Consider the following 57,671-nt stretch of genomic DNA (forward strand, 5'->3'; position numbering starts at 1 on the left):
GACTTCTCTGCGGGAGCGTTCTTCGTCTCAGGCCCGTCCTGCCCTGGCTCTTCGACCCTCGAAACAGATGCTCGTTGTGGCGTCACGATGAACATCGTGCCGTACGACGTTGAAAGCGCATGCAAGTGCATGGCCGCGGTCACAGTCGGGCGCGGCCGTAACCACCTGCCCCCGCCCGCAGCCACCGATGCGCGGCCTTTCTCGTGATTGTCGACCGGTTGGTTGCTGGCCCATTGCGACGGGTCTGTGGGGAGGCCGGCCCGGGTGCTCGCACGGTGAGACCACTCAATGGTTGTCGACCCGAGGGCGTCGTTGTCCCTGTGGGGAGGAGGACGAGCCCTCGCCGCATCGCAGGATGACGTGGCTGGGCCGTGCCTGGCGAGTCCGACAGGCTGGAAGCTTCGGGCTCAACAATGAATCGACAAGGGCGGCAGCGAGACCCTCTCGTCGGAACGAGTCCCCCTCCCGATCAATGCACCGCCGTCGGCGGCGATGAGCGAATCCGCCGCAGCCGCAACACAAAACTCTATGACTTCGTCCGCATGAAACTGCCCTCGTAATTGATCACGCTGATAACCGGCCTTCAAAGCGCCTTCCGCCACTGGGCGATCGCCACGCGACATGTAGCTCAGCAGGCGCGGGAAGCGCACAACACGATTGATGACTGACGAACGGGGTACGAGATACCGCTGTGTCCGTGGCACTCTCGCCCTCTCGATCCGAACTGCTCAGTGCAAAAATTGGGCGGATCAATCTCAACGTCACCCCCGCCGCAACCCACTCGCCCGCAACACCCGTCGCCGCACCCCGGCCCGCACCGATGCCTCGTCCCCGACGATCCGCACGTGCCCGCGCGCCCGGGTGATGGCCGTGTACAACAACTCCCGCGTCAGCAGCGACGAGTCCTCGCCCGGCAGCACCACGGACACCGTGTCGTACTGGCTGCCCTGGCTGCGGTGGATCGTCATCGCGTACACCGTCTGCACCGCGGACAGCCGGCTTGGGTGCAGCAGCAGCGGCTCCTCGCCGCGAGCGAAGGCGGCCACCAGCTCGCCGTCGCCGCGGTCCACCACCACGCCGGTGTCACCGTTGTAGATCCGCACCTCATGATCGTTCGCGGTCACCAGCAGCGGCTGCCCGACGTACCAGCGGTCCGGGTCCAGCCGGGTCCCGGTGGCCGCGCCGATCCATTCCATCGACGACCGCGCCCACCACGCCGCGCCGAACGGGCCGTCGCGGTGCGCGCACAGCAGCCGGTGCGACTCCGCCGCCCGCAGCGCCGCCACAGCGTCGCCGGCCGCGGCGGCCACGGTCACAGACGCCGCCGTGGTGACCACGTCCGAGCGCAGCGCCGCCAGGTCGTCCGGCGCCACGAAGGACACCTCCTCCGCCCCGGAGCGCAGGATCGCCATCACCGCGTCCTCGTCGCCGTCGCGCACTGCGACCGCCAGCCGGGCGATCTCGCCGCCGAATCGGCGCCCGCGGCTGAGCCGAACCACGCCGCCGCGCAACCGGTCCCGCTCCCCCGCGCTCAGCGCGGCCTCGTCGCGGTCGTCGGCCGCGTCCAGGTCCGCGCCCACCACCCGCGCCAGCACCGGGTTCTCCGTGCCGGTCACCGGCCGCGCCACCAGGTCCGCCAGCACCGCGCCCGCGTCCACCGACGTCAGCTGGTCCGGATCCCCCACCAGCACCAGCCGGGCGTCCGGGCGCAGCGCCTCGAGCAGCCGGCACATCATCGTCAGCGACACCATCGACGTCTCGTCGACCACCACCACGTCGTAAGGCAGGTGGTTGCCGGCGTTGTACCGGTACCGGCTCGCGCCCACCCGTTGCCAGCCGAGCATCCGGTGCAGCGTCATCGCCGCCAGCCCGGCGGGCAGCTTTACCTCCTCGGCCTGCTCGCGCACCGCCTCCTGCAGCCGGGCGGCCGCCTTGCCGGTCGGCGCGGCCAGCCCGATCCGTAGCCCGTCCCCGTGCCCGGCGACCAGCAGCGCCAGCACCCGCGCCACCGTGTGCGTCTTGCCGGTGCCGGGCCCGCCGGCGATCACCGCCGTCCGGTGCGTGGCGGCCACCGCCGCGGCGATCCGCTGCCGGTCCGGGGCGGCCGCGCCGGCGAACAGCTCCGCCAGCCCCGCCCGCAACCGGTCCTCGTCCACCGCGGGATGCCCGAGCGCGCGCTCGTCGAGCACCCGCCGGATGGTCTGCTCCTGCCGAAAGTACTTCTCCAGGTAGAGCAGTCCGCCGTCGTCGGTGTCGACCAGCCGCAGCGGGCGCAGCGGCCCGGCGTCGCCGCCGATCACCAGCGGGCTGCGGCGCAGCGCCGCCAGCACGTCCGCGTCCTCGGGCCAGGGCAGCGCCTCCAGGTCCACGCCCTCCGCAGCCGCGGACTCGTCGACGGTGATCTCCCGGATCCGGCTCAGGTCCAGGCACACCGAGCCGGAGCGCACCGCGCGCACCGCCAGCGCCGTCGCCAGCAGCGCCTCCTCCGCGGCCTCCCCGCCGAGCGCGCCGAGCCGCAGCGCGACGTGCACGTCCGCGGCGGCGAGCACCCCGGCCTCGTTGAACACCCGCAGCGCGCCCTTGCCGCGCTGCGCCACCTGCACCTCGGTCACGGTGCCCCCTCGATTCCGGCCAGCAGATCCGACAGCTCGGTCACCAGCGCGGCCGGCGGGGCCCAGTCGAAGACGCCCGCGCCGGCCGGGCTGTCCGGGCCCGCCATGCCGCGCACGAACAGGTACTGCACCCCGCCGAGGTGGGTGGCCGGGTCGTAGCCGGGCAGCCGCCACCGCAGGTAGCGGTGCAGCGCAACCGAATACAGCAGCGCCTGCAGCGGGTAGTGGGCCCGCATCATCTCCGCGGCCATCGTCTCGGTGGTGAAGTCGGCGGTGGTCAGGTCGCCCGGTGCCAGCCGGTTCGTCTTGTAGTCCACCACCACGAACTTGTGTTCTGAAGGACCCCGCCCGGGCAGCCGCAGCACCGCGTCGATGCTGCCGGTGAGGTAGCCGCGCAGCGGCGCCGCGCCGAGGGTCTCGAACAACGCCGCGTAGTCGGCCAGCGGGTCGTCGGCGGGCAGGTGCCGACGCAGCAGCGGCGCGACCCCGGCGAGGGTCACCTCCGCGTCGGCGTCCTCGCCGCCGGCGAGCGGCAGCTCGAAGTCCAGCTCCGGCAATCGGTCCGACGGCGGGATCGAGGCCAAGGTGTGGCCGCCGCCCAACGGCGTGTGCAGCACCGGCAGCAGCGCGGCGGCCAGCGCGTCCGGGTCGACGCCCGAGTACCCGGCGGCCACCGTCTCGCGGCAGCAGCGCACCAGCTCGGCCTCCAGGTCCGCGGCGGCGGTGTCGACCTCCTCGAGGACCGCGTGCACCAGGGTGCCGAACGCGGCCCCGGCGGGCAGCCCGTTCATCGGCGACGGCAGGCCGACGGCGTCGGTGGGCGAGACCAGCGGTGGCTCGTCCGGCTCGTCGTCGAGCTCGGGTTCCTCCGCCTCGCTGCCCACGCTGGGTGGGGCGTCGTGCGCGTGCGCGGTCAGCGCCGAGTAGGAGGTGCGCCGCCAGGCGGCGTCGAGGTCGCGGTCGAAGCGCGCCGCGGCCAGCTCCCCCACCTCGTCCTGCGGCGGCGTCCACTCCGGCACCACGATCGGGTCGGCGCCGACGGCCTCCACCCGCACCAGCTCGGAGTCGCCCGCCCAGGCCGAGAGCCGCTGCGCGACATCCGGATCGGCGGGCACCCGCTCCTGCGCCGGCACCTCCAGCTCGCCCGGCCGCCGGGCCAGCAGCATCCGGTGCAGCGGCGCGGCCCTGGTCGAGAAGGCGGGCGCCCACCACAGCACCAGCTGGCACATGGCCCGGGTCAGCGCGACGTACAGCAGCCGCAGCTCCTCCCCGGCCTCCTCGTCGTCGTGCCGCTTCTTGCGTTCGTTGTAGCCGGGGCCCTCGGGCCCGCCGACGTCGAGGATGCGGCGGCCGTCGGCGTCGTGCAGCAGCAGCTTGTCGGGCTTCGGGTTCTTCGCCGCATCCCACGCGTACGGCAGGTACACCAGCGGGTACTCGAGGCCCTTGGTGGCGTGCACGGTGGCGATCTGCACGGCCGCGGCGTCGCTGTCGAGGCGGCGGCTGCGGTCGACGCCGCCGACGGCGGGGTCGCGCATCCGGTCGGTGAGCCAGCGGGTGAGCGCGGTGAGCCCGAGGGATTCGGCGACGGCGGCCTCGTTGAGCAGCTGCGCGACGTGCCGCAGGTCGGTCAGGCGCCGCTCGCCCGCGGCCCGCGACAGCATCCGGGCCTCGAGCCCGCTCCAGGCGGCGAGCCGCTCGAACAGCGCCGCGAAGCCGGACTGCGCGAACACCGCCGCCAGGTCCCGCAGCCGCCCGCCGATCTCCGCGACCGCGTCGTCGCCGGCGCCGTCGAGTTCGGCTGCGGTGCGCCCGAGCAGTGGGGTGAGCGCGGCCAGCCGCACCCGGTCCGAGCGATGCGGCTGCTCGATGGCCTGCAGCACCCACAGCCAGTCCCGGGCGGCGGGGGTGAGGAACACACTGAGCCCGCCGACGGTGACCGCGGGCACCCCGGCGCGGTCCAGCGCGTCGTGCACCAGGGCGACCTGCGCGTTGGTGCGCACCAGCACCGCGATGTCGCCGGGCTCGGCGGGCCGCGGCCCGCCGCCCAGGTCCACCGTCTGACCGCCGCCGAGCAGCCCCGCGATGTCCGCGGCCAGGTCCGCCGCGACCCGCCCGCGCAGCGGCCCGACGGCGGGAAAGCCGGTCTTGCCCAACGGTCCCGCGCCCGCGCGCGGCAGGTGCCGCAGCCGCAGCGGCACCGCCCCGCCGATCCGCGACCCCGTCTTCGCGGCGTCGACGGGGTGCACCACGATCTGCGGGTGGCCGAGCGCGGCGCCGCCGTGCAGGTGCGCGAGCGCGTCCAGCAGCGGGCCGTCGCTGCGCCAGTTGGTGGTGAGCTCCTGGTGGCTGTCGGCGGCGCCGACAGCGTCCAGGTAGGCCAGCACCTCCGCGCCGCGGAACGCGTAGATGGCCTGCTTCGGATCGCCGACGAGGATCAGCGTCGACTGCCCGTGGAAGGCGCTGCGCAGGATCCCCCATTGCAGCGGGTCGGTGTCCTGGAACTCGTCGACGAGCACCACCGAGTAGCGGTCTCGGACCCGTCGGCACGCGGCCGGGCCGTGCACGGGGTCGGTGAGCACGCCGTGCAGCAGGGCCGGCAGGTCGTCGAAGTCGCGCAGGCCGACCGCGCGCTTGCGGCGGTGCGCCTCGGCGCGCACGGCGGCGGCGAACGCGGCCGCGTCGCCAGCGGGGGTCCCCTCCGCGTCGTCGGGCGCGAGCTGCGCCTGCGGGTCGAAGATGGCCGCCCGCGCGGCCTTTCGCGCCTCGCCCGGGGTCAGCGAGGGCGACCCGGCCCGCCCGAAGGTGCTCAGGTAGAGGTCGCCGATCACCTCCGCGTTGAGGTCGGCGGCCTCCTCGACCAGCACCGCGTCGGGGTCGCGTTCGCCGGCCATGCCGAGGCCGTCGAGCATGCGCTGGCAGAAGCTGTGGGTGGTGGCGATGGTGGCGGCGTCGAAGTCGGACAGGGCCTGCAGCAGGCGTCGCCTGCGCAGCGCCACGGTGTCGGGGTCGGCGTCGGCGAGGTGCGCGACGAGCGGGTCCCGGCTGGTCGCCGGGTCCGCGAGACCGGCCGCGGCGGAGGCGAACCGCTCTCTGGTGCGTTCGCGCAGCTCCTTCGTCGCGGCCCGGCTGAAGGTGACGAGCAGCAGGCTCGCCGGGTCCACCCCGGCCTCGGCTACGAAGCGCGCGGCCAGGCCGACGATGGCGTAGGTCTTGCCGGTGCCCGCGCTCGCCTCGAGCACGGTGGTGCCCTTCGGCAGCGGGCCGAGCAGGTCGAACGCGGTGCGCTCGGTCATGGCTCCCCCAACGTTTCGGCCGCCAGCAGCGGGTCCCACAGCTCGCGGGCCATCGCCCCGAAGAGGCTGCCCTCCACCGGATCCGGCGCCTCGGTGAGCACGGACAGCGCGGGCGCGGCCCCGTACACGTAGCCGAGGTGCCGGTCGGTGGCGTCGCCGAAGGTGCCGCCCCACTCCTTGCCCGCGGCCTCCATCGCCATCTCGACGGAGGCGCCGCCGGAGCGGCGTTCCGCGTAGGCCGCGGACGCTCCGGTCGCCATCGGCGGCGGGGCCTGCAGGCCCCGGTCGCGCAGCTCGACGAGGCGCACCAGCAGGGCCAGCGCGTCCTCGGGCGCGGTGAGGGTGGACTGCCAGGTGGGCCGGCGGTACTGGCCGCGGCCGGTGGTCACCGCCCGCCAGGCGGTCTCGCGCGGCCCGGCCGACGCGGCGACCGCCAGCTGCTGCGCCCAGGCCGTCAGCCGGTGCTTGGGCGCCAACCGCGAGAACGTGGTCCGCGCGATCACCGTCCCGTACACGCCGCCGACGGTGCCGGTGAGCCGCCGACCGGATCCGAGATCGACGTCCACGTCGATCGTGTCGGCGCGGCCGGGCTGGCGTCCGGCGGCGGCGAGGGAGCGCACCGTCGCCTCGATCTCGCCGAGGGCGCCCTCCCCCAGGCCAAACGGCGGCAGCGTGCCGCGGCGCCACTCGGCGGCCCGGAAGTCGGCGACGCCCTCCGCAAAGTCCCGGCCGTCGGCGAGCAGTGTCGCGAGCATCCGTTCCCCGATGTCCCACTTCCCCAACGGGTCCAGCTCCAGGTCCAGCGCGTCGGCGATGTCCTCGTCGAGCTCCGGCACCCGCAGCCCGAGCCGCTGCCGCAGGAACGCCTGGGTGGGGTGGACGAGGAACGCGACGAGTTCGGCGAGGTCGACGTCGCCCGGGGCCCTCGGCGGCAGCGGCTCCGCGAGGAAGGCCGCCTCCGGCTCGGGCGGGCGCTGCGCGGCCCGGGCCCCGGCCAGCGCGGCGGCGTCGAAGCTGAACGGTTTCTCGGGCCGGAAGTTGCGGGCGTCGAACGGCTGCAACGGATGCCGCGTCAGCGTCGCGTCCGCGTGTCCGGCCATGGTGTCGAGGACGTCGCACAGCTCGCTGAGCGGGATCGCGGGCGGCCGCCGGGAGCCGCTGACCGGGTCGGCGCCCGTGTAGAACAGCACCAGCTTCTCGCTCGCGGACATCACCGCGTCGAGCAGCAGCTGGCGGTCCTCGCTGCGCGGATCCCGTTCCCCCGGTAGCGGTGTCCGCGCGAGCACGTCGTCGCCGTCGACGCCGGCGCCGCGCGGGAAGACCTCGTCGTCGAGCCCGAGCAACACCACCACCCGGTGCGGCACCGAGCGCATCGGCACCATGGTGCACACCGTCAGCTCGCCGGTGCGGAAGTTGGCGCGGGTGGGGCGCCCCGCCAGCCGGGCGCGGAGCATCGCCCGCACGTCGGCCAGCCGCAGCTCGCGGTCGTCGCCGTGTTCGACGGCGGCGGCCAGCTCGCGCTGCGCCTGACCCAGCTGCCAGGCGTCGCGCTCGCGCACGTCGACGAGCAGGTCGAGGGCGCGGGCCAGTCCCGCCGACCACCCGCCCGTCGGCTGCGGGCCGCGCAGCCCGCGCAGGGACACGTCGAGCCGGTCGACGAACTCGGCCAGCCGGCCGGTGAGGTCGATGTCGTTGCTGTCGACGTCGTCGAGCGGCAGCGCCAGCGCGAGCCACTGGCCGTCGGCGCCGTCCGCGGCGGCGCCGAGCAGGATGCGGTCCAGCGCCGACCGCAGGGTGTTCTGCGGGAAGTCGCCGAGCCCGAAGTCGGTGCGCTGCAACGGCCCGATCCCCCACCGCGCCCCGGCGGCGGTGGTCCACTCGCGCAGCCGCTCGAGGTCGTCGTCGCTGAACCGGAAGCGGCGGCGGACGGGTTCGGCAGCGGCGAGGTCGAGCACCTGGCTGGCGGTGACGCGGCCGTCGGCCAGCCCGAGCAGCGTCGCGACGACGGCGAGCACCGGATTGGTCTGGTGCAGTGCCCGATCGGCGAGGCGCACCCGCAGCCGGTGCCCGGGGTGGCCGACCGATTCCTGACCGAACGCGGCCCGCACCAGCGGCGCGTAGGTCTCGACGTCCGGGCACATGATCAGCACGTCGCGCGGCTCGAGCGTCGGGTCGTCCTGAAATAGGTGCAGCAGGGTCTCGCGCAGCACCTCCACCTGCCGGGCCGGGCCGTGGCAGGAGTGCACCTGCACGCTGCCGTCGGCGGATGCCCCGGCGGTGGGCGCGCGGTCGGCGGCGATGTCGGCCTGCAGCCGGCCGAGCAGGGTGTCCGGGGTCGGGGCGCCGCTGTGGTGCGCGTGCTCGATGCCGGGGCGGCTGAGCCGGGCCTGCAGCTCACGGACGTCCCGGGCCAGCCCGGCCAGCAGCGGGTGCGTGACGGCGAGCGCGCCGTCGTCGTCGGCGCGGGTCGCCGCGGGCGCTCGATCGGCCAGCGCCGCCCACATGCCGGGGCTGGGGTGCGGAACCCACAGGTGCACATCGCGATTCGCGGCGATCGCGGACAGCACGTCGATCTGGGCGGTGGTGAGCCGAGTGGGCCCGAACACCGAGATCCGGTCCGGCAGGTCGAGCAACCCCGGCTCGTCGCGCAGCCGCGAGCAGGCGCCGACCAGCCGCTCGGCCGGGCTGGGGCAGCCGATCCGCTCCCGCAGCCGCCGCCACAGCTCGGCCTGCCACAGCAGGTCGTCGTCCAGCGGGCCGCCGGCGCCGTCGGTATCGCGCCCCTCGGACCAGTCCACCAGCATCGCGGGGCGCTGCGCGCCATAGCTGCGGAACAGCTCCGTCAGGTGCGCGGCGGTGCCGTAGCGGCGACCGCTTCGGTGGTCGTCGGCGCCGCGGCCGAGGTGTCGCGCCAGCACCGACGCCCACGGCTCGTCGAGGACATCGTCGATCACGCCGAGCAGCGTCCAGAGCGATCGCGCCGGGTTCCACGGGTCCTCGTCCGCGGTCATCCCGGTCGCCGCGGCCACGGCCTCGTCCACCAGCCGGGTCGGGGACGGGAACTCGATGTTCGCCGCCACCCCGTCGCCATCCACCGCGCCGAGCGTGGCCGACAGCCGTTGGGTGAGCCAGCGCTCGACGCCCTTGGCGGGGACCGCGATCACCTCGCGGGCGAACGGATCGGCCAGCGGGTCCTTCAGAACGTCGGCGAGCCCGGCCGCCAGGGTGTCGGAGCGTTCGGCGCGGTGCAGCGTCAGCACGTGCTCCCCCTCGGTTCGGACTCCGCGAATGGTCGGCTCAGGCTTATCACAGCGCACCGACCACCCGGGTCGGGCGCGCGCGAGCGCTGGTAGAGCGCCCGTGGCGAGTGGCACTATGGAGTCCCGGGGTCGGGCCGGATCTGTCCGTGAGGTGAATGCCGTGCCGCATCGTCGAGGACCCGCCAGGGCGGCCTGACCGATGACCGATAACGATCCGATGGCCACTCAGCGCGGTGCGCCCCCGTCGGTGGCATCGGAGCTCGATGCCGCCGGTTTCACCGACGCGACCGAGATCGGGCGCGGCGGCTTCGGCGTCGTCTACCGCTGCACCGAGGCGACCCTGGACCGCACCGTCGCGGTGAAGGTGCTCACGGCCGACCTCGACGAGGAGAATCGGACCCGCTTCGTCCGGGAACAGCGGGCGATGGGCCGGCTCACCGGGCACCCCAACATCGTCAACGTCCTGCAGGTCGGCACCACCGCGGGCGGCCTGCCCTACATCGTGATGCCCTATCACGCGCAGCGTTCGCTCGACGTGCGCATCCGCGACGACGGTCCGCTGTCGCTCGAGCAGGCCCTGCAGCTCGGTGTGAAACTGGCGGGCGCGGTGGAGTCCGCACACCGGCTCGGCATCCTGCATCGCGACATCAAGCCCGCGAACGTCATCCTCACCGACTACGACGAGCCGGCGCTGTCCGATTTCGGCATCGCACACCTGCCCGAGGGGTTCGAGACCGCCGTCGGCACGTTCACCGCCACCCCGGCGTTCACCGCGCCCGAGATCCTGAGCGGGGGCCCGCCCAGCGCCGCCGCGGACGTCTACGGCCTCGGTGCCACGGTGTTCTGCGCCCTCACCGGCCACGCGGCCTTCGAACGGCGCAGCGACGAGCAGGTGGTCGCGCAGTTCCTGCGCATCACCTCGCAGCCCATCCCGGACCTGCGCGAACTCGACCTCCCCGACGACGTGGCCGCCGCCGTCGAACGCGCCATGGCCGCGGACCCCGACACCCGCCCCGCGGCCGCGCAGCTCGGAGACGCGCTGCGGGAGATCCAGTTCCGCCACGGATTTCCGGTGGACGAGATGGCCCTGCAGTCCGCGGCCGGCTCGAAGCGCGATCGTCGGCCGTCGACGGGCGGCGGGCCCCCGCCGACCGGGCCCTCGACGCAGGGCAGGAAGGGAAACCTGCCTGCGGACCTGACTAGCTTCGTCAACCGGCGCACCGAACTGACCGAGGCAAAGGAACTGCTCTCCTCCGCCCGGCTGGTGACGCTCACCGGCATCGGCGGCGTCGGGAAGACCCGCCTCGCGCTGCGGACCGCGACCAGCGTCCAGCGCGCCTTCGGCGATGGGGCCTGGCTGGTCGAGCTGGCCGACCTGCACGACGAGTCGCTGGTGGTCGGGGTGGTGGCTTCCGTCCTCGGGCTGAAGTCCTTCTCGCGCGAGCCGCTGCAGACGGTCCTCGCGGAATTTCTCGAGCCGCGCCAGACCCTGCTGGTGCTCGACAACTGCGAGCACGTGGTCGGCGCGGTCGCGGACCTCACCGACGCGCTGCTCAAGTACTGCCCCGGACTGCGCATCCTCGCCACCAGCCGGGAAGCGCTCGGCATCCGCGGCGAGGCGACACTGCGGGTTCCGCCGCTCAGCGCGCCCGCCCCCGACGGTCCGCTCGACCTGGCGGCACTGCCCGGCTACGACGCGGTGACGTTGTTCGCCGAACGCGCCGCCGCGGTCCTCCCGGAATTCGCGATCACCGACGACAACATGGCCGCGGTGGCCGGGATCTGCCACCGGCTCGAGGGGTTGCCACTGCCGATCGAGCTGGCGGCGGGACGCCTGCAGGCCCTCTCACCCGAGCAGATCCTGCAACGGCTCACCGACCGCTTCACGATCCTGACCCGCGGCGGGCGCACCGCCCCGACGCGGCAGCAGACCCTCCGGCTGTCCGTCGACTGGAGTCACGAGTTGTGTACGCCCCAGGAGCAACAGCTGTGGGCTCGGCTGTCCGTGTTCGCGGGCAGCTTCGAGCTGGCCGCGGTGGAACATGTCTGCGGCGTCGACCTGACGCCGGACCTGCTGCTCGACCTGGTCGCGTCGCTGGTCGAGAAATCGATTCTGATTCACGAGGGGGCGGCGACCGCGGGGCGGTACGGGCTCCTGGACACCATCCGCGAGTACGGCCTCGAGAAGCTCGCGGAGTCCGGCGAGGACGCGGAGATGCGGCGACGTCACCGACAGTGGTTCCAGCGGCTGGCGCTGCGGGCGGAAGCCGACTGGATCGGCCCGCATCAGCTGAGCTGGATCGCCCGCCTGAACCTGGACCTGCAGAATTTCCGGGAGGTCCTGGAGACCAGCATGGCGGAGCCCGGCGATGTGGCGGTGGGTCTGCGCATCACGGCCGCCCTGTACCCGTTCTGGCTTGCCAGCGGCCAGATCAACGAGGGCGCCCGCTGGACCGAACGGATGCTCTCCGTCGAGGGGGTTCCCCGCGGCCCGGAGTGGGTGCGGGCCGTGAGCCTCGGCGCGGCGCTCAGCGGGTTTCGCAGCGACATCGAGACCGGCACCGAACGGATCGAATGGGCGCGTGCAGCGGCGGCGGAGACGGGCGACCCGGACGTCGTCGCGACCGCGCAGTACGCCGCGGGTGTTCTGGCCTTGGGCTCCAACGACGTCTCCACCGCGGCAAGTCATTTCGACGCCGTCCTGGAAATGTGTCCGCCCGAGGACCACCTCCTGCGGGTGATCACCTTGACCGGCGCCGAGGTGGCCTGCGGGCTGCTCGGACAAACGGAGCGGGCGGCCCACTACCTCCAACAGGTGCTGGACATCACCGAGCCGCGCGGCGAGCTCGTGTTCCGGGCGTGGGCCGTGCGGACACTCGGGCTGGCGGTGTGGTCGACCGAACCGAAGCGGGCGATCGCGATGCTGGAACAGGCGGTGCGGCTGTCCCGCTCGGTCGACAATTCGTTCGGCTCCGCTCCGAGCCTCGAGGGCCTGGCCTGGATCGCCGCGGCCGACGGGGACTACGCGAGGTCCGCGGTGCTGCTGGGCCACGCGCAGGCCATGCGGCAGACGGGGGGCCTGCCGGAGATCGCGATCCCGGGCCTGCGAGAACAGCACGACGAGTGCGAGCAACGGACCCGCCGGGCCCTCGGCCAGAAGGCGTACGACGCGATCTACCGGAAGGGCGCGTCCGCGAGTTTCGGCGAGGCCGCCGCGTACGCCCTGGCCGAGACCCCCGAGCCGCATCGGGCGACGACCGCCCCCGGCAAGACCACCCTGACCCGACGCGAGCTCCAGGTCGCCGAGCTCGTCGCCGAGGGGCTGACCAACAGCGCCATCGCCGCCAAGCTGGTGATCGCGCAACGGACCGCCGAGGGCCACGTCGAGCGCATTCTCGCCAAACTGGGGTTCACCTCGCGGACCCAGGTCGCCGCCTGGATGGCCGATCCCAACCGGCGCTGACCACGGTCGATCGCCAGCCGCGCCCGCGTGACCGTCCGTCCTGGTCCCGCAGCCCGGGACCCAGGTATGGACCGGCGCGACGACGTCCGGTAATGATGAGGACAAAGTTTTGAAACCAATTTCACTAGTGACGAGGTATCCCATGCTCGACGCGGCAGCCATCGGCGATGGCATCTTCCAGATTCCCGTGCCCATGTCACACAACCCCCTCGGCACCACCCTCGTGTACGCGATGGAGTCGCCCGGCGGCCTGATCCTGGTCGACGCCGGGTGGGGCGACGACGAGGCCTGGGCGGGGCTGACCTCGGGCCTCGAGGCGATCGGCCACTCGGTCTCCGAGGTGGAGGGCGTGGTGCTCACCCATTTCCACCCCGACCACACCGGGCTGTGCGGGCGCATCCGCGACGCGTCCGGCGCGTGGATCGCCATGCACGAGTCCGACCACGAGATGTTCGGGAAGATGTCGGAGGGCCGCGACGCGGCGTGGCTGGACTACCAGCTCACCAACCTGCGGCGGGCAGGCGCCGCCCAGGACGACCTGGACGCGTTCCAGGCGGCGACGGGCAGCAACGCGCCGGTCGGCCCCGAGTCCGCGCCGGACCGGGTGCTCGCCGACGACGAGATCATCGCGCTCACCGGCCGCGGCCTGCGCGTGGTGTACACGCCGGGCCACACCCCCGGCCACGTCTGCTTCTACCTCGACGAGGCCGACGTGATGTTCACCGGCGACCACGTGCTGCAGAAGACCACCCCGCACGTGGGCAACTTCGTCTACCCGCTCGAGGAGCGCGACGCCCTCGCGGAGTTCCTCGACTCGCTGCGCCGCGTGCAGACGATGGACATCACCCGCGGCCTCGGCGCGCACGGCATCCCGATCGACGACGTCGCGGGCCGCGCGGGCGAACTGATCGACCACCACGAGGAGCGGCTCGAGCACCTGCTCGACGCGTTCGGCGACGACCGGATCACGGTCTGGGAGGTCGCGCAGCGGATGAAGTGGTACCGGCCGTGGGAGAACTTCCACCCGATGGCCAAGGGGATGGCGCTGTCCGAGGCGGCCGCGCACCTGCGGCACCTGGTCGCCCGCGAGCAGGTCACGCAGATGCCGGGCACCGAGCCGGCGGTGTTCGCGCGGCGGTAGCCGCTGCGCGCCCGTGAGTCCTTCTGGCCCCCTTTCGGACCGGAAGGACTCACGGGCGGCGGAGCCGCCGAGGACGCGCTACAACACCGTGAACCCACTCCCCGTAGCCCGAGGAACGAATACCGAATTTTCCGACGCGTTCATCAGGATTGCGTTGTACCCTTCGCCGCGCTCCACAGCCCGGACCCCCGGCCGTTCACGCCACCACGAAGGAGACACCATGAGCTCGCGCGCCCTGTGCCTGACCACGCTCGTCGGATTGGCGGCCGGCGCCGCCGTCGTGACCGCCACCTCCGCAGGCGCCGCACCCATCACCACCACATCGACATTCCAGGTGACCTGCCACGCGGTTCCCAGCGCGTTCGCGGGCCCGCAGTCGGATGGCAAATCCGTGACCGTGAGGGTGACGGCACCCCCGACCGTGGCACCGGGCGAGACCTTCGACGTGGAGATCGATCCGGGCACCGTTCAGGTCCCGAACAGCACCAGCGGCGCAAACTTGAAGGAGATCTCTCGCGCGAAGATCGATTTCGCGATCCCAGCGAACGCACAGTTCGTCACGGCCACCGTCGCCGATCCAGGCAACCTCACCGCGGGCACGCCCGCATCGATGATCCGAGTCGACGAATCCGGTACACCCACTAGCACCGGCCAGATCCTGCGCCTGTCCGGCAACAACGTGACCATCGGCAACGGCCCCTCCTCGTCCACCAACTCGACGGGCGGCATGACCCTCAATCCGGACTCCGGTGACACCACCACGATCAGGTTCCCGAAGACGCGCATCACGCTCACGGCCGGCAACGCCGGCACCATCGAACCGAGGCTGCGCACCTCCGGTGCCGCCGGAACGTTCGGCAGCCCGGAGTCCTTCCTGACCCTGCTCCCTCGGTTCGGGCACTGGCTCGCAGGCAACATCTGGGCCCCGACCTCCTGCTCGCCGCGCGACGGGGAGGGAGCGGGACTCAACGACGGCGCGGGACCGCTGGCCTCCATCGCGATCAGCGGGGTCGACCCCGGCACGCAGGTGTCCGCGGCCATCGAGGGCCCCGCGACCGGCGCGACCGGCGCCAAGCTCCCCTTCACCGTGAAGGTCACCCCCGACACCGCCACCGGGACAGTGCAGTTCAAGGTCGACGGCAAGCCGGTGGGTGAGCCCCAGCCCGTGAACGCCGGCCTCGCACGCCTCGACCTGAGCTTCGACCAGGCGGGCACCAAGTCCGTCACCGCCGTCCTCACCACCGAGGACGGCAATCAGCACACCACGGCGGCGCACACCGTCACCATCACCGCTAAGGGCGGCCCGAATCCGCAGAACCCCGGTGGCATCGGCAGCCTCGACACCGGCTCACTCGGTAGCTGACCTCCCCCGCCCCGCGGATAGCGGCATCCGATGCCGAACACCCGCGGGGACCTAGTTCCAACGGTCGTCGAGATGTGAACCGACACTGCGCGCTCGAAGGCCGTTGAGTGTGTGCCGTCCGCCACCGGGTGTCCTCCTGAAGGCGGACGGCACACACTGCCCTCGCGTCACACGGACGTGCACGGCGGCTCACGCGATACCGCGTCAGTTCTCGACTCCGAACACCAGCCGCTCGCGCCTGCGCTGACGCCCGCCGCACGCGAACACGATGCCGCGCACCACCATCGGGACCCGGCCGCGCACCCAGGCGAGCTCATCCGGCGTCATCACCGCGAACGCGCGGGTGAGCTCGAAGCCCATCCGCCCGCCGCGCTGCGCATGCTGCTCGAACCGCGCCCACGCGTCGGCCGGGACGAAGCCGGTGACGAGCGGGAAGACGGTGCGCTCCTCGTCCTCGATGTGTTCGTCGAGGAGGTCGCGCAGCTGGTGCAGCGACACCGCGAGCCCGACCGCGGCGGTGCGGTCGGCGCCGGCGTGCGCGTGCCCGCGGATCTCGTCGAGGAGCGGGTCGAGCGCCCGGTGGTCGTCGGTCAGCTCGGTCAGGTCGGTGTGCGGCCCCGCCGAGGCGACGATCAGCGGCCACAGCGCCTCGTCCTCGACGGTGTGGTGATGGTGGATGCTCGCGAGGAACAGGTCGAGGTAGGCCGCGAGGGCGGCGCGACGGCGCGTGCCGAAGCCCGACGGGTCGGCGGCGAGTTCATCGGCGACGCGAACGAGCCGGGCGGCATCGCGCCGCATCACCCGGTGCGCGAGTCGCATCCCGAGCAGGTCCTCGTCGGAGGTGGGTCGGTGGGTGGTCGGCGAGGACATGGGTTGCTCCGTTCGGTGGCGGGGAGGCGTGTCCACTCACCCTGGCCGGGAGCACTTGTCGTCGACTTGGCGTGCGCTTCCCCCGACACGGATCCGATCGCCCGCGCGCGGCCGCGACCGGGCGATAACCTACCCCTGCCATGACCGATGCCACCGCCGCCGCCAGCGCCGTGTACCTGCGCGTGCTCGGCCCGTCGGCCGCCACGGTCGGCAACAAGGACGTCGCGTTGGGCGGTCCCAGTGCCAGGGCGGTGCTCGCCCGACTGGCCGCCGCCGCCGGCCGCGTGGTGTCCACCGACCTGCTGATCGACGACCTGTGGGCCGGGCAGCCGCCGCCGAAGGCGCTCTCGGCGCTGCAGGTGCACGTGTCGAACCTGCGGCGGGTCCTCGAGCCCGCCCGGGCCCCGAGGACGCCCGCGACCGTGATCGTCAGCGCGCCGCCGGGCTACGCGCTGCGGCTGCCGCCGGAATCGGTGGACGCCTGGCACTTCGAGCGGTTGGTCGTCGAGGGCCTGCACGCCTCCGACCCGCCGACGCGCATCGCACTGCTCTCGCAGGCCCTGGACCTGTGGCGTGGTGTGCCCTACCACGAGTGCGTCGACGCCGACTGGGCCAGGATCGAGAGCGAGCGGCTCACGGAGCTGCACGACACCGCGCTCGAGACGCGCGCGCACGCCTATCTCGACGACGGGAAACCGGCGCTGGTGGTCGACGAGCTCGGCCGCCACGCGACGCGCAATCCCGGTCGCGAGCACGGCGTGCGACTGCTCGCGCTGGCGCTGTATCGCACCGGGCGGCAGGCGGATTCGCTGGAGACGCTGCGCCGGACCCGCGCCTACCTGGCCGACGAACTGGGCGTCGACCCGTCCGCCGAGCTGCAGGGGCTCGAGCGCGACATCCTGCACCAGGAACCGTCCCTGACGATGGCGCCCGCCACCCCGACGAACCACGCACCCGCCGCTCAGGAGATCCGCTGGGACGAGGCGCCGGTCACCGGACGCGGCGAGGAGCTGGACGCGCTGCGGCTCGCCGCCCGGCAGTCCGCCCAGGAGGGCCTGCACCTGGTGTGGATCGGCGGCGACGCCGGCGAGGGCAAGAGCACGCTGGCACAGGCCTTTGCGGACGAGGCGGCCGGATCGGGCTGGCAGGTCGCGTGGGGCCGGTGCCCGGAGGTCGACGGGGCGCCCTCGGGGTGGCCGTGGCTCGAGGTGCTCCGTCAGTTCGGCGACGAGGACCCCGGGACCCCGTTCGAGGTGGGCCGCCGGGTGGAGGCGCGACTGACCGCCGCGGGCGCCCGCACCCTCATCGTGCTCGACGACGTGCACCGGGCCGACGAGCCGACGCTGCAGGTGCTGCGCCACCTCGCGGCGACGGGCAGGAAGTCGACGTCGGTGCTGCTGTGCACCTTCCGGCCGACCGAGGCGGCCGCGGACCTGCAGGCGACCTGGGCCGCGACGGCGGGGATCCCGGGCTCGCGGCTGACGCTGCGGGGGCTGGGCCGCGAGGGCGCCGCGGCGATCGCCCGACAGTCCGGGGTCGCCGACGTCGACGACGCGCTGCTGGCCGACCTGATCGACCGCACCGGCGGGAATCCGCTGTTCATCCGGGAATACTCGCGGCTGATCGCCTCGGAGGGCGCCGCCGCGATCCGCACGACCGTGCCCGACGGGGTGCGGGACGTGCTGAGCAGGCGCATCTCCCGACTGCCCGAGAAGACGGTGGTAGAGCTGCGGCGGGCCGCGGTGCTCGGCCGGGAGGCGGACCTCGCCGTGCTGGCCGCCGTCGGGGAGATCGACGACGACGCCCTGCTCGACTCGCTGGAGCCGGCCCTGCTGACCGGGATCATCGTCGAGCCGTCTCCTGACCGGGTGCGCTTCAGCCACGATCTCACCCGGGAGACGTTGTACGACAGCGTCCCCCGCATGCGCAGGCGGCGCATGCACGCGTCGGCGCTGTCCGCGCTGGCCGCGCACTCCCCCACCGATAGCGCGGCGCTCGCGCATCACGCGGTCGAGTCGGCCACGCCGACGACGGCCGCCGACGCGCTGCGCTACGTGCGCGCGGGCGCCCGCGACGCCGAGTCGCAGGCGTCATACCGGGAAGCGCTCGCGCTGTGGAAGTCGGCGGAGTCGTTGTGCGAGATGACGATCGAGCCCGACCCCGGCGAGCTGGTGGAGGTCCTGATCCCGCGGGTGGGCGTGCAGGCGCGCACCGGCGACGTGATCGGTGCTCGCGAGACCTACCGGCGGGCGATCCGGATCGCGCAGGAGCGGCACGACCCCGACGCCCTGCTGCGCGCGTTGGTCTCGTGGGACGCGCCGGTGGTGTGGACCATCCGGGTCGAACCCGACGTGGACACCTTCGTCCTCGACGCGATCGACGGCGCCGCGGGCCGCGACAGCCTCACCGCCTCGGATCGCGCCCGGCTACTGAGCGCCCGGGTCTTCGAACTCGAGGGCATCGACGACGAATCGAGCCTGGCTGCGGCCCGCGAGGCGCGCCGGGTCGCCAGGGAGTCGGGCGACAATCGCGCCCTGATGCGGGCCCTGAACGCCTTCGGCTACATCGCGTTCGGCCCGGACCTGGCCGACGAGCGAATCACCAACGCTGAGGAACTGCTCGCCGCCGCGCGGGCGGAGGGCGACGAGGGCTTCGTCTCGGTCGCCTACTTCCAGCGCTTCCTGGCGGCGACCGCCGGGACCGATTTCGAGCTGGCCTACCACCATGCCGAGCTGGCAACCCGCCATGCCGCAGGCCACCAGCTGACCCAGATGCTCGGCGTGGTGGCGGTCTTCGAGGCGATGGTCGAGCTGATGGCCGGTCGGCTGGAGTCCGCCGAGCACCGGTTCACGGCGATCTCGACCGCCATGCACGAGCAGGGCGTGGCGTCGGCGCAGTGGATCGCCACCATCGGCCGCCTCGGTGTCGGCGTCGCGCGGGGCGACCTCTCGGCGCTGGCAGGCGAGCTGGGCGTCATCGAATCGATGCGGCCGCAGGCCATCCGGTTCCCGCTGATCCTGGCGCTGCTCGACGGCGGCGACGTGCCGGCCGCGACGCAGCTGTGGGCGTCGAGCACGCCCTATCCGCGCGACTACTACTGGCTCGGCATGACCACCTTCCGGGCCAGGGCCGCGGCCCGGCTCGGCGACGTCAAGGTCGCGCGGCAAACGTACGAGGAGCTGCTGCCGTTCGCAAGCCGGATTGCCGGCCTGGACTCCGGGTCGCTGTACGCCGGTCCCGTCGACGCCGCGTTGGGGGACGTCGCCGAGCTCCTCGGCGACGACGACGCGGCGGCCCGGTGGCGGGCCGCCGCATCGGATCTCGTCAAGCTGGTGTCGGAGCGGTTACGCGAGCGGGAGTCGACGGCGCCTCGGTGACCTGCGGCCGCCCGTGGGCCCGGAGGATCACCAGGCCGATCGCGGCGAAGGCGAGGCCGCGCGGCAGTTCGATCACCAGGCCGGCGACGCCGGGGACCTCCGGCCACGGAATGACGCCGATGACGCCGCCGATGGTCATGATCACGCCGATCCACAGCGGGACCGCCCGCGTCCAGACCAGGATGATGCCGAACGCGAGCAGGCTCACCAGGTAGGTCAGCCCGCCTGCCATCTGCATGACGACGAAGGCGGTGGAGTCGATCAACGATCCGTCGGCCGGCACCAGGTACGCGGTGTCGGGGTTCGAGGCGAGCGTGTAGGAGGCGAACGCCTCGATCGCCAGGTGCGTCAACGCCGTCAGCATCAGCGAGGAGTACAGCGCGACGAATCCGACGAGGCCCGCCACGCCGGCCTTGCCCGCGAACCAGGCGTAGACGCCGGGCAGCGCGATCAACTGGATGATGGTGCCCAGCAACAGGATCATCTGCGCCCACGGGCTGGTGAACGACGTCAGGGACTCGACGGAATGGGCGTTGCCACCGAGCACGGGATGCAGGAGGCCGCCGGTGAGGTTGAGCGCGAACGCCACGATGATGGCGACGCCACTGAGACGGTAGAGCAGTGCGGGTGTGATGGTCATGGCCCGAGTTTGTGTGCGGCCACTTGGTGATGACTTGGTGCGGACTGATCCGTACCCGCATCTGGGGTTCCTCGGCACCTTGGCGTCTGGTCGAGCGCGTGATCGGGGCCACATTCGGAACAAAAAAGCAACCCCTACCGCAATAGTTGGACGTCCGATAACCTGACGTCCATGAGTCAGGATCCGCGCACCAACACCGTCGACGGCGTGCTCCGCCGCTCGGCCGCCAAGTTCCCCGATCGCACCGCGCTGACCTTCGACGGTCGCAGCCGGAGCTACCGCGACCTCGACGACGCGGTGACCCGCGCGGCCGGCCACCTGCTGGCGCTCGGGTTGCAGCCCGGCGACCGCGTGGCGGCGTACGGCACCAACTCCGACGCCTACGTCATCGGCTTCCTCGCGTGTGCCCGCGCGGGTCTGGTGCACGTGCCGGTGAACTACGCCCTCAAGGGCGAGGAACTGACCTACCTGGTGTCGCAGTCCGGGGCGCGGGCGGTGCTGGTCGATCCCGCTCTCCGCGGCACCCTCGACTCGGTGCGCGAGAACCTGGCGATCGAGCACGTCCTGCCGCTGCGCGACGCGGACGGCTCGCTGCTCGAGCTCAGCGGCACCGGCGAGGTGCCTGCACTGGAGCCGCAGGCCGCCTCGACCGATCTGGTGCAGCTGCTCTACACCTCGGGCACCACCTCGAAGCCCAAGGGCGCCATGATGACCCACGGCGCGCTGGTGCACGAGTACGTCTCGTCGGTGATCGCGCTCGGCCTGTCCGCCGAGGACAACCCGCTGGTCTGCATGCCGCTGTACCACTCCGCGGGCATGCACGTGTTCACGATCCCCTACCTGTCCGTGGGCGCGACCGTGAACCTGATGGCGGCGCCAGACATCCCGGAGATCCTGCGCCGGATCGAGGCCGAGAAGATCGGCTCGCTGTTCCTCGCGCCGACCGTGTGGGTGCCGCTGGCGAACCACCCGGACCTCGAGACCCGCGACCTGTCCTCGCTGACGAAGGCGCAGTACGGCGCGTCGATCATGCCGGTCACCGTGCTGAACCGGCTGCGCGAGCGCTACCCGAACCTCGGCTTCTACAACTGCTTCGGCCAGTCCGAGATCGGCCCGCTCGCCACCGTGCTGCAGCCCGACGAGCACGAGGCCCGGCCGTCGTCCTGCGGGCGGGCTGTGTTCTTCGTGGAGACCCGGGTGGTCGACGCCGAGGGCAACGACGTGCCCGACGGTGAGTCCGGCGAGGTGCTGTACCGGTCGCCGCAGCTGTGCCAGGGCTACTGGGAGAACCCGGAGGCCACAGCGGAAGCGTTCCGCGACGGCTGGTTCCACTCCGGCGACCTGGTCACCCGCGACGCCGAGGGCTTCATCACCGTGGTCGACCGCATCAAGGACGTGATCAACACCGGCGGCATCCTGGTCGCCTCCCGCGAGGTCGAGGACGCCGTCTACACCCACCCGGCGGTCGCCGAGGTCGCGGTGATCGGCACCCCCGACGAGAAGTGGATCGAGGCGATCACCGCGGTCGTGGTGCTGCGCGAGGACCACGAGCCGGTGACGGCCGAGGCCCTGATCGGGCACGTGAAGGAGCGGATCGCACCGTTCAAGGTGCCGAAGAACATCCAGTTCGTCGACGCCCTGCCGCGGAATCAGAGCGGGAAGTTGCTCAAGCGGGAGCTGCGGACGGGCGCGTAGTTCGACGGGAATCCGACGCGGCGGTCACCTGGTGGTGGCCGCCGCGTTGTGTTCGCTGCCAATTCGTTGGGTGAAGAGCGCTTCTGAAAGACTCAGACAATGTCCGGGCCGACCTGCGATCACACAGACCGACTTGTTCACGAACCTAATGGCCCCTTCTATGGGCAACTGGCACATGGCTTCGCCTGCGGCGCGCACCTGGCGGTGCACAACGGCTACCCCTGGAACTCTTTGAACGGCTCGGATCCCGACCGCGATTCGGCGCGTGCAGTTCTCTCCCGATCATGGAGCGTCACCGACAGCGCCGGCTGGGAACAATCGATGCAGCATCTATTGGCCGGGCACAACATCGGCGGCGATGGCGAAGCAGTCATGGCCGTTCGAATGATGGCGCGGCAGCAGTGGGGCGTCGCGACGGTCACAGCGTCACAATGGCTCGACTGTATTTCACAGTGGTGTCGCGCGAATGGGGTTGACGCCGACAAGGAAACGCAATGCCGCACAGTCGCACAACGCGTCAGCCGATACGAATCTCGCTTTCGCGCCGACAACCTCATTCCGCCCGACGGGTTCGTCACGTCATTGCTTGCATACGACTACGGACGAGCAACCAACATGGCGCGCTGGGGATACGTCGCGGAGTACTGCGACCAGCCAACCGCGGAACGGTGGATAGCCGCCGTGTCCACTGCGGCCCGAGAACGATTCGTCTCCTGGCACGACTTCTCGGCGTCATACATCCTTGGCCGAGTCATCAGATTCGACGGCGACGGATACATGTCGTATTACAAGCGAGTTCTCGATGGCCATCGAGTCCTGACGTCGCAGTCGGACAGTCCGTGGCTTCACATGCAGTTCTGACCAGTTCCCCTTGACGCAGCGACCCAGTGGCTATTCCCGCGATTGGGCAGCCGTCGCAACCTACTGAAACAAGAGAGCGTCCTTCACATATGCCACGCGTCCGAGCGACACCTGCAACGCTCCGACAAGGTCGGCGACAACGAACTCCACTCGAATGTCAAGCAGTTCTTTATCATGCGTCACGACGAGTCGCGTTGCACCTTCGCGAAAGACATCCAGAATCCGGCGCCCTTCGACCAGCCACACAAGTTTGACTGACCGCCCCAGCGGATCGACGACCAGCTCTACGCTGTCCCCGCCGGGGGTCACCGAACGCAAGATCAGTGTGCCGGGCTCGTCCACTACCCGTTCGACGTCCAGTTGATCGAATTCTGACAACTCATCGACAGCCGGAATCTCGAACTGCTGATATGACATTACCCTCCACCTCTTGGGATTACCGTAGTGAGACGAAGCCCCTCTGACGATGGCTGCCAAGTGGATTCTAGCTTCAAGAATCCACCCGGGCCCGCCAGCAGCGACTCACGTATCTGGAACTCGCCGTACTCCGTAGTGAACGTGCGAAGGATGTTTGTGTTCGTCGACACGACGCTGTCGAAATGCGACTGCAAGAGTTCACGACCTGATGGCGTGTCGTGAATCCCAATTCGGGCCATTTGAGCGGCATTCTGGGCTGACCGGTCAGCATTGTGCTGATTGGAGTCGACGTTTCCGAAAATGTAGTCGTACTTGCCCGGATCCACATGCGCGACGGGGCCATCCTCGTCGCACGCGGTCGGCACCAACCCCAGCGGATCGGTCCATCCCGTCGGATTGTGCGGGTACGCACTCGGATTCGCCGCCGGCGCCAACCCCAGCGGATCCTGCGTGACGTACCGGGCGGTGCCCGGGTCGTAGTAGCGGTGAAGGTTGTAGTGCAGCCCGGTCTCGTCGTCGTGGTACTGGCCGGGGAACCGCAACGGCGTGGACGCGCCGTCCCACGTCGTCCGGCCCCACAGGTCGGCGGTGGCGGACCCGGCGACGTCGACCGCGTCCGGGTCGATCAGCTCCACCGGGGTGCCCACGAGGTCGGTGACGATCGCGTAGAACTCGGCGTCCACCTCGCCCTGGCTCGACGCCTGGGTCAACGGGGTGAAGGTACCGGGGCGGTAGTTCCAGGTGGTGACCGCCTCGCCGCGCCGCTGCTCCACGAGCTGCGTGCCGTCCCAGGTGTACCGCGTGGACTCGAGCACCGCGCCCTCGTCGCCGAGCCGCGACTTGGTGGTTCGGCGGCCGAGCGCGTCGTAGGTGTACCGCCAGCGCCGGTCGTCCGGGGTGATCACCTCGATCAGCTGGTCGAAGGCGTTGTAGCTGTACTGCCAGATGTCCGGCTTCCGCGACAGCCGGGTGGTGGTCTTGCGGATCAGCCGTCCCGCCGCGTCGTACCGGTACCGGGTGCGGCCGTCGCGAACCAGCAGGTTGCCGCGGCACTCGCGCCGGTCCCACCCCTGCCCGGCCGGCCGCGCCGCGGTGATGTTGCCGAGGCCGTCGTAGGCGTAACCCTCGGCCGCCGAGCCGTTCTCGGCGACGGTGGTCACCCGCCCGACCGCGTCGAGGGTGTAGTCGCGGCGCACCGTCGCGTCGGGGCGCACGGTGGTGTGGTCGGCGAGGTAGCCGTCGGACCGGTAGCCATAGGCGTCCTCCCGCAGCACCGTGGGAGTCGAGGCCGGCCCCGGGCCGAGGGCCAGGTTCAGCGCCGACGCCGGGTTCGCGACCACCGACTGGGCGGCGAGTTGCCCCCGTGCCGTGTGCGTGTGCGCGACCGCGAGCTCGCCGACCCGCCATCCCGTCATCGCGCCGCGCGCGTCGTGGGTGAAGTCGAGCCGGTGCCCGTTCGCGGTCAACGCCGCCAGCCGCCCGGCCGGGTCCCAGCGCCAGGTGGTGTCACCGCCGCCGGGCGAGATCCGTCGGATCCGCCGCCCCGCGAGATCGTGCTCGAAGCGCAGATCGAGCCGGCCGCCCACCGTCTGCGACGTCAGCGCGCCGGTCGCGGCGTACTCGAAATCGACAGTGTGGGCGGCGGTCTCGCCGGTTCCCGACTCCCCCTGCGTCACCCGCCCGGCCAGGTCGTGCCCGAACCGGAGGTACTCCCCTGTGTCCGCGCGCACGCCGGTGAGCCGGCCCAGGATGTCATAGGTGTTGGTGCGGGTGACCCCGGTCGGCGTCATCACCGTCGCCACCCGGCCCATCGCATCATGGGTGTACGCGGTGCTCGCGCCGGTGAAGTCGGTCTCCGACACCAGCCGTCCCGCGCGGTCGTAGCGGTAGCTCCAGGTGTCGCCGAGCGGGTTGATCACCGCGGTCAGGCGGCGTTCGGTGTCCCAGGCATAGCGGGTCACTGATCCGTCGGGGTCGGTCCGCGCGGACAGCAGGTCGAAGTCGCCGTACTCGTGGAAGGTGCGTGCGCCACCGGTGTCGGTGTGGGCGAGCAGGTTTCCCTCGCCGTCGTACTCCCACGACTCCTCGGCGCCGTCGGGGTGTGTTCGCCCGGTCATTCGGCCATCCGCCGACCAGCGGTAGCCCGTGGTGGCGCCGGTCGGGTCGGTGACGGTGACCGGGCGCCCGAAGCCGTCCCGTTCGATGCTCGTGACGGCCCCGGTCGGGTCGGTCACGGCAGCGGGGAGCCCGGCGTCGTCGCAGTCGACGAACGTGGTGGCGCCGGTCGGGTCGGTGACCCGGGCCAGCGACCCGACCGGGTGGTAGCCGTACCCGGTCCGGGCGCCCGCCTCGTCGACGACGGCGATCAGCTTGCCGTCGGCGTCCCACTCCCGACTGCTGGTGGTGCCGTCCGGGTTGTGCACCGCGGCGGGTCGTTTCGGTGCGGCGTACTCGACCGCCAGCACGGCGCCGTCCGGTCGGGTGATCCGGGCGACGTCGCCGTCGGGCGTGTACAGGTATGCGGTGGTCGCGCCGTCGGGCGTCCGGACCCGCAGCGGTTCGCGGCGGGCGTTGTAGTCGGTGTGGGTGTGCGCCCCGGTCGGGTCGACGAGGTCGCGCAGCCGCAGGTCGTTGTCGAAACCGTGCGTGGTGGCGGCGCCGGTCGAATCCGTCACGACCGTCATCCGGCCGGAGCCGTCCGGGGTGTCGGTGTACTCGAATCTGGAGTCAAGGATTCCGGCGGTGCCGTTCTGCACCACGACGCGTCCCTCGTCGTCGTAGGTGTTGACCATCCGGTTGCCGTTGCTGTCGATCCAGGTCAGCATGCGACCTTCGGCGTCGTAGCCGTAGCGGGTGGCGGCGCTGCCGCCCTTGATAACCGCGACGAGATGCCCGGCCTCGTAAGCGAATCGGCGCACAACGATGGCGGCGCCGCCGTCCACGACGGACAGTGCGGTGACCCGACCGCCCGCGGTGTCGATCAGCACGCGGTAGCCACCGGAGTGGGTGATCTCGGTGGGTGCGCCGTCGGGCCCGTAGTGGAAGAGGATGCGGTTGCGGTGCCGGTCGGTGATCGCGCTGATCGCGAGGTTGCCCAGCGCGGAATCCAGTCCGGCCAGCTCGGCCTTGGGGGCGAAGTGCCAGCTGAGGTCGCGGTCCGGATCGTGCACCCGGTAGCCGCCCGTCTCGGTCCGGGTCAGCGGCCACCGCTGTCCCGACGAGGGCAGCGTCTGGGCGCCGACCTCGGGGTGCGGATAGCTGAGCATCACGCCGTCCTCGGCAAGGAAGGCGACGCCCGACTCCTCGACGACGATCCGCAGGTCCAGCGTCGCCGACCAGCTGGGCCCGAACCAGCGCCCGAACCGGTAGCCGGACCGGTGCCGTCGCCCGAGGACCAGCGGCAGGACGCCGGGCAGGGTGAGATCGGTTTCCGGGAGCAGGAATTCACCGGTCGCGACGTCGACGGGGTCGCGACCCTCGCAGTTCTGGTCGCTGGTGCGGTCGCTGTCCACGCCCGCCTCGTCGGCCGCCCGGTTGGCGCCGCTGTCGGCCTCCGCCAGGTCGTGTGGTGTCGGGTTGGGCTGGTCGCCGCCGTCGTGCGCGCCGGGGGTGTCGACGGAGGGCGGCGTCGCATCCTCGGCCCCGGCCGGCCGGGTCTCGACCTCGGGCGTCGCCCCGTCCAGGCGAGGCGCATCGGCGCCCGGCCCGGTCGCCTCGGGTGTCGGCGCGTGCCTGCCCGCGTCCGCGACCGTTTCGGCCAGCCGTGCGGGCCCGGCGAAATCGCCCGCGGCATCGACCATCCGCTCGACCGAGCGGACCGCCGCGACACCGCCGCCGCCCCCGGCGGTCGCGGCCGTCAGGATCGCGTCGCCGGTGAGGCTGCCGGCGAACTCGAACGGATTGTCCAGCGCGTCGTCGACCATCGTGGACACCACGGCGCCGGGGTCGGCCGCCGCGACGAACAGCCCGGTGGCCAGGTCCGACATCGCGGCCCCGTACTCGGCGGGGTGGGTCAGGTTGTACTGGTCCGTGGGGTTGACCTGGCGGACGAACTGCACGATGCCGGTGAGCCCGGTGAGCAGGCCGGAGCCGAAGTTCGTCTTGGCGACCTCCAGCGCATCCGTGGCGTCCGCGAGGTTGGCCACCATCCGCTCGGTGAACGGCGGCTCGGTGGGCGCGGCCGCGGTGGCCTGCGCCAGCGCGCCCGCGACCTGACCGGCGACGCCGTCGCGCTCGATCCGGGCGCCGCGCAAGAGCTCTCGGGCCGCATCCTTCATCGCGCTCCAGCTGTCGGCGAGCTGGGTGCCGGCCTGCGCGTCGGCGCTGAGCGCGGCGTAGGCGGTCTTCTTCGCCAGTTCCTCCCGCTCGGCCTGCCTCCACATCTCGACCGCCTGCGCCGCGCGGGCCTGCGCCGCCTCGACGGTGTAGCTCCAGGAGGTCAGGCTTCGCCCGGCGGCGCTCATCGCGTCGGCGGCCTCGTGCCAGAGTCCCGGCTGCTTGTCGTACACGGCGTTGAAGCCGTCCGCGGCCGTGCCGGTCCAGCCGGCGGCATCGATCGTGCGCAGCGCGTCGCCGGTGGAGCCGATGCTGCTCGAGAGCTCGTTGAGGGTGGTGGTGGCCTCGGCGATGGCCGCGGGTTCGCCGCGGATCAGCTCCTTCGGCTGCTCGGTCTGGCCGAGCTCCAGCTCGTCGACGGCGCCGCCGGTCAGGCTCGCGACCTGATCTCCGAGATCGGTCAGCGCGTCGGCGATCCCGTCGACACCGAGGCGGCGGGCCAAGCCGGAGGCGGCATCGAGGCCGGAATCGGCGGCCTGCCCGAGGCTTTCGATGCCCGATTCGACGGCGTCCTCGACGAACTCGCCCGCGCTGTCGATCGCCCCCGTGGCGTCGTCCCAGGTGTCACTGAGCCAGCTCACCGGTTCCCCCTCCCCCGGCGGTCATCTCGGCGGCGAGCGCGGCGGCCCCGGTGTTCCATCCCCGATCCGCCTCCACCCCGACGGCACCCGCGAGCTGCGGCGCCACGTTCGCGAACGCCTGCGGCGCAACCTGTTCGATCACCTCGTTGTTGGTCTGGATCGTCTGAGCCGCCTCCGCGAAGGACTCCGCGCTGTAGTCCGGGTGGAGGACGTGGTTGACGGCGTTGTCCGCGAGGGTGTCCTCCCAGCTGCGCTCCGCGATCTCCTCGCCGCTGAGGTGCGGGTTGCCCGCGATGTGGGTCCACATGGTCTTGAAGGTGTCCGAGACCTTCTGCTCCATCTCGTGATACATGCCCGCGTCCAGCTCGAGGACCCGGGCGATCTCGTTGGCCGACTGCACCAGGCTCCGGACGCCCCAGGACCAGCGCTCGGCGAACTCCTCGAGCCCCGACTGCACCTCTTGCTTGCCCGCCTCCATCGGCGAGAGCGCCAGCAGCGAGAAACCGCGCCCGACCGCGGCCGTCTCGCCGATCCCGAGTCCCTCCAGCGATCCGGTGATCGCGGTGATGCCCTGCGCGGCCTGCACCAGCACCTGCGGGTCGACCCCGAGTTCGTCGCTCACGACCGGACCTCGGCGGGCGGGAACGCCATGGGCGACCGGCCCGCGATGTCGACGACCACGCCGGTCGGGTTCGGCAGGCCTGGCACGAGTTCGTCGACGATCCGGCCGCCGAGCAGGGTGCGGAATGCCCGGCCCTCCTGGCCCCCGCGGGCGGCGAGGTACCGGGCGTACTCGACCTCGCCGGTGAAGGCGCAGATCCAGTCCAGCCCGCCGACGGCGCTGGTGAGCAGCCTGTCGTCGTCCGTCACCGGGATCAGCAGCACCGACGAGCGCATCGCGTCGGTCAGCGCCCTCGGTTCGCCGAACCCCTGATAGAACGCGTCGATCTCAGCCAGCAGCGCACTGCAGCCGCCGTCCACCGCCCCCATGTAATCCCCCCGGATTGACTACTGACCCCCCGGACGCCGCGCAGCCGGGCGGACCGGCTGCGGCGTCACTCGGCTCAGAATAGCCGTCCCGGCGCGGTGGTCGCGCGCTCTCACTCCCGCCCGGCGCCGAGCAGCCGGTGGGCGCACAGCCCCACGTACAGCTCGGCGGCGTGCACCGGGTCGGAGAAGTCCCGGCCCGTCAGCTCCTGGATCCGGCGCAGTCGGTACAGCACGGTGTTGCGGTGATAGTGCAGCTGCGCGGCCGCGGCCGTCGTCGATCCGCGGGCGGAGAACCAGGCCTCGAGGGTCGTCAGGAGGCTGCGCTGCTCGTCGGCGGGCAGGGCCAGCACCGGCCCGAGGACCTGACGGGCGGCGAGGTGACCGGCGTCCGGCTGCCGGATCACCAGCAGCGGCACCGGAACCGAGTCGTAGCGCGTCGGGTCGCCCGACCCGTCGGGCGCGCAGCGGCGGGCCTGCCTGGCCTGCTCCACGGCCGCGCCGATGCCGCCCGGTCGACCGAAGCCGCGGCTCACCCCGACGGATCCGCCGCCGATCTCGCCGAGCGTGCCGAGGGCCGCGTCGAGTGCCGCCTCGGCCGGTGCCCACAGCAGGCCGATGCGGCCGTCGACCTCGGTGTCCCACACCGAGTCGATGCCGACCGTGCTCAGCCTGGACCGCAGCGCGTCGGCCGACAGGCAGGACGACGAGTCCCGCACGGACACAACCAGAAAGGCTCCCCGCTCGGGAATCCGGAACGCCCGCACCGCGTCCGCGACGCCGGCCGGGTTGAGGGCGTGGTTCGCGAACAGCGTCCGGATCAGCCGCCTGCTCGACTCCGCGTCCTCCCTGGCACGCCTGTCGGCCGCCTCCCGGTAGGCGTCGGCCGCGGCGTCCGAATACACATCCACTAGCGCCCAGACCTGCGCGGCCATGTCCAGCAGCCACTGGCTGGCGCGCCCGTCCGAGCGCGCCGTCAGCTCCTCCCAGATCAACCGTCCGCCGAGCCGGAAAGCGTGCAGCAGCGCGGCCAGCGACACGCCCTGCTCCGCCTTCATCCGCCCGGCCGCGCGGGCCGACTCCAGTCGGACCGGCGCGGTGCCGTCGAGGTTCGCGAGCATCGAGGACAGGTTGTCCCAGCAGGCGAACCGCAGCTGCTCAGGCGTCAGCAGCGAGGCATCGGCGTAGTCCTGCTCGGCAGCCACGATGCGCGCGACCAGCTCGTCGGCGAGATCATCCACCGACGCGCGCATATCGTGCAGCAGCTCGGTGGGCGTGGGCGGAGCGATTTCCGGACTGACGGACATCGCCCCAGGGTAGCCGCCCCGGAGTGACCCACGCCATAGCAATTTGTGCGGTCGCACAAACGGGCCGTCGACTTCGGCGCCCGTCCGCCTATGGCGCCCGGCCCCCGATGCGACGAGGATCACAGTAGAAGATCCGACGAGTCCGGCCCCCGCCTGCCTCGAATCGAACGGAGTTGTCCAGTGTCCGATCACGACCCCGCCAGCACCCACCCGGCCATCGATCAGGCCCTGGCCGACCTCGTCGAGGGCGAGAAGGCCTGGGCAGGCCTGTCCCTGGGCCACCGGCGGCAACTGCTCGACCGGGTCCGCGACCTGACGGTGCAGCACGCGGCCGAATGGGTGGCAGCGGCGGTGCAGATCAAGGGGCTCGACCCCGACTCCCCCCTGGTCGGCGAGGAGTGGATATCCGGTCCGTACTCCGTGGCCACCGCCGCGACGACGCTGTCCGCCAGCCTCGAAAAGCTCGAGTCCGGCACCAGCCCGCTGGCCGACGCCGCCTTCGGCACCGCCCCCGGCGGCCGCACCACCGTGCGGGCGCTGCCGATGAGCGTCTTCGACAGGCTGCTGCTGAGCGGGTTCAGCGCCGACGTCTGGCTGCAGCCGGGCGTCGATCGTGCGACGGCACAGCGCGAGGCGGGCCTCGCCCAGCTCGATCCAACCCGGACGCAGGGCGTCGGGGTGGTGCTGGGCGCGGGCAACATCACCTCGATCGCCCCACTCGACACCCTGTACGAGCTATTCGCGCACAACCGCGTCGTCGCGCTCAAGCTCAACCCGATCATGGATCGGATGCTGCCGGTCTTCGAGAAGGTGCTCGAGCCGTTCATCGCGATCGGCGCGGTCCGGATACTGACCGGCGGCGCCGACGTCGGCACCTACCTGACCCGGCATCGGCTGGTCGACCACGTGCACATGACCGGCAGCGCGCTCACCCACGACGCGATCGTCTTCGGCACCGGCGAGGAGGGCGCGCGCCGCAAGGCGGCGGGCGAACCCGTCCTGGACAAGGGCATGACCAGCGAGCTGGGCGGGGTGTCGCCGACCATCGTGCTGCCCGGCGCCTGGAGCCGCGCCGACATCGAGTTCCAGGCCGAGCACATCGCGACGCAGCGCCTGCACAACGGCGGCTACAACTGCATCGCGTCGCAGGTGGTCGTGCTGTCCTCGCGGTGGCCGCAACGCGACGAGTTCGTCGCCGCACTGCGCGCCGCCGTCGACCGCGCCCCCGCCCGCCCGGCCTACTACCCGGGCAGCGACGACCGGGTCGCCTCGGCCACGCAGTCCTACCCGAAGGCCGAGCGGCTGGGCGAGCGCGGCGGCCGGGTGCTGGTGTCGGGCCTGCAGCCCGACGAGTTCGCCCCGCTGCTGCAGACCGAGTACTTCGGGCCGGTGCTGGGAGTGATCGAGCTGCCGCACGAGGGCGAGCAGTTCGCGACCCGCGCGGCGGAGGTGGTCAACGAGCAGTTCGTCGGGACGCTCGGGGTCAACATCATCGCCGAGCCCGGCACCATCGACTCGATGGGGACGCGGTTCGACGCGCTGCTCGAGTCGTTGCGGTACGGGACGATCGCGGTGAACGCGTGGACCGGGGTCGGGTACCTCACCCCCGCGGCGACCTGGGGCGCGTTCCCCGGCCACACCCTCAGCGACGTGCAGAGCGGCATCGGGGTGGTCCACAACGCGCTGCTGATCGACCGGCCTGAGCGCACCGTGGTGCGCGGGCCCTTCCGGCCGTCCCCACGGTCGCTACTGCACCGCGAATGGTCGATCTCGCCGAAGCCGCCGTGGTTCGTCACCAATCGGACCGCGGCAGGCACCGGACGGCGGCTGACCGAGTTCGCGGGCAAGCCGTCGTGGACGCGCCTGCCGGCGATCTTCGCCTCGGCGCTGCGCGGCTGAGACCGGCGGTTCCTCACCGTGACGAGAACCGCTTCCCCCCAACACCTTTCGATGTGGAGATGAACGCATGATCCAGGAAACGACGGTCGCCGACTATGTCATCGTCGGCGCGGGGTCGTCCGGCGCCGCGCTGGCCGGTCGGCTCAGCAACGACCCCCGCACCGAGGTCGCCCTGATCGAGGCCGGGCCGCCGGACAAGGACAAGTTCGTCCACATTCCGGCGGCCTTCTCCAAGCTGTTCCGCAGCGAGGTGGACTGGGACTACCTGACCGAGCCGCAGCCCGGGCTCGGCGGCCGCAGCATCTACTGGCCGCGGGGGAAGACGCTCGGCGGTTCGTCGTCGATGAACGCCATGATGTGGGTGCGCGGCTTCGCCGCCGACTACGACGAATGGGCCGCACTGGCCGACGACTCCTGGTCCTTCGGCAAGGTGGTGGAGTACTTCCGCCGGATCGAGAACGTGGAGGGCGGCGCGGCCACCGACGACGCCGGCACCACCGGCCCGCTGACGGTGAGCCGACAGCGCTCGCCCCGAGCGCTGACCGGCGCCTACCTGGAGGCGGCACGCGAGACGGGATTCCCGGTCGAGCGCGCGAACACCGCCCAGCCCGAGGGCTTCTCGCAGACGATGGTCACCCAGAAGCGCGGCGCCCGATGGAGCACGGCCGACGCCTACCTCGCGCCTGCGCGCAAGCGCACCAACCTGACGGTGCTCACCGAGGCCACCGCGACCCGGGTGCTGTTCGAGGGATCCGCCGCCGTCGGGGTCGAGTACATGCAGGGCGGCGTGCGCCGCACGGTCCGCGCCCGCAAGGAGGTGGTGCTCGCAGGCGGCGCGATCAACACCCCGCAGCTGCTGATGCTGTCCGGCATCGGCGACGAGGAGCAGCTACGTAGGCACGGCATCGCCGTGCGGCACCACCTGCCGGAGGTGGGCCGCAACCTGTCCGATCACCTGGTGTCGATGCTCGGCTACCGCGTCGGATCGGACACGCTCTTCGCCGCCGAGAAGCTCCCCGAGCTCGCCAACTACCTGGTCCGGCGCCGCGGGATGCTCACCTCGAATGTCGGCGAGGCGTACGGGTTCACCCGCAGCCGTGAGGAACTCGCGCTGCCCGACCTGGAGATGATCTTCGCGCCCGCCCCGTTCTTCGACGAGGGCCTCGTGCCCGGCACCGAACACGCCGCGATCCTCGGCACGATCCTGCTCAAGCCGGAGAGCCGCGGGGAGATCACGCTGCGGTCGGCGGACTACGCGGACAAGCCGATCATCGATCCGCGCTACCTCAGCGACGACGGCGGCGTCGACCGCCGCGCGATGCTCGAGGGCCTGCGGGTGTGCGAGGCACTCGCCTCCGCCCCGTCGCTGAAGTCCCGTCTCGGCGAGATGATCCGGCCCGCCGTGACCGCCCCGACCCCCCTCGAGGACGTGCTGGCGACCGCGCTCGAGCGCAACTCGCACACCCTCTATCACCCCACCGGAACCTGCCGGATGGGCAAGGACGCGGCCAGCGTCGTCGATCCCGAGCTGCGGGTGCGCGGGGTGGACCGGCTGCGCGTGGCGGACGCGTCGATCATGCCGACCATCATCCGCGGCCACACCCACGCGCCGTGCGTCGTGATCGGGGAGAAGGCGGCCGACCTGCTCCTACGGTCGAACTGAGCGGGCAGGCCGGGCCGCGGGTGACGCGTCGCGCGCCTACAACGACTTCGCGATGATCCCCTTCATCACCTCGTTGGCACCGGCATAGATCTTCTGGACGCGGGCGTCCTCGTACATCCGCGCGATCAGGTACTCGCGCATGTAGCCGTAGCCGCCGTAGAGCTGGACGCACCGGTCGATCACCGCGCACTGCTGCTCGGTGAGCCAGTACTTGACCATCGCCGCCTCGGACGGGTCCAGCTCGCCGCGCAGGTGCGACTGGATGCAGTGGTCGAGGAACACCTCGCAGGTGCGCGCGATGGTCTGGCACTCGGCCAGCTCGAAGGCGGTGTTCTGGAACTCGAAGAGGCTGTGCCCGAACGCCTGTCGCGACTTCGTGTACGCGACGGTGTCCTGCACGGCCCGGTTCATCGCGCCCGACGCCTGCGCGCCGATGATCAGCCGCTCCTGCACCAGCTGCGCCATCAGCTGGCCGAAGCCCTGCCCCTCGGCGTCGCCGAGCAGGTTCGACACCGGCACCCGGACGTCGGTGAACGAGAGCTCCGAGGTGTCGGCGCCGTGCTGGCCCACCTTGTCCAGCACCCGTCCGACGGCGAACCCCGGGCAGTCGCGCAGGTCGACGATCAGCAGGGACACACCCTTGGCGCCCGCCTTCGGGTCGGTCTTGACGACGAGCACGATCACGTCCGCCGAGGCGCCGTTGGTGATGAACGTCTTCGAGCCGTTGACGATGTAGTCGTCGCCGTCGCGGATGGCGGTGGTCTTGATGGCCTTGAGGTCCGAGCCGGCGCCGGGCTCGGTCATGCCGATGGCGGCGAGGATCTCGCCGGTCGCCATCCCCGGCAGCCACGTCTTCTTCTGCTCCTCGGTGCCGTACTCGGCGATGTAGTGCGGAACGATGCCGCTGTGCACGGAGATCCCGAACGCGAGGTCGCCGGCGTAGCCCTGGGCCTCGAAGACGGCGAGGTCGTGAGCGAAGGTGCCGCCACCGCCGCCGTATTCCTCCGGGATGGAGCAGCACAGCAGGCCCAGCTCGCCTGCCTTGAGCCACACCTCGCGGTCGATGCGGTGCTGGGCGTCCCACTTCTCGTTGTGCGCGACCACCTCCCGCTCGAAGAATCCGGCCGCGAGCTCGGACAGCGCACGGACCTCGTCGTCGTGCCAGCTGGGGAGGTACTTCTTCACGACGTCGACCGCCTTCTGAGATGTCCGGACGCCGGCCGCGTCTGTCGGCCGGTCACTACTTGGTGCCCATGCTAACGATGTGCACATGGACCGGCCGGGCAGCACCGCCGCTGCTGCCGCAACTCGTCGGCGGGCAGCATGCCGCCTGGCAGTTGATGCGCGAGAATGCTTACTTCCGTGGGCTTTGAGCAGGCCGAGCCCGGTGACGACCCCTTTGCCCGAGTACGCCCGCTTCCAGTAGCGTCTGGACATGTGTCTAGTGAAGCTAAGTTCGAATCCACTCGCCGACGCCTGACCGAGCAGCAGGCCGAGACCGTCGACAAGCTGACCACAGCGGCCGTCGCGGTGCTCCGGGAGCAGGGATTCTCCGGCCTCACGGTGCGCATGGTGGCGACGGAGGCCGGCGTCGCGGCCGCCACCGCGTACACCTACTTCTCCTCGAAGAGCCACCTCGTCGCGGAGGTGTTCTGGCGGCGCCTGGCCGCGATCCCGCGGGAGGTACCCACCGACCTCGATCCCGTCGCCCGGGTCTGCCAGGTCCTGCGCGACGTCGCGCTGCTCGTCTCCGACGAGCCCGCCCTGGCCGCGGCCGCCACCACCGCGATCCTGGGCGACGACCCCGACGTCGAACACCTGCGGTTGCGCATCGGCAAGGACATCCGCGGGCGCCTCGTCGCGGCCCTCGGCCCCGGGCACGATCCGGACGTGCTCGAGGCGCTCGAGATCGCGTGGTCCGGGGCGCTCGTCCGGGCCGGAATGGGCTACGAGTCCTACACCCAGATCGCCGATCGACTCGAGACCACCGCCAAGCTGATCATGGCGGGTCAGCAATAGCGTCGCCCGCTACCAGGCCTTCGCCCCGACCAGCGGCAGGTTCAGGAAGCTCGGGCGGTCCGGCGACAGCTGGACGTGCTGCGGCCGGTTCTGACCGTCGGCCATCATCGGGCCGAGCGGCAGGTACCGGGGAACGCTGGCGGCGTAGACATCCACCCGCAGCCGGTGCCCCGGCTTCAGCAGCGCGTCGGTGGGCACCAGGTTGATGTCGACGGGCGTCACCTGGCCCGGGATGACGGGCTTGCGCGCGGACACCGTCAGCTTGTGGTGCGGTTCAGTGTAGTCGCCGTTCGCCGACCGCTGGCTCAGCGCCTCGTCCACCTCGCGCAGCGACGCGGTCAGCGCCCCGTTGGTGAGCGTGGTCGAGGTGCCGTCGGGCGCGACGTCGTTGAGGGTGACCGCCCAGAAGCCGTCGAGCGCGTCGAGAACGGTCTCCAGGTGCAGGTTCACCGGACCGGACAGCTCGGTCGGCTCCGCGACCGGGGCGCTGGTGAACGCGAGCCCCTCGGCCTCCTGGATCCGGGAGTCCTTGCTGCACACCGAGCCCAGGATCACGGTCATGCCCGCGGTGCCCTGCGCGCCGTCGCGGGAGCAGAACCCGCGCAGCCCCGGGGCCGCCGTGAGCCGCGCCGAGCTCTGCGGCGTGCCCGCGACGAGGCTGCCGTCGCGCGCCGCGTGGCCCGCGGTCCCGCTCGGCGCGTCCGACAGGTACATCCGCTGGTACTCGACACCCGCGCGGGGGAACTGGTCGGTCGTCGTCCAGCCGTTGCCCTGCTGGTACAGCGTGACCGGGCCGTAGCGGTCGATGCCGTTGTCGATTCCCTTGAGCCACTTGTCGAACCAGGCCCGCTCCAGGACGTCGAGCCGCGGCGGCGCGCCCGCCTCACCGAATCCGCCGCCGAAGGTGACGTGGTAGTTGTCGCTCATGATCAGCTGCTTCTGACCGGCCGGGAGCGGGATCGCGTTGTAGACGCGGGGCTCGCTGTTGGCGAAGATGTCGTGCCAGGCGCCGTAGAGCATGGTAGGCACGGCGATGTTCTCCACGTTGGCCTTTCGCTCCTGATAGAAGCTGCCGTCCTGCGCGACGCGCAGCGTGGTGGGATCGAGATCGTTCACGGTCGGGACGGTCATCACCTCGCCCAGTTCGGCGATCAGGGTGAGCGGGTCGCGCAGCCGGTCCTGCAGCCACTGCTGGTCGAACCGCTCCTGTACGAGGGACTGCACGTCGGGGATGAGCTTGGTCCCGTTGACGAGCGCGAGCCACACCGGCATGAAGCCGACGCCGAGTCCGCCTCCGGTGCCGACGATGTCGCGGATCAGGTCGTTGCCCGGTTCGGTCGGGAAGATCGCCTTCAGCGCGGGCGGGCGGTACCCGGCGGCCTGCAGGGAGTTGATCCCGGAATAGGACACGCCCGCCATGCCGACCTTGCCGTTCGACCACGGCTGCTTGCTCACCCAGTCGATGATCTCGACGGAATCCTGCTGCTCACGCGGGCCGAGCGTCTGCCACTGCCCCTGGGAGAATCCGGTGCCGCGGGTGTCGACGACCACCTGCGTGTAGCCGCTGCGGATGAGGTCCCGGTTCACGGCGAACACGCGCATCCCGCCGCCGGTGAGCACCTTCGCGGTCTCGCCGACGCCGTCCAGCGGGGTGCCGGCGAGGTCGTAGGAGTTGACCAGATCGACGAGCGTGTCCTCGAGCCCTGGCACGGCCATCATCGAGTCGACCATGTTGCTGACCAGCTTGGTGTAGGGCGTCACGTTGAGGATCGACGGCATCTTGGTGTCGACCGGCTTGCCCGAGGCGTCCGCGGGCCGATAGACGTTGCCCTTGAGCACGGTTCCGTCGCTCATCGTGATCGGCACGTCCCAGTCGATCGCGACGACCGGGTACTCCGGAGGGGCGTCGGCGGTGGCCAACCACTTCTCGCCGTCCGCTCCCCCGCTCGGGTCGGCGGACGCGGCGCCGCCCGGCGCGACCGCGAGGCCGATCGCCAGGGTTCCTGCCAGGGCCAGCGTTCCGGTCCGCGACAGCGACCCTCGTCGAGTCATCCGTGTGCGCATCGCTACTCGAACCCCCCATGGATTCTCCGGTGACGCTCGATCGCCGGGTGGCCGCCGTCACAAACTTACTGGATAGTAACCACCCATACACCCGCCGTCAATACTGAAGTTAACCTCGATTCGCCACTGGGGGAAGCCCGTATCAGCGTTGTGCGAGAAGGCAATTCGCGCCCGGACTACGCCCAGCCGGACCCCTGTCGCGCGGCCTGATGCTCGACCAGTCGCTCGACGGTTGCGATCAGCCGCGCGCGCTCCCCCGCATCGAGCGGCGCGAGCAGGTCCTCCTGGGCCTCGACCGCGAGTGCCCCCAGTCGCCGCAGGCGCCGATCCCCCTCGGCGGTGATCGTGACGACATTGCGACGCCGGTCGAGCGGGTCCGGCTCGCGCACGAGGTGGCCGCCGCCCTCGAGTTCGCCGACCACGGCGGCGATATCGCTGCGATCGAGGCGACAGTGGCGACCGAGCGACGCCTGGCTGAGCGGACCGCAATCGGCGAGCGCGGACAGCACCGAGTAGTGCCACCGGTGCGCCCCGGCCTCCGCCATCCGCTCGTTGAGCAGGCGCTGGGCGTGGATACCCGCCTGCCCCATCAGCCAGGTCGGCGATCGACGCAGCGCGTCCGGCGGGCCGTCATCGGTGGACTCCATGCGCACCATCCTAATAACCGTTGGCGCCACCAACAAGTTCTGTTATCGTTGGCGCCACCAACAATCAATGCAGGAGGCTCCGATGCCCGACACGACCATCAGCCCGTACCGGATCGACATCCCCCAGTCCGCACTCGACGACCTGCGCGACCGGCTGGCCCGCACCCGCTGGCCCGACGAGCTCGACGACGCCGGCTGGGACTACGGCATCCCGCTCGGCCGGATGCGGGAGCTGGCCGAGTACTGGCGCGACGGATACGACTGGCGCGCACACGAGGCCGTCCTCAACCGCCACCCACAGTTCGTCACCGAAATCGACGGCGCCACCGTGCATTTCCTGCACGTGCGCTCCCCCGAACCCGACGCGACGCCGCTGATCCTCACCCATGGCTGGCCCGGCTCGTTCATCGAGTTCCTCGACATCATCGGCCCGCTGTCCGACCCGCGCGCGCACGGCGGCGATCCCGCGGACGCCTTCCACCTGGTGATCCCATCGATCCCCGGCTTCGGTCCGTCCGGCCCGACCCGCGACCGCGGCTGGGACACCGCCCGCGTCGCCCGCGCCTTCGCGGAACTCATGGACCGGCTGGGCTACGAGCGGTACGGCGCGCAGGGCGGCGACTGGGGCTCGGGCGTCTCCCGGCTGCTCGCGGTCGTGGCGCCCGAGAACGTGATCGGCGTGCACGTCAACTACCTGCCGCACGGACCGGTCCCGACCGAGGGGCTCTCCAACGACGATGCCGCGCGGGTCGAGGTCATCCGGGACTTCCTCGCCAACACGCCCGGCTACATGCGAATGCAGGCCACCCGCCCGCAGACCATCGCCTACTCCCTGACCGACTCACCGACCGGCCAGCTGGCCTGGGTCGCCGACAAGGTCAGGGAGTGGACCGACCCGGCGCACCCGCTGCCGGACGACACGTTGCTGACCAACGTGTCACTGCACTGGTTCTTCGGCACCGCCGGATCCTCGGCGCGGCTGACGTTCGAGTCGGGCGGACCGCGCAGCGGCGGGCCGACCGGCGTCGCACCTCTCGGGATGGCGGTGTTCGCGCACGACATCGTCCGGCCGGTCCGCAGTATCTCGGAGAAGGCACACCCGACGCTCGTGCACTGGAGCGAGTTCGACGAGGGCGGGCACTTCGCGGCGCTGGAGGTCCCGGACCTGCTGGTCGGCGACGTGCGGGCGTTCTTCCGGGGCCGTCGCGGGTAGCGGCGGCGTCAGGGCCTGCGGTGCAGGTACACCTCGGTGAGCAGGCTGAAGACGTCCCGGCCCTGCGCGTCCGCCAGCTGTCCGGTCGTGGTCACCAGCCCGCGGCCGCGGTCGTCCAGCTCGACCCCGTCGATCACCATCAGTCCGGTCAGCACATCACCGGGGCGCACGGGACGCAGGAACCGGACGTCCCGCAGCCCGCGCGCACCGATCACGCTCCAGTGCCGATAGGCGCCGAGCACCGCGAGCCGTTGGTAGACGGCGATGGTGTGCACACCGCTGGCGATGAGTCCGCCGAAGTACCCGTGCGCGGCCGCCTCCGCGTCGAGATGGGAATCCTGCGGATCCCACACGGTCGAGAAGTCCACCATCTCGGCCTCGCCGACGGTGTGCGAGCCCAGATCGATGACGTCGCCGACCATCAGGTCCTCGGCGTACTTCACCTCGTCCATGGGTCCATCGTGCCAGGACACCGCCCCGAGCCGGGCAGATCGGCGCGGGCGCGCCGCGATCGAAGTCGTCGCGTCAGACGCGAACGCCGGGCCGGGTGGCCTCCACGGCGTCGCCGATCCACGGCACCACGGCGGCGCGCACGTCGACCGGGCTCGGCAGCAGGCCGTTGGCGGCCAGCAGGTTTCCGGCACGCTGCTGCTCGTCGAGGAACGCCTCGCTGACCCGGTGCAGGCCGAACGGGCGCCCGCGCAGCGCGCGCTCCCAGCGGTCCAGGTCGGCCCGATCGCCGCGGGCGAGGGCGTCGTCGACGAAGTACTGCGCGGCCTCGCGCGGGTTCGCCTCGATCCACGCGTCGGACTCCTGCAGGGCCGCGATGACGGCCTCGAGCGCCTCGCGGTTGTCCTCCGCGAAGTCCCGGCGGGTGAACCAGAGCGACGGATGGCTGAACAGCGATTCGGTGTCCACGAGGGTCCGCAACCGGTGCGACGTCTCGAGCGCCTCGAGGCCCGGGTAGGCCCCGACCCACGCGTTCAGATCCCCGCGCAGCAGCGCGTCGGCGCCGTCGTTCACGCCGGTGTCGACCGGTTCGATGTCGGCCCAGGTGAGCCCGGCCTGCTCCAGCGCGAACAGGAGCAGTGTGGTCTGCCAGGATCCGTGCGCGATCCCCACCCGCTTGCCCCTCAGGTCCGCCGCGGTCTCGATGCCGGACTCCGCGAGCGCGACCAGGCGGCCGTTCTCCACCCGGGGGCCGGAGATGCCGATGTAGACCACGTCGCGGCCCTTCGCGAGCGCCGTCAGCGGCGGGGTGAAGCCGGTGCCGATGACGTCGTAGCCGCCCTCGGTGAACAGCCAGTCCGAGTGCAGGCTCGGCAGCCCGGTCTTGGGGTCCACCGCCTCGGCCTCCGGAAGGGCGCGCAGGTCAACCCATTCCACGTCGGGCAGCGTCCGCTCGAGGATGCCGCGGTGTCGCAGGACGAACAGGGAGTTGTTGTGCGGGAAGTAGCCGACGCGAACGGTCATGGGAAATCTCTCCTCGAAAGAATGGGGGGTGGGTGAGGCGCTTCGCGCCCGTGCGCGGTTGACGAGTGTGGGGACTCGTCAACCGCGCACGGGCGGCGGAGCCGCCTAGACGAGTCCGCGGCGGCGGGCCTCGTCGACCAGGCCGCTGCGGGACCACTGGGCGACGAGGTTGGTCTTGTCGAATTCGACAGTGCCGCCGACGGACTCGCCGATGGCCTGGTACTGGGCGCCCTCCTCGAGCAGCACCACGAACTTGGCCAGCTCGAGCAGGCCGTCGCGGCCGATCACGTTGACGCCGCCGTTGGCCTCGAAGATCGCGACCAGGTCGGGGTCGCGGACCAGCTCGCCGAGGATGAAGTCGCCCGCGCCGATGCTGCGGTCGATGTGCGGCGGGATGGACCGCGACAACGTCAGCCGCTGCGAGGCCGCGTACCGGATCGGCAGCGGCTGGTGGGTCTGCGCGAAGCCGCCCAGCCACGGGGTGTGCACGTGCACGATCGAGGTGATCTCCTGGTGCTCGCGGAACACCTTGGCGTAGCCGGTGACGAAGCCGGCGGAGCCGCGGCCGGAGAGCACCTCGCCGTCGAAGGTCGCGACGACGGGCTCGATGGTGCGGTCGTCGGCCCAGGGCCCCGGCTCGTTGAGGGCGACGGCGATCTCCTCGCCTGGCACCCGCTCGACGAAGTTGACGGTGCCGTTGGCGGAGACGGTGCCGGTCTCGCGGAAGACGCGGAATGCCTTCTCCGCATCGCGGGTGGCGCCCTCGACGAACGCGGCGACGGTCTCGGAGACGCGGGATTCGGTGGTGGTCATGGTTTCTCTCCTGTAATTCGAATGTGGGCTAGGGAACGAGGAGCCGTGAGTCCTTCTGGCCCGCAGGGGGACCAAAAGGACTCACGGGCGGCGGAGTCGCCTGGAGCAGCGGGAGGACCTCCTCGCCGACGCGGTAGGCCTCCTCGAGGTGCGGGTTGCCCGCGAGGATGAACGCGTCGACGCCGAGCTCGCGCAGCTCGTCGAGCCGCTGCGCGACCTGCTCGTAGCTGCCGACCAGGCCGAACGCGGGACCGCCGCGGATCAGGCTGAACCCGGCCCAGACGTTCGGTTGCACCTCGAGATCGCGGTAGCCGGTGATGGTCTCGGGCACCCAGCCCTTGATCCTGGCCGCGCCGACCGAGTCGCCCTGGGCGGCGCGGTTGGCGGCGTCGCGGTCGACGAACGCCCAGCCCTTCTCCACCTCGGCCCAGGCGGCCTCCTCGGTGTGCCGGGCGACGACGTCGATCCGGACCGCGAACTTCGGTGTGCGGCCCAGCTTCTCGGCGTGCGTGCGGACGCCGTCGAACTTGGCCCGCAGGTCGCCGAACGGCTCGAGCCAGGACAGGTAGTAGTCGCTGTGCAGCCCGGCGGCGCCGACCGCGGCGGCCGAGGAACCGGAGAAGTAGACCTCAGGGAACGGCTGCCCGGCGAGCCCGGGCGGCAGGGCGGCCCCCGCGGTCCGGAAGAACCGGCCGTCGTGGTCGTAGGGCTCGCCGTCCCACACCCCGCGCAGGACGTCGAGGAACTCGCTGGTGCGCGCGTAGCGGTCGTCGTGGTTCACCTTGTCGCCCCACCACAGCTGCGCCGGTCCCCCGCCGCCGCTGATGATGTTGTAGACCAGCCGGCCGCCGGTGGCCCGCTGCAGGCTCGCCGACATCCGCGCGGCCTGCACCGGATGCAGGAACCCGGGCTGGAAGGCGACCATGAACCGGTAGGTGGTGGTCTCGCGGGCCAGCGCCGCCGCCACCGCCCACGGGTCCTCGGTGACCGGGAACGAGGGCAGCAGCCCGCCGAGGAACCCGGCCGACTCCGACGCCTTGGCCACCGCCGCCATGTGGTCGATATAGCCGTAGCCGTCGAGTTCGCCGCCGCGGATCGCGGGCGCGATGTTGCCGGGACCGTGCCCGTTCGCCTCCCCGCGGTTGTAGCGGCGGGGGGTGCGCAGCGACGCGTGGTCGCCCTCCATCCCGATGCGCCAGTAGAAGTCGATGCTCATGCGGTGGCCTCCTGACCAGCCAGGGTGCGCCCGGCCGGGTCGACCAGGTGCAGCAGGTGTTCGCCGGTGCGGTGCAGTTCCTCGATGTGCGGGCGCCCGTCCAGCACGATGCTGTCGACGCCGGCGTCGACGTACTCCGAGAGTCGCTGCGCCACCTGCTCGTAGCTACCGACCAGACCGATCGGCTGCTCGTAGCCGATCTCGGTGAAACCGGCCCAGCGCCCTCCGCCGAGGTCGAGCGAACGCGCGCCGACGCCGTCGTCGTGGATCTCGTGCCACTGCCGCTCGGCCCGCGCCCAGGCCTCGTCCTCGGTCTCACGGGCGATGATCGGCAGCTCCAGACCGGCGCGCACCGTGCGGCCCTGAACCCGCGACCGGCGCCGCAGCTCGGCCACCGACGCCGCGACCCCGTCGACGGTCTCGACGAACAGGTGCACGTCGCCGTGCCGCGCGGACAGCTCCAGCGCCTGCTCCGACTCCCCGGACAGGTACACCGTCGGGAACGGCAGCCCGGACAGGATGCCGCGGAACCCGCCGTCGATGACGTCGAAGTACTCGCCGTCGAGGTCGAACCCGGTGCCGCTGAACCCGGCTCCGGCGACCGGGGTCTCGTTCCAGACCCCGCGCGCGACGGTGAGGAACTCCGCCGCCCTGGTGTACCGGTCCACGCCGGTGACCCGGTCCCCGCGGGCGCGGGCGTCGGCCTCATCGGTCTCCACCTGCAATCGCCAGGACAGCCGGCCTCCGGAGAGCCGCTGCAGCGTCGCGGACACCTTCGCCGCGTACACCGGGGTGCCGAAGGAGGGGTGGAACTCGACGATCACCCGGGAGTGCCTGGTGTCGCGCAGCGCGGCGCCGCCGACGATCCACGACTCCTCGCCGAGCGGGTCGTAGGGCGCGAGCACCCCGTCGAGCCCGGACAGTTCGGCCGCGAGCACCACCTGGGCGAGGTCGTCGAAGGGCCCGAAGTTGCCGGGACGCAGGTCCGTCGCCACGGTGGGCACCTGGGGTCCGCCGAACCCGCCGCGGTTCCGCGAGCCCGGCGTCGCGTGCCTGCCGTCCCCTCGCGAGGGCAGCCGCCACAGGAACTCGGTCATGACGGCACCTTTTCGGCGGCCAGCAGCTCGAGGGCCTGCTGCAGGGGTTCACGGGCCACCCAGGATTCGAGGTCGAAGTCGGCGGCCAGGAAGCCGTGGGTGTAGAGGAACTGCTTCTGGATCCCGATCAGCTCGACGCGTTCGTCGGAGAGCGAGGGGTGCAGGTCCAGGTGGAAGCCCTCCTTGTACGCGGCGACGACTCCGTCCGGGCCGGAGAGGGTTTCGCGGGCGAGCACCTCGCGGACGCGGTCCAGGTTGCCGGCCGCCCAGTCCGCGGCGCGCAGGCTCTGGGCGAGGAAGCCGACCACCAGATCGGGCCGGGACTCGAGCAGGTCGGCGTGCACGGTGATGGGGCGCGGGGTGCCGTTGTTGACGCGCAGCCGCTTCACCTCGGTGGCGTCGAGGTCCACCGCGACCCGCAGTCCGTGCTCGCGGGCCACCTCCTTGGCGCGGGCGCCCTTGACGTAGATGGCATCCACCTCGCCGCGCAGCAGCTCGTCGACGCCCCATGTCGTGGTGCGCTGCTGGTCCCGAACGGCGCTGCGCACCTGCGGGTTCCGCTCCACCTCCACCTCGACTGCGGAGACATCGGCGAGGGTGAGGCCTGCCAGGCGCAGCGCGTTCGCGAAGCCGTGCAGGGCCATCGCGCGCGGGAAGCTGCGCGCCTGGTCCTGCGCCCAGGCCGGGACGCCGATCCGCAGGCCGGCCAGGTCGGCGGCGCCCGCGACCGTGGAGTCCGGTCCCACGAGGATGGCCTGCGATTCGTCGATCCAGGTCAGCCCGATCAGCCGGGTCGGCGAGCCCTGCGCGCGGGCCGCGATCGCGGGCACGTTGCCGCCCTCGCGGACCAGGCCGAGCAGCTGGTGGTCGAAGTGACGGACGGCCAGCTCCGGGCCTGCGTCCTGCAGGACACCGAGGCTCACGCCCGCCTCGGCCGCGGTCTCCCCCAGCCAGCCGAGGCTGTGCGCGAGGCCGCTCGCGGTGGGCACGGGGCAGCGGGTGTACCAGAGGGTGTCGAGGGTGGTGTCGACTGCTGCGGTCATCTCGGACTCCTAAGTGGTTGTGGGGGAAGCGGTGCGACCGACGCCGAGCTCGGTGAGGAAGGCGGCGCGGTAGCGGAGGGACTCGGGGTCGGTGCGGTCGCGGGGCCGGGCGAGGTCGATGTCGACGTCCACCGCGAACCGGCCCTCGTTGAGGATCAGCACCCGGTCGGCCAGCCGCACGGCCTCGTCGACGTCGTGCGTGACCAGCAGCACCGCGGGCCGGTGCCGGGCCACCAGGTCGCCGACCAGGTCCTGCATCTGCAGCCGGGTCAGGGCGTCGAGCGCGGCGAACGGCTCGTCGAGCAGCAGCAGCTCCGGCTCCCGGACCAGCGCCCTGGCCAGCGCGACGCGCTGGGCCTCACCGCCGGACAGCGTCGCCGGCCACTGCCGTGCCTTGCTCTCCAGGTTCACCTCGGCCAGCGAGCGGGCGGCGCGCTCCCGGTTCTGTGCGGTCCGGCGCTGCCCGACGGTGACGTTGGCCAGCACCCGCTTGGACGGGATCAGCCGCGGCTCCTGGTAGACGGTGGTGCGCTGACCGGGCACCAGAATCTTTCCGGCGTCCGGCCTTTCGAGTCCGGTGAGCAGCCGCAGCAGGGTCGTCTTGCCGGTGCCGCTCGGCCCGAGCAGCACCACGAACTCGCCGCGGTGGATCTCCAGGTCGACGCCGTCGAGCACGGTCTTGTCGCCGAAGGCCTTGGTCAGGCCCCGCAGCGAGACCGCGACGGGCTCACCCGCACGCCGGTCGCGGGCCGCAGTCGCGGTGCGTTCCCGGACCGCCAGCGGCGGCAACGCGGTGTCCTGAGCGCTCATCGGACCGCCACCTGTCCCCGCCAAGGCATCGCGAACTTCTCGATGACCCGGACGATGCCGTCGAAGATCAGGCCCAGCACCGCGTAGAGCACCACGCACAGCACCATGTAGTCGGTGCGGTTGTACTCCTGCGCCAGCGTCACCAGGTAGCCGATGCCCTCCCTGGTGCCGACCTGTTCGGCGGCGATGAGTCCGGTGATGCTGATGGACAGGCAGATTCGCAGCGCCATCAGCACCCCCGGCAGCGCGGCGGGCAGGATCGCGCCGAACACCAGCCGCCATCCCCGCAGGCCGAAGCTCTGGGCGGCCTCGACCATCTTGCGATCCACGTTGCGGACACCGAGGTAGGTGTAGGCGTACATCGGGCCGACGGTGGCGACCGCGATGAGCAGCACCTTGAAGGTCTCGTCGATGCCGAACCAGGCGATGAACAGCGGCACCAACGCCAGGAACGGGATGGCCCGGTTGATCTGCATCGTGGAGTCGATGAGTTCCTCACCCAGGCTGGACAGTCCGGAGAGCACCCCGAGCGCCAGGCCGATCACGACGCCGAAGAACACGCCGACCGCGGCCCGTTTGAAGGAGGCGATGGAGAAGTCGACCAGCTGCCCGGTCTGGTAGAGCTCGGTGAAGGCGCTCCACACCGCGGGCGGTCCGGCGAGGATCTCCTCGGGGATCGCACCGGTGGCCGAGCCGATCCACCAGGCCGCGACGATCAGCGCGGGCACCAGGAAGCGCAGCGGGATCGACACCCAGGCGGGCCGGGTGCGGCCGGCGCGGTACCGCGGCTCCTCGAGTTCCAGTGTGGTGGGCCCGCCGCCGCGTTCCTCCCGCGTCCTCGGCGGGGTCAGCAGCGCCATGTCAGTTCCCCGACTTCGTCGGGGCCGACTGGACCTGGGCGGTCGCGTCCACCTTGGACTGCAGCGGATAGAAGACGTCCTTGGCGGTGAGCGCGCGGGTGGTCACCCCGTTCTGGAAGAACAGGTCGGCGACCTCCTGCAGGTCCGCCTCGTCGGCCGCGGTCGGGTAGTGCGGGACCGAGGCCCGGCGGCCGAGATCGAGTGCCCGCTCGAGCCGCTCGCCGGACAGCGCCCGCGGGCCCGCCTTCTCGAAGACGTTCTGGTAGTCCTCCGGGTTGCTGCGCTGCCGCTCGGTCAGCGCCTGCAGGGTCTCGAGGTACTTGGCCGCGACGTCGGGGCGCTCCTCAAGCACCGCGGTGCGGAACGCGACGATCGTGTTGTCCTTGGAATCGATGCTGGCCTCGGTGGCGATCTCCACCACGCCGTCGCGGGCCTTGGCCTCCTGGTAGGGGTCGTTGAACGAGGCCCACGCGTCCACCTGGCCGGTGGAGAAGGCCGACGCCGCGTCGGATGGCTGCAACGGCACCCGCTCGACCTGGTCGAACGGGATGTTGGCCCGGCGCAACGCCTTCAGGGTGATGTACTCGCCCTTGCCGGCGGGGTTCACCGCGATGCGCTTGCCGACGAGATCCTTGACCTCCTTCACACCCGAGCCCGGGGACGCGATGATGCCGCTCTGGTCCTGATCGACCGGGTCCGCGACGGCGATGATCCGCACCGCGACGTCCTTGGAGAGCGCGCCGACCACCGGGCTGTACGCACCGCCGGAGACATCGAGCTGACCGGCGTTGAACAGCTTGAGGTTCGCGCTGAACGCGGGCGGCGCCTTGACCCACTCGACCTTCGCGCCGAGCGGGGCCAGCGCCTCGTCGAACGAGCCGTCCCGCTTGCCGACCGCGAGCGGTCCGGCGTTGCCAGGGTCGGTCACCTTGAGCACGAACGTGGGCTCGGCGGAGCCGGCGGCGTCCGCGGGGCCCTCGGAGTCCGACCCGCAGGCGGCAACCAGGGCGACGACGGGGAGAAGCGCGAGCGCGAGACGCGCTCGGGGAAGTCGGCGGTTGCGGGACATCGGGGGCTCCTGTTCGAGAGGCTGGTCGATCTACGCCCCGAAAACTAGGCCAGCCAAACCCCACCGGATAGGTATAGTTTTCCGTTGATTGGAAATGTTGACAGATACGGGATCCTGCGGGTCGCGCTCGGAACACCAGTGTTGCTGCCGAATACTCGCCACCGGCCACCGTCGCCGCTCGACCCCGTCGGGGCAGCTTTCCTAATAACGGAAAGCTCTTGGCCCCGTCGCTCGTGTTAGCGTCGCGACGTGGAGACCCCCTCAGACCCCAACCCCTCGGCGACCGGCTCCGTGCAGACCGTCGCCCGCGCCCTGTCGGTGCTCGGCTGCTTCCGCGGCGGCGACGAGCTCGGGGTGTCCGAGGTGGCCCGCCTCCAGGGGCTCGCGGTCAGCACCACGCACCGACTGCTCACCGCCCTCGTCGACGCGGGCTTCCTCGACAAGGACGCGGAGTCGAGCCGGTACCGCCTCGGCGGCGCGCTCGCGGAGTATGGCCAGATCGCCTACCGGCAGCACCGCATCTACCTCGCCGAGCCGCACCTCGAGCAGCTCGCCACCACCACCGGCGCGAGCGCCTCGATCGCGACGCGATACGGCAACGACGCCGTGCTGCTCGGCACCAGCCGGTGGCGGGAGGCCGACGGCCACCAGCTGCAGGGCGTCCGGCTGCCGCTGCACGCCAGCGCGCTCGGCAAGGCCCTGCTGGCGTGGTCCCAGGTCACCGACGACGAGCTGGGCCGGCTGCCGTACGAAACGGGTACGGCGCGTTCGGTTCCCGGGCCACTGGAGCTGGGCAAGGAGCTGGCCCTGACCCGCGAGCGGGGCTATGCCTTCAACGACGAGGAGCTGGCCGCCGGGTACCGGACGATCGGCGTCCCGATCGTCGGGGACGACGGTCTCGCCCGATTCGCGCTTGGCCTGCGCGGGCCGACCGAGCTGATGATCGCCGAACGGGTGCCCTTCTTCGTCGAGCTGGCCAGGGTCACCGCCCGCGAGATCGCCGCCGTCATGCAGTGACGCGGCGGCGAATTCAGCAGAGGGCGTTGCTGAGCAGGGCGAGGGTGTCGACCTCCTGCGGCGGCGCCTGGGTGACGGTGATCGCCGCGGCCCGGCCGTCCTCGGTGGCGCCGGAGAGCGTGTGGAATCCCGGGATGTCGCCGGAGTGCCCCCAGAAGACCTTGCCGCACGACAGTTTCGCCGACATCAGCCCCAGCCCGTAGGACATGCCGGGCTGATCCATCGGCACGGTGTCGGTCATCGCGGCCCAGGACGCCTCCGAGGTGAGCCGGCCCTCGACCAGTGCCCGCAGGAACGTGGTCAGGTCCGGCCCGCTCGAGACCATCGCGCCCGCGGCCCACGGACCGGACGGCTCGGTCGCCGTCATCTCGATGATGTTGTCCCCGTCCGCCTCGTAGCCGGACGGGTGCCGTCCGCGGATCTGCTTCTCCCCCGTCCCTGGCAGGTAGGTGTCGGTCAGCCCCAGCGGCCCGGTGATCCGGCTCGCGAGCTCGTCCTCGACCGTGTTCCCGGTGACCTTCTCGACCAGCATCCCGTTCACCAGGTAGTTGGTGTTGGTGTATTTCATCCGCTCACCGGGACGGAACTGCGCGGGGTGCGCCATCGCCATGGCGAGCAGATCCTGGCGGGTGAACCGTTCGCCGCTGCCGAGATAGGTCTGCGTGATGCGCGGGTCATCGGAGTACTCGGGCAGCCCGCTGGTGTGCTGCAGCAGCTGCCGGACGGTGATCGCCCCCGGGTCGACGCCCTCGCCGACCAGCGCGCCGGGCAGGTAGCGATCGATGGGGGCATCGAGCTCGACCTTCCCCTCGTCGACCAGCTGCATCACGATGGCCGCCACGAATGTCTTGGTGACGCTGCCGATCCGGACCTGCGCGCCGTCCGGGATCTGCTCGGCGGTCACCCGGTCGCCCACCCCGCTGCGTAGCTCCACCGTCTCGCCGGGAACGGACAGGGTCGCGACCGCGCCGCCCACGGTCGAGCGGACCAGTTCGTCCAGGTCGGCCTGCACGGCCGCACGATTGGGAAAGCTGTTGACCACCACGGGATCCGAGGTGTCCGAGCATCCGGCTAGCAGGAGGACCGAGATACCGACCGCGACCGCAGCAGATTTCATGCCCCGACCCTATGGCGCGAGAACCGTTCGGCGCATCCGGATTTACCCTGATATCGCCGCCGTCACACCCTCACCTCAGCCGCGCAGGTACGCCAGCACCGCCAACACCCGACGATGCCCGCTGTCGGAGGCGGACAGCCCGAGCTTGGCGAAGATGTTGCCGATGTGCTTGCTCACCGCGGTCTCGCTGACCACCAGCCGGCCGGCGATGGTGCCGTTGTCCAGGCCCTCGGCCATCAGGCCGAGCACCTCGGACTCGCGTGGGGTCAGCGAGCGGATCGGGTCGTCGGACCGCCTGCGGCTCATCAGCTGGGAGATCACCTCGGGGTCCATCACCGTGCCGCCCGCGGCGACCCGCCGCAGCGCGTCGGTGAACTCGGCGACCCGGCCGACGCGTTCCTTGAGCAGGTACCCCATCCCGTTCGCGCCCTCGGCGAGCAGCCGACCCGCGTACCGGTCCTCCACGTATGCGGAGAGCACCAGCACCGGGAACCCCGGCCTGCGCCGCCGCGCCTCCTCGGCCGCCTTGAGCCCCTCGTTGGTGAAGGTCGGCGGCATCCGGACGTCGAGCACCGCGGCGTCCGCGGAATCGAGCACCTCGAGGAAGGACTCGGCGTTGTCCACCGCGGCGACGACCTCGAAGCCCTCCCCGCGCAGCAACAGCGCCAGACCCTCCCGCAGGAGGGCATCGTCCTCGGCGATCACGATCCGCACGGCAGCTCCACCTTCAGCGTCGTCGGCCCGCCCTCGGGGCTGGCCAGTTCCATCGTCCCCTCGAAGGCCTCGGCCCGGCGCCGGATCCCGCTCAGCCCGCCGCCCGCCCGCTCGACCGCTCCCCCGTGCCCGTCGTCGGTGATCGCGATCCGCAGCACCTCGCCGGAATCCCGGTGGGCCGTGCACAGGCGGACGGTCACCCCGCCCGCGCCGCCGTGTTTGACCACATTGGTCAGTCCCTCGGCCACCACGAAGTACGCGGCCGACTCCAACGCGACCGGCGCCCGGCGCAACCCGCCCACGTCCAGCACGCACGGCACCGCGCACCGGCCCGCCAGTGCCGAGACCGCACCCTCGAGCCCGAGCTCGTCGAGGATCGGCGGGTAGATGTCGTGCACGATGGTGCGCAGGCCCGCGAGCGCGTCGGCGGCCGCGTCCTGGGCCCGAAGCAGCTGCGGCAAGGCCTGTTCCGGGTTCGTCCGCAGCGACCGTTCCGCGATACCCAGCATCATCACCACCCCGACGAGCCGGTTCTGGGCGCCGTCGTGCAGGTCCCGTTCGATCCGGCGGAGCTCCGCGGCGTGCGCGTCGAGGGCGGCCGCGCGGCTCGCGGTCAGAGCGCTGACGCGCTCCACCAGCCGCGACTCCCGAGTCGGCGCCAGCAGCCGCACGGCCAATCCGCACACCCCGCGCGCCATCAGCGGGGTCAGCCACAGCGCCAGCGCGGCGTAGGCGACACCGACAAGCGGCATGGCCGCCGCCCCCCACCACGATGTCACCGGATAGATGTTGGTCACCGGCTCGTCGGCGGGCATCAACTGCCAGTACGCCGGGATCAGCAGGGAATTGACCGCACCGGCGGGGAGCGCGACCGCGAGCAGGCCCGCGACGGGCGCGATCAGCGCGTGCGCCGCGAGCCAGCCGGCGTCCCGACGGGTCGAGGCCGCGGTCGCCAGTCGCCGCAGGTCCTCGAACGTCGGGGCGGCCGGGATCGGCGGGTATCGCTCGGGCAGCACCTCGCCCGAGAACCACCCCGCCCGGCGCCGGGCCAGCCCGGTCCACCAGCGCAGCAGCCGCACCGCCCTCGGCGCCAGCAGCAGGCCCGGTCCGAACAGCAGGAAGATCATCAGCACCAGCCCGGCGACCAGCAGCGCCATCGACGCCATGCCCGCGACACCCTCCGCCGCCAGGTAGCGCAGCGCATGCCACCAGCTCCGCAGCCGCCCGGTCCTCACCATGCACCCCAGCATGCCGCACCCCAGGGTCGCTGTCGGTATAGCCAGCCCCACCATGGATTCGGTAGCGCACGGGATCGTCCGCCGCCGCGGCCGTCCATAGCGTCGACATCCATGAGCACACAGGTTCTGAGCCCGCCCGTCGCCGCCGTCCGACTCGAGCAGGTCACCAAGAGGTACGGGTCCGGCCCCGCCGCGGTGACCGCGCTGCGGGGCATCGACCTCGCCCTGCCCCGCGGGGCCTTCACCGCCGTCATGGGCCCGTCGGGCTCCGGCAAGAGCACCTTCCTGCACTGCGCGGCCGGCCTCGACCAGCCGACCTCGGGCTCCGTCTGGCTCGGCGACACCGACATCTCCCGGCTCAAGCCCAGGGCGCTGACCGTGTTCCGGCGCGACCACGTCGGCTTCGTCTTCCAGGCCTACAACCTGCTGCCCGCGCTGTCGGTGGAACAGAACATCACCCTGCCGCTGCTGCTGGCCGGTCGCGGCGCCGACCCCGGCTGGCTCGACTTCGTGACCGGCGCCGTCGGCCTGGCGGATCTGCGTGGGCGCAGGCCCTCGGAGCTGTCCGGCGGCCAGCAACAGCGGGTCGCGATCGCGCGGGCCCTGGTGACCCGGCCCGATGCCGTGTTCGCCGACGAGCCGACCGGCGCACTGGATTCACGGACCGGCCGCCAGGTCCTCGAACTGCTCCGCCGTACCGCCGAGGAGCTCGGGCAGACCGTGGTGATGGTCACCCACGATCCGATCGCCGCCTCGTACGCCGACCGGGTGCTGTTCCTCGCCGACGGTGCCTTCGTCGGTCACCTGGACCGGCCGAGCGCCCAGCAGGTCGCCGACCACATGACCCATCTCGGGGAGTGGTGACCCGATGAGATCGCTTGCAGGCGCGAATATTCGCGCGCACCGCGGCGGGTTCGTCGGCATGTTCGTCGCGGTGTTGTTCGCCGCGATGCTCGTCACCGGTCTCGGCGTGCTCATCGAGTCCGGGATCCGCGGCGGGATCGAGCCGCAGCGCTACGCCGGCGCCGACGTCATCGTCGGCGGCACGCAGTCACTCGTCGTCGAGGAGGAGATCGACCAGCCGTTCGCGGAGCGGGCGCCTCTGGCGGCCGACATCGTGGGCGAACTGGAGTCGATTCCCGGCGTGGCACGCGCCGTTCCCGACCTCAGCGTTCCGCTCACGTGGTCGGGCAGACCGGTGCAGGCGCACGGCTGGGCCTCGGCCGCGCTGACGCCCTACGAGATCCGGGAGGGACGGGCACCGAACGGTGCAGGCGAGGTCGTGGTGGACGGCGCCGGGCAGGCCCGCGTCGGCGACCGGATCTCGTTGGCGCACGGCGGCATCGCCGACGACTACACCGTGGTCGGCGTCGCGGGCGCGAGCCCGACCCCGGACCGGGCCGCGCACGTGTTCCTGTCCGACGGCCAGGTCCATTCGCTGTCACCGCGTTCGGGCACCATCGACACCATCGGGGTCACGGCGGCCGACGGCGTCACGGCTACCGCGCTGGCCGAGCGGATCCGCGAGCGGCTGCCCGAGGTCGAGACCTACACCGGACGGGCCCGCGGCGACGCCGAGTTCCTCGACGCGGGCGGCGCGCGGACCGAACTGGTGATGATCGGCATCTCGTTCGCCGGGACGGCGGTGATGATCGCCATGTTCGTGGTGGCCGGCACGCTGTCACTGTCGATCCAGCAGCGCAGGCGCGAGTTCGCACTGCTCCGCGCGGTCGGCGCGACCCCGGGGCAGATCCACCAGCTCGTCGGGCGTGAGGTGATGCTGGTCGCGGGCGTCGCCGCGGTCGCGGGCACCGTCCCCGGCTACGTCCTCGCCGGCTACCTCCGGTCTCGCTTCGCGGGAGCGGGACTGCTGCCCGCCGACTTCGCGTTGGCCCTCGGCCCGCTGCCCGCCGTCGCGGCCGTGGCCCTGAGTCTGATCACCGCCAGGGCGGCCGCGGCCATGGCCGCGCGCCGGCCCGCCAGGATCAACCCGGTCGACGCGCTGGCGGAGGCGTCGGCCACCCCGGCCCGCCTCGGCCGCGGACGGACGATCACCGGACTGGTCCTCGGCGCGGCGGGTCTGGTGATCTCGCTGCTGCCCGCCGTGATCGGGGGCCAGGCGGCGCTCGCAGGCGCAGGGGGTGCCGCTGTGCTGCTGATGATCTCGGTGGGACTGCTGGGGCCGCGACTGGTCAGCGGCGCGGTGGCCGCGCTCGGCGGGCCGCTCCGCCGGTCGGGATCGCCCGCCCTGTTCCTGGCGGCCGCGAACACCCGCGGCAACGCCCGCCGCCTCGCCGCGGCCATCACCCCGCTCGCCCTGGCGATCGCGATCGGATCGGTACAGATCTTCGTCCAGAGCACCGTCGCGGCGGAGGCGGCCACCCAGTCGAGGGAGGGCGTCACCGCGGACTTCCTCGTCACCGGCACCGGGTCGGGGCTGTCCCCCGCCGTCGTCGACGCGATCGGCCGGACGCCGGGTGTCGAGGCGGCGAATCCCATAGCCCGCAGCCAGGTCTACGCCCCGCGCTTCGACGGCGAGTCCACCACCACCGAGCGGTATGCGGCGCAGGGCGTCGACCCGGCCGCGACCGTCGCGACGATGGATCTGGAGGTCGAGTCCGGCAGCATGGACGCGCTGGCCGGACCGGACACGGTCGCGCTGAGCAGCGACGCCGCCCAGACGCTCGGCGTCGGGCTCGGGGAGACCGTGACGCTCTACCTCGGCGACGGCACCGCGGTCAGCCCCACCGTCGTCGCGACCTACGGGCGCGGGCTCGGATTCGGCGACGTCACCTTCGCGAACGAGGTCGTGCGCGCCCACACCACGAGCGGCCTGGACGACAGCGTGCTGGTGCGGGCCGAGCCCGGCAGGCGGTCCGAGATCGGCGCCGCACTGACCGCGGCGGGCCACGCCGTCGTCGACCGCGACGGGCTCGGCGCGGCAGGCGAATCCGAGCGCAGCGCGCAGTCCTGGACGAGCCTGATCGCGCTGTCGGTGCTGCTGGCCTACCTGGCGGTGGCGGTGGTGAACACCCTCGTGATGGTGACGGCCGAGCGGGGACGGGAGTTCGCGTTGCTGCGACTGGTCGGATCGAGCCGCAGGCAGGTGCGCGCGATGATGCGGGCCGAGGCGGCGATGGTGGTGACGATCGCGTCGGTGGTCGGCACGCTGACCGCCCTGCCGCCGCTGGTGGGGGTCAGCCTCGGGGTCTCCGGGCAGCCGATCCCCGCCGTCTCCCCCGTCACCTACGCGGCGATCATCGCGGTCACCGTGACACTGGGACTGCTCGCGCTCGCGATACCGACCCGGGCGAGGCTACGCGCGGACCCGGTCGCGGCGATCTCGTCCCGGGAGTAGAACCGGTCGCGCCCGGCACCGCCCTGCGGTGCCGGGCGCGCGGCTCCGGGGCAACGAGTGATGTCTCAGGTCGGTGGGATCGGCTGGAAGGCGCGGAGCTCGTCCCGTCCCGGCCTGACCACCCCGGCCGAGGATTCCATCACCTCGTTCCACGCGCCGGGAAGCTCGCGCAACGGTTCGGAGACCACGAACCGGGTCTCCCCACCCAGCTGGTGCAGGACGGGCACCTCCGGGTGGAGATCGCGCAGCCTGGAGATCTCGGTCGAGAAGAACAGCGACCTCGATTGCCCCTCGGTCGAGTAGCGGAAGATCCAGGTGGATTCGCCGTCCGTCGTCGCGACGGTCATCTGGACCGGATGGTCGACCCCGTGGGCCCGGCCGACGTCCTCGACGAGACCGACGGCCCTGGCGACCGCGTCGAAGGGGTCGTCGGTGAGCCCGAAGGTCAGGGCGAGGAAGAACAGCGTCTCGGAGTCCGTCGACCCCTCGAGGTCCGGGAACAGTGCGGGGTCGATCGCGGTCATCAGGTCGCGCCGGGTCTCGTGGAACCCGCGGAGGGCGCCGTTGTGCATCCACAACCAACGCCCGTGCCGAAACGGATGGCAGTTGCTGCGCTGCACCGCGGTCCCCGTCGACGCCCGGACGTGCGCGAAGAACAGCGGAGTGCGCAGCTGGCCTGCGATCTCGCGCAGATTCGAGTCGTTCCATGCCGGTTCGATGCTCTTGAACACCGCCGGTTCCGCGCCCTCGCCGTACCAGCCGATGCCGAAGCCGTCGCCGTTCGTGGTCGTGGCGCCGAGCCGGGAGTGCAGGCTCTGGTCGATCAGTGAGTGTTCAGGCCGGAACAGCAGGTCCTCCGCGAGGATCGGCTCTCCCGAGTAGGCCATCCACCTACACATACCTCAATTGAACACCGAACCCCGCCCGTCGTGCTCGGTCATTCGCGGGGTCAGCGGGCGCGTGCCCGGCCCGGGGCTACCGCGAGGGCGGCGGTGATAGGTTCGGGCGGCCCCGCGAGTCGACGCCTGCGGCGCCGGATCGCCTTCTCCGTCTCGATCACGACCGGGACGATCAGTGCCCAACCGATGCAGGCGAGCCACTGCCCACCCGTCAGGGACGTCGTCATGAGCAGGTCCTGGAGGAAGCCGAGTTCCACGGCGAACACCGTGACGACCAGGGGCACGGACAGGATCTTCAGCGCCCCGAGCACCGGTGCCGTGAGCCCGGACTCCGGATCGCGCCGCATGACGAGGCCGGCCAGGATCGACCCGAGGGACAGTACGACGAACGCCATGGTCATCGGCACGTTGCCCTCGGTCGTGCTCATCTCGCCGGGGGCGAGCAGCATCACCGCAAGGGTGACGGCGAACTGCAGGATGCCGTAGGCCAGCCACTGGGCGAACGCGGCCCGGTTGGCGATCGGCAGGCCCGGGTCGCGGGGCGGCTTGTTCATCAGGTTCGGCGGGGCCGGGTCGAGCATGATGACCGCGACCGGGAACAGGGTGATGAAGAAGTGCTGGAACAACACCATCAGCGGGGTCAGCGCGACCCCCTCGTTGATGTCGAAGATGCTCGCGACGAGGAAGAGCAGTACCAGTGAGAACAGCTTGGACATCTGGTAGCGGATGTACGACACGATCTTCTCGTAGATGCTGCGGCCCAAGCGGATCGCGGTGATCAGTGTCCCGAAGTTGTCGTCGGTGAGCACCATCTTGCCCGCCTGTTTGGTGACCTCGCTGCCCGAGCCCATCGCCACGCCGATGTCGGCCTTCTTCAGCGCGGCGGCATCGTTGACGGCGTCGCCGGTCATCGCCACGATTGCGCCGCCCTGCTGCATGATGTCGGCCAGACGCAGCTTGTCCTGCGGCGTGACACGGCCGAAGACGTGGAGTCCCGGCAGGGCCGCCGCCAGTTCCTCGTCCGTCATGGCCTGGAGTTCGGCGCCGCCGATCGCGCCCGGCCCCAGTCCCAGTTCGGCGCCGATCGCGGCTGCGGTGATCGCGTGGTCGCCGGTGATCATGCGGACGTCGATGCCCGCCGCGTTGGCGGTGCGCACGGCATCGACCGCCTCCGGCCGAAGCGGGTCGATGATCCCCACCATGCCGACGAACGTGAGGTCCCCGACGAACGACATCGGGT

General features: G+C 71.6%; 40 protein-coding genes (1 of these 40 running past the window's edge). 13 read left to right on the forward strand and 27 right to left on the reverse strand.

Annotated elements, in window-relative coordinates:
- Positions 1-761 precede the first annotated feature (761 nt).
- Genes recD through recC form a run of 3 tightly spaced genes read right to left on the reverse strand, consistent with a single transcriptional unit; the run spans position 762 to position 9,165 of the window.
- Positions 762-2,612: an exodeoxyribonuclease V subunit alpha gene (gene recD, locus RM1_RS17120; RefSeq protein ID WP_072752947.1), complete on the reverse strand. Its 1,851-nt coding sequence runs from the start codon at positions 2,610-2,612 to the stop codon at positions 762-764.
- On the reverse strand, positions 2,609-5,905 hold the full coding sequence (locus RM1_RS17125; protein ID WP_072752948.1) for a UvrD-helicase domain-containing protein: 3,297 nt from the start codon (positions 5,903-5,905) through the stop codon (positions 2,609-2,611). The genes recD and RM1_RS17125 overlap by 4 nt, the downstream gene beginning before the upstream one ends.
- The gene (recC, locus tag RM1_RS17130) at positions 5,902-9,165 is read right to left on the reverse strand and encodes an exodeoxyribonuclease V subunit gamma (protein WP_072752949.1); all 3,264 of its coding nucleotides are present in this window, start codon (positions 9,163-9,165) and stop codon (positions 5,902-5,904) included. The genes RM1_RS17125 and recC overlap by 4 nt, the downstream gene beginning before the upstream one ends.
- Before the next feature lie 199 nt (positions 9,166-9,364).
- On the opposite strand from recC, the gene RM1_RS17135 reads away from it, so the two are divergent.
- The 3 genes from RM1_RS17135 to RM1_RS17145 all read left to right on the forward strand — a co-directional run bounded on the left by RM1_RS17135 (position 9,365) and on the right by RM1_RS17145 (position 15,132).
- Positions 9,365-12,628 carry a protein kinase domain-containing protein gene (locus RM1_RS17135; RefSeq protein ID WP_072752950.1) on the forward strand — a complete coding sequence of 1,088 codons (3,264 nt, stop codon included), beginning with the start codon at positions 9,365-9,367 and terminating at the stop codon, positions 12,626-12,628.
- A 142-nt stretch (positions 12,629-12,770) separates the two neighbouring features.
- Positions 12,771-13,769, forward strand: coding sequence for an MBL fold metallo-hydrolase (locus RM1_RS17140; protein ID WP_072752951.1), 999 nt, complete (start codon positions 12,771-12,773; stop codon positions 13,767-13,769).
- Between the two features lie 220 nt (positions 13,770-13,989).
- On the forward strand, positions 13,990-15,132 hold the full coding sequence (locus RM1_RS17145) for an Ig-like domain-containing protein (RefSeq protein ID WP_072752952.1): 1,143 nt from the start codon (positions 13,990-13,992) through the stop codon (positions 15,130-15,132).
- Positions 15,133-15,336: 204 nt separating this feature from the next.
- On the opposite strand, the gene RM1_RS17150 is transcribed toward RM1_RS17145, so the two are convergent.
- Positions 15,337-16,002, reverse strand: coding sequence for a hemerythrin domain-containing protein (locus RM1_RS17150; protein WP_072752953.1), 666 nt, complete (start codon positions 16,000-16,002; stop codon positions 15,337-15,339).
- Positions 16,003-16,142: 140 nt separating this feature from the next.
- Here RM1_RS17150 and RM1_RS17155 point away from each other — a divergent pair, with 140 nt between their 5' ends.
- Positions 16,143-19,379 carry an ATP-binding protein gene (locus RM1_RS17155; protein WP_072752954.1) on the forward strand — a complete coding sequence of 1,079 codons (3,237 nt, stop codon included), beginning with the start codon at positions 16,143-16,145 and terminating at the stop codon, positions 19,377-19,379.
- On the opposite strand, the gene RM1_RS17160 is transcribed toward RM1_RS17155, so the two are convergent.
- Complete coding sequence (locus tag RM1_RS17160; protein WP_072752955.1) at positions 19,327-20,019, reverse strand: hypothetical protein; 693 nt, start codon at positions 20,017-20,019, stop codon at positions 19,327-19,329. The two genes, RM1_RS17155 and RM1_RS17160, sit on opposite strands and share 53 nt — an antisense overlap.
- A 171-nt stretch (positions 20,020-20,190) precedes the next feature.
- On the opposite strand from RM1_RS17160, the gene RM1_RS17165 reads away from it, so the two are divergent.
- Together RM1_RS17165 and RM1_RS17170 are read left to right on the forward strand one after the other, a co-directional pair.
- A complete protein-coding gene (locus tag RM1_RS17165; protein WP_072752956.1) occupies positions 20,191-21,714 on the forward strand; it encodes an acyl-CoA synthetase in 1,524 nt (507 codons plus the stop codon).
- A gap of 99 nt (positions 21,715-21,813) precedes the next feature.
- Positions 21,814-22,575 (forward strand): DUF1266 domain-containing protein, encoded by a 762-nt coding sequence (locus RM1_RS17170; protein WP_083576791.1) that lies wholly within the window; start codon positions 21,814-21,816, stop codon positions 22,573-22,575.
- A gap of 60 nt (positions 22,576-22,635) precedes the next feature.
- Here the strand turns inward: RM1_RS17170 and RM1_RS17175 are convergent, their stop codons facing one another.
- The 5 genes from RM1_RS17175 to RM1_RS17195 form a co-directional block, all read right to left on the reverse strand.
- Complete coding sequence (locus tag RM1_RS17175) at positions 22,636-22,992, reverse strand: hypothetical protein (protein WP_072752958.1); 357 nt, start codon at positions 22,990-22,992, stop codon at positions 22,636-22,638.
- The gene (locus RM1_RS17180; protein WP_072752959.1) at positions 22,992-27,908 is read right to left on the reverse strand and encodes a putative T7SS-secreted protein; all 4,917 of its coding nucleotides are present in this window, start codon (positions 27,906-27,908) and stop codon (positions 22,992-22,994) included. The genes RM1_RS17175 and RM1_RS17180 overlap by 1 nt, the downstream gene beginning before the upstream one ends.
- Positions 27,892-28,530, reverse strand: a complete 639-nt coding sequence (locus tag RM1_RS17185) for a hypothetical protein (protein WP_072752960.1) — start codon at positions 28,528-28,530, stop codon at positions 27,892-27,894. Before RM1_RS17185 ends, RM1_RS17180 begins: the two co-directional genes overlap by 17 nt.
- On the reverse strand, positions 28,527-28,898 hold the full coding sequence (locus tag RM1_RS17190; RefSeq protein ID WP_072752961.1) for a hypothetical protein: 372 nt from the start codon (positions 28,896-28,898) through the stop codon (positions 28,527-28,529). Before RM1_RS17190 ends, RM1_RS17185 begins: the two co-directional genes overlap by 4 nt.
- A 110-nt stretch (positions 28,899-29,008) precedes the next feature.
- Positions 29,009-30,202, reverse strand: a complete 1,194-nt coding sequence (locus RM1_RS17195) for a PucR family transcriptional regulator (protein WP_072752962.1) — start codon at positions 30,200-30,202, stop codon at positions 29,009-29,011.
- Positions 30,203-30,382: 180 nt separating this feature from the next.
- Here RM1_RS17195 and RM1_RS17200 point away from each other — a divergent pair, with 180 nt between their 5' ends.
- Both RM1_RS17200 and RM1_RS17205 read left to right on the forward strand, forming a co-directional pair.
- Positions 30,383-32,101 carry an aldehyde dehydrogenase family protein gene (locus RM1_RS17200; protein WP_245816414.1) on the forward strand — a complete coding sequence of 573 codons (1,719 nt, stop codon included), beginning with the start codon at positions 30,383-30,385 and terminating at the stop codon, positions 32,099-32,101.
- 67 nt (positions 32,102-32,168) lie between these two features.
- Positions 32,169-33,764 (forward strand): GMC family oxidoreductase, encoded by a 1,596-nt coding sequence (locus tag RM1_RS17205; RefSeq protein ID WP_072752963.1) that lies wholly within the window; start codon positions 32,169-32,171, stop codon positions 33,762-33,764.
- A 36-nt stretch (positions 33,765-33,800) separates the two neighbouring features.
- Here the strand turns inward: RM1_RS17205 and RM1_RS17210 are convergent, their stop codons facing one another.
- Positions 33,801-34,949: an acyl-CoA dehydrogenase family protein gene (locus RM1_RS17210; RefSeq protein ID WP_072752964.1), complete on the reverse strand. Its 1,149-nt coding sequence runs from the start codon at positions 34,947-34,949 to the stop codon at positions 33,801-33,803.
- A gap of 252 nt (positions 34,950-35,201) precedes the next feature.
- On the opposite strand from RM1_RS17210, the gene RM1_RS17215 reads away from it, so the two are divergent.
- On the forward strand, positions 35,202-35,783 hold the full coding sequence (locus RM1_RS17215; protein ID WP_027502337.1) for a TetR/AcrR family transcriptional regulator: 582 nt from the start codon (positions 35,202-35,204) through the stop codon (positions 35,781-35,783).
- Positions 35,784-35,792: 9 nt separating this feature from the next.
- Here RM1_RS17215 and RM1_RS17220 read toward each other — a convergent pair whose 3' ends face one another.
- Complete coding sequence (locus RM1_RS17220) at positions 35,793-37,835, reverse strand: CocE/NonD family hydrolase (RefSeq protein WP_072752965.1); 2,043 nt, start codon at positions 37,833-37,835, stop codon at positions 35,793-35,795.
- Positions 37,836-38,023: 188 nt separating this feature from the next.
- Positions 38,024-38,494 (reverse strand): MarR family winged helix-turn-helix transcriptional regulator, encoded by a 471-nt coding sequence (locus RM1_RS17225; protein WP_072752997.1) that lies wholly within the window; start codon positions 38,492-38,494, stop codon positions 38,024-38,026.
- 82 nt (positions 38,495-38,576) lie between these two features.
- On the opposite strand from RM1_RS17225, the gene RM1_RS17230 reads away from it, so the two are divergent.
- Complete coding sequence (locus RM1_RS17230) at positions 38,577-39,707, forward strand: epoxide hydrolase family protein (RefSeq protein ID WP_174562967.1); 1,131 nt, start codon at positions 38,577-38,579, stop codon at positions 39,705-39,707.
- 8 nt (positions 39,708-39,715) lie between these two features.
- On the opposite strand, the gene RM1_RS17235 is transcribed toward RM1_RS17230, so the two are convergent.
- The 9 genes from RM1_RS17235 to RM1_RS17275 form a co-directional block, all read right to left on the reverse strand.
- Entirely contained in the window at positions 39,716-40,159 is a 444-nt protein-coding gene (locus tag RM1_RS17235) for a MaoC/PaaZ C-terminal domain-containing protein (protein WP_072752966.1), read from the reverse strand.
- A 73-nt stretch (positions 40,160-40,232) separates the two neighbouring features.
- Entirely contained in the window at positions 40,233-41,180 is a 948-nt protein-coding gene (locus RM1_RS17240; RefSeq protein WP_072752967.1) for an ABC transporter substrate-binding protein, read from the reverse strand.
- A 105-nt stretch (positions 41,181-41,285) separates the two neighbouring features.
- Positions 41,286-41,993 carry a class II aldolase/adducin family protein gene (locus tag RM1_RS17245; RefSeq protein WP_072752968.1) on the reverse strand — a complete coding sequence of 236 codons (708 nt, stop codon included), beginning with the start codon at positions 41,991-41,993 and terminating at the stop codon, positions 41,286-41,288.
- A gap of 28 nt (positions 41,994-42,021) precedes the next feature.
- The gene (locus RM1_RS17250) at positions 42,022-43,209 is read right to left on the reverse strand and encodes an LLM class flavin-dependent oxidoreductase (protein ID WP_072752969.1); all 1,188 of its coding nucleotides are present in this window, start codon (positions 43,207-43,209) and stop codon (positions 42,022-42,024) included.
- Positions 43,206-44,306, reverse strand: coding sequence for an LLM class flavin-dependent oxidoreductase (locus tag RM1_RS17255; protein WP_072752970.1), 1,101 nt, complete (start codon positions 44,304-44,306; stop codon positions 43,206-43,208). Before RM1_RS17255 ends, RM1_RS17250 begins: the two co-directional genes overlap by 4 nt.
- The gene (locus RM1_RS17260) at positions 44,303-45,349 is read right to left on the reverse strand and encodes an ABC transporter substrate-binding protein (RefSeq protein WP_072752971.1); all 1,047 of its coding nucleotides are present in this window, start codon (positions 45,347-45,349) and stop codon (positions 44,303-44,305) included. The genes RM1_RS17255 and RM1_RS17260 overlap by 4 nt, the downstream gene beginning before the upstream one ends.
- A gap of 9 nt (positions 45,350-45,358) precedes the next feature.
- Entirely contained in the window at positions 45,359-46,159 is an 801-nt protein-coding gene (locus RM1_RS17265) for an ABC transporter ATP-binding protein (protein WP_072752999.1), read from the reverse strand.
- On the reverse strand, positions 46,156-47,019 hold the full coding sequence (locus tag RM1_RS17270; RefSeq protein ID WP_072752972.1) for an ABC transporter permease: 864 nt from the start codon (positions 47,017-47,019) through the stop codon (positions 46,156-46,158). The genes RM1_RS17265 and RM1_RS17270 overlap by 4 nt, the downstream gene beginning before the upstream one ends.
- A gap of 1 nt (position 47,020) precedes the next feature.
- Complete coding sequence (locus RM1_RS17275) at positions 47,021-48,088, reverse strand: NrtA/SsuA/CpmA family ABC transporter substrate-binding protein (RefSeq protein ID WP_072752973.1); 1,068 nt, start codon at positions 48,086-48,088, stop codon at positions 47,021-47,023.
- 249 nt (positions 48,089-48,337) lie between these two features.
- Here RM1_RS17275 and RM1_RS17280 point away from each other — a divergent pair, with 249 nt between their 5' ends.
- Positions 48,338-49,105, forward strand: coding sequence for an IclR family transcriptional regulator (locus tag RM1_RS17280; protein WP_072752974.1), 768 nt, complete (start codon positions 48,338-48,340; stop codon positions 49,103-49,105).
- A gap of 13 nt (positions 49,106-49,118) precedes the next feature.
- On the opposite strand, the gene RM1_RS17285 is transcribed toward RM1_RS17280, so the two are convergent.
- From RM1_RS17285 to RM1_RS17295, 3 genes are all read right to left on the reverse strand, one after another.
- A complete protein-coding gene (locus tag RM1_RS17285; protein ID WP_072752975.1) occupies positions 49,119-50,222 on the reverse strand; it encodes a serine hydrolase domain-containing protein in 1,104 nt (367 codons plus the stop codon).
- A gap of 75 nt (positions 50,223-50,297) precedes the next feature.
- Positions 50,298-50,936, reverse strand: coding sequence for a response regulator (locus RM1_RS17290; RefSeq protein ID WP_027502323.1), 639 nt, complete (start codon positions 50,934-50,936; stop codon positions 50,298-50,300).
- The gene (locus RM1_RS17295; protein ID WP_072752976.1) at positions 50,924-52,174 is read right to left on the reverse strand and encodes a sensor histidine kinase; all 1,251 of its coding nucleotides are present in this window, start codon (positions 52,172-52,174) and stop codon (positions 50,924-50,926) included. Before RM1_RS17295 ends, RM1_RS17290 begins: the two co-directional genes overlap by 13 nt.
- A 111-nt stretch (positions 52,175-52,285) precedes the next feature.
- Between RM1_RS17295 and RM1_RS17300 the strand changes: the two genes are divergently transcribed.
- Both RM1_RS17300 and RM1_RS17305 read left to right on the forward strand, forming a co-directional pair.
- On the forward strand, positions 52,286-53,038 hold the full coding sequence (locus tag RM1_RS17300; RefSeq protein WP_092667815.1) for an ABC transporter ATP-binding protein: 753 nt from the start codon (positions 52,286-52,288) through the stop codon (positions 53,036-53,038).
- A 4-nt stretch (positions 53,039-53,042) separates the two neighbouring features.
- A complete protein-coding gene (locus RM1_RS17305) occupies positions 53,043-55,532 on the forward strand; it encodes an FtsX-like permease family protein (protein ID WP_072752977.1) in 2,490 nt (829 codons plus the stop codon).
- 65 nt (positions 55,533-55,597) lie between these two features.
- Here the strand turns inward: RM1_RS17305 and RM1_RS17310 are convergent, their stop codons facing one another.
- Together RM1_RS17310 and RM1_RS17315 are read right to left on the reverse strand one after the other, a co-directional pair.
- The gene (locus tag RM1_RS17310) at positions 55,598-56,419 is read right to left on the reverse strand and encodes a class II glutamine amidotransferase (protein WP_072752978.1); all 822 of its coding nucleotides are present in this window, start codon (positions 56,417-56,419) and stop codon (positions 55,598-55,600) included.
- 62 nt (positions 56,420-56,481) lie between these two features.
- Positions 56,482-57,671: the final stretch of a cation-translocating P-type ATPase gene (locus RM1_RS17315; protein ID WP_072752979.1), read on the reverse strand. The gene runs 1,606 nt beyond the window's last position; only the last 1,190 of its 2,796 coding nucleotides appear in the window; its start codon lies off the right edge, out of view; the stop codon is at positions 56,482-56,484.

Origin of the sequence: Rhodococcus maanshanensis NBRC 100610, from assembly GCF_001894865.1 — a bacterium.
Lineage (GTDB): Bacteria > Actinomycetota > Actinomycetes > Mycobacteriales > Mycobacteriaceae > Rhodococcus_G > Rhodococcus_G maanshanensis.

What these genes read in the sequence shown, in the direction of transcription:
- RM1_RS17260 (WP_072752971.1), bottom strand. Translation starts at nt 45,349, where the DNA reads ATGACCGCAGCAGTCGACACCACCCTCGACACCCTCTGGTACACCCGC.
- RM1_RS17195 (WP_072752962.1), bottom strand. Translation starts at nt 30,202, where the DNA reads ATGTCCGTCAGTCCGGAAATCGCTCCGCCCACGCCCACCGAGCTGCTG.
- RM1_RS17250 (WP_072752969.1), bottom strand. Translation starts at nt 43,209, where the DNA reads ATGAGCATCGACTTCTACTGGCGCATCGGGATGGAGGGCGACCACGCG.
- RM1_RS17170 (WP_083576791.1), top strand. Translation starts at nt 21,814, where the DNA reads ATGTCCGGGCCGACCTGCGATCACACAGACCGACTTGTTCACGAACCT.
- RM1_RS17125 (WP_072752948.1), bottom strand. Translation starts at nt 5,905, where the DNA reads ATGACCGAGCGCACCGCGTTCGACCTGCTCGGCCCGCTGCCGAAGGGC.
- RM1_RS17300 (WP_092667815.1), top strand. Translation starts at nt 52,286, where the DNA reads ATGAGCACACAGGTTCTGAGCCCGCCCGTCGCCGCCGTCCGACTCGAG.
- RM1_RS17150 (WP_072752953.1), bottom strand. Translation starts at nt 16,002, where the DNA reads ATGTCCTCGCCGACCACCCACCGACCCACCTCCGACGAGGACCTGCTC.
- RM1_RS17285 (WP_072752975.1), bottom strand. Translation starts at nt 50,222, where the DNA reads ATGAAATCTGCTGCGGTCGCGGTCGGTATCTCGGTCCTCCTGCTAGCC.
- RM1_RS17310 (WP_072752978.1), bottom strand. Translation starts at nt 56,419, where the DNA reads ATGGCCTACTCGGGAGAGCCGATCCTCGCGGAGGACCTGCTGTTCCGG.
- RM1_RS17230 (WP_174562967.1), top strand. Translation starts at nt 38,577, where the DNA reads ATGCCCGACACGACCATCAGCCCGTACCGGATCGACATCCCCCAGTCC.
- RM1_RS17265 (WP_072752999.1), bottom strand. Translation starts at nt 46,159, where the DNA reads ATGAGCGCTCAGGACACCGCGTTGCCGCCGCTGGCGGTCCGGGAACGC.
- RM1_RS17160 (WP_072752955.1), bottom strand. Translation starts at nt 20,019, where the DNA reads ATGACCATCACACCCGCACTGCTCTACCGTCTCAGTGGCGTCGCCATC.
- RM1_RS17165 (WP_072752956.1), top strand. Translation starts at nt 20,191, where the DNA reads ATGAGTCAGGATCCGCGCACCAACACCGTCGACGGCGTGCTCCGCCGC.
- RM1_RS17295 (WP_072752976.1), bottom strand. Translation starts at nt 52,174, where the DNA reads ATGGTGAGGACCGGGCGGCTGCGGAGCTGGTGGCATGCGCTGCGCTAC.
- RM1_RS17135 (WP_072752950.1), top strand. Translation starts at nt 9,365, where the DNA reads ATGACCGATAACGATCCGATGGCCACTCAGCGCGGTGCGCCCCCGTCG.
- RM1_RS17155 (WP_072752954.1), top strand. Translation starts at nt 16,143, where the DNA reads ATGACCGATGCCACCGCCGCCGCCAGCGCCGTGTACCTGCGCGTGCTC.
- RM1_RS17235 (WP_072752966.1), bottom strand. Translation starts at nt 40,159, where the DNA reads ATGGACGAGGTGAAGTACGCCGAGGACCTGATGGTCGGCGACGTCATC.
- RM1_RS17270 (WP_072752972.1), bottom strand. Translation starts at nt 47,019, where the DNA reads ATGGCGCTGCTGACCCCGCCGAGGACGCGGGAGGAACGCGGCGGCGGG.
- RM1_RS17190 (WP_072752961.1), bottom strand. Translation starts at nt 28,898, where the DNA reads ATGGGGGCGGTGGACGGCGGCTGCAGTGCGCTGCTGGCTGAGATCGAC.
- RM1_RS17305 (WP_072752977.1), top strand. Translation starts at nt 53,043, where the DNA reads ATGAGATCGCTTGCAGGCGCGAATATTCGCGCGCACCGCGGCGGGTTC.
- RM1_RS17220 (WP_072752965.1), bottom strand. Translation starts at nt 37,835, where the DNA reads ATGACTCGACGAGGGTCGCTGTCGCGGACCGGAACGCTGGCCCTGGCA.
- RM1_RS17255 (WP_072752970.1), bottom strand. Translation starts at nt 44,306, where the DNA reads ATGACCGAGTTCCTGTGGCGGCTGCCCTCGCGAGGGGACGGCAGGCAC.
- RM1_RS17140 (WP_072752951.1), top strand. Translation starts at nt 12,771, where the DNA reads ATGCTCGACGCGGCAGCCATCGGCGATGGCATCTTCCAGATTCCCGTG.
- RM1_RS17245 (WP_072752968.1), bottom strand. Translation starts at nt 41,993, where the DNA reads ATGACCACCACCGAATCCCGCGTCTCCGAGACCGTCGCCGCGTTCGTC.
- RM1_RS17205 (WP_072752963.1), top strand. Translation starts at nt 32,169, where the DNA reads ATGATCCAGGAAACGACGGTCGCCGACTATGTCATCGTCGGCGCGGGG.
- RM1_RS17275 (WP_072752973.1), bottom strand. Translation starts at nt 48,088, where the DNA reads ATGTCCCGCAACCGCCGACTTCCCCGAGCGCGTCTCGCGCTCGCGCTT.
- RM1_RS17145 (WP_072752952.1), top strand. Translation starts at nt 13,990, where the DNA reads ATGAGCTCGCGCGCCCTGTGCCTGACCACGCTCGTCGGATTGGCGGCC.
- RM1_RS17240 (WP_072752967.1), bottom strand. Translation starts at nt 41,180, where the DNA reads ATGACCGTTCGCGTCGGCTACTTCCCGCACAACAACTCCCTGTTCGTC.
- RM1_RS17225 (WP_072752997.1), bottom strand. Translation starts at nt 38,494, where the DNA reads ATGGAGTCCACCGATGACGGCCCGCCGGACGCGCTGCGTCGATCGCCG.
- RM1_RS17175 (WP_072752958.1), bottom strand. Translation starts at nt 22,992, where the DNA reads ATGTCATATCAGCAGTTCGAGATTCCGGCTGTCGATGAGTTGTCAGAA.